Raw genomic sequence first — 53,862 nt, forward strand, 5'->3', positions numbered from 1 at the left:
GGAATACAACCCAATGGAGTGTATTAAAACCAATATTAATGGGGCTGAAAACGTAATTGAAGCAGCACTGGATAACGAAGTAGAAAAAGTGATAGCCCTTTCTACAGACAAAGCAGCCAATCCTATTAACCTGTATGGTGCAACAAAGCTTGCATCTGATAAGCTATTTGTTGCAGCAAATAACATGGCAGGTGGACACCGAACTAGGTTTTCAGTCGTACGTTATGGTAATGTCGTTTGTTCTAGAGGCTCTGTAGTGCCTGTATTCCAGCGTTTTATCGACGAAAATAAAGGTCATATTCCGATCACTCATAAAGATATGACACGTTTTTGGATTAGCCTGCAACAAGGCGTTGATTTTGTCCTAAAGAACTTTGAACGTATGCTTGGCGGTGAAATTTTTGTACCGAAAATCCCTTCAATTCGTATCGTTGATTTAGCGACCGCAATGGCACCAAACCTACCACAAAAAGTAGTCGGTATTCGCCCTGGAGAAAAGCTCCATGAAGTAATGTGTCCCGAAGATTTAAGCTTTGACACATTTGAGTTTGACGACCATTTCGTTATTGCTCCTGGAATAAAATTCAGTAGCAGAAGTAACGATTTTGACATGAACGCGTTAGGTGAGAAAGGGAAAGCTGTAACGCCTGGATTTGAGTATAACTCATTAACTAATCCGGATTATATGAGCATTGAAGAGATTAAAGCATTTAACGTACAAGCACTGTTATGATCCCATATGGAAAGCAATCAATAGACCAGCTAGATATTGATGCAGTTATCGACGTGCTGCAATCTGACTGGTTGACTCAAGGCCCCAAAGTTCCAGAGTTTGAGCAAAAACTTTGCAGCTATACCGGGGCAAATCGTGCCGTCGCGGTAAACAGTGCAACATCCGCACTTCATATTGCCTGCCTTGCGCTTGGAGTTGGCAACGGTGATATTGTTTGGACCTCACCAAATTCATTTGTAGCCTCATCTAATTGCGCACTCTACTGCGGAGCGAGTGTAGATTTTGTCGATATTGATATTGATACCGGTAACATGAGTATTGAGGCACTCACTAGCAAGTTAGTACACGCCGAGCGACAAAACCAACTCCCTAGGGTGGTTATACCGGTTCATTTTGCTGGCCAGTCATGCGACATGCAGGCTATCAGTAAACTATCTCAGCAATATGGTTTTAAAGTGATCGAGGATGCCTCTCACGCTATCGGCGGCTCCTTTGACGGAAAAAAGATAGGTTCTTGTGAATATTCTGACATCTGTGTATTTAGTTTTCACCCTGTCAAAATAATGACCTCTGCAGAAGGTGGGGCGGCTCTCACGAACAACCCTCAGCTCGCTGATACTATGGCTAAGCTACGCAGTCATGGTATCACTAATAAACCAGAAGAGTTTAGCGAACCAAGTCATGGCGCTTGGTATTATCAACAAAATGTTCTGGGCTTTAACTATCGCATGACTGATTTACATGCCGCACTAGGATGTCAGCAATTAACGAAGGTCGATAGCTTTGTTCAACAGCGTAACAAGATTGCGGCACACTATGACAGCTTGTTTAAAAATAGTGGCATCCAACCGTTACTCGTTACAAATACATCGCGCAGCGCTTACCACCTCTACGTCGTCAAAGCTCCGCTCCATTCACCAGAAGAGCACAAAAAACTCATCCAAAACTTAAGAAAGGCCGGTATCTTTGCACATGTGCACTACATTCCTATTTACTTACAGCCTTTCTACAAGCAGCTTGGATTTAGTGCGGGTTACTGCCCTTCAGCAGAACTGTATTATCGCCAGGCCGTCACTTTACCGCTGTTTCCTGAGCTATCAGAAGAGCAAGTGCAGCACATTGCGGATACTTTAAAAAGCCTTGTTGCAAAGTTAAGCGTTTAGCCTAGTTTAAACGCTTAACTAAATCGACCCCATCCCAAATATGATTAAATTGTAGAGCACTACCAAGTGGTGTTTTACGAAGCGCATGAATGTCCTCAACCATATCTTTAGAAATACCAAAGTAGCCTACAGTTTGAAGTTTTTCATCCTCTGGTAACTGAGCAAGGCTGTCAATATTAGTACTCAAGATAAGTCCATTGCCCTCGTGTGCATCAAGTATTGAAAGGCTGTTAAGTCGCTCAAACTCAAGCATTAGATAACTTGGATGTGATATTGAACGAATTGGCTTTAATGATAAATCCGCCATAAGAAGCATCTGTGTATTTATGTGCCTATTTAACTGATGATTTAACTCAAACTGCGGATGATCATCTGCGCACTTCGCCAAGGCGTCCCAAAAACAGTCTTGAATCGCTGGTTTTGTACATAGCCAATAAATTGCCTTCGGTGAGGAACAGGCCTGCTGATTGAAGCTCTGATAGTCAGTAAAAAATTGTTTGGCTGCAAGTTTTGCATCTTGTTCTGAACTCAGCCTTAGAACAGATATAGAAAACCTGTCAGGGAATGCCAGTTCATTGGCAACTGGCGCTACTTGGTTAATCTGTAATATGGCATCATCTCCCCCCCAGATCACCCGCTTGTCACACCATTTTGATAAAGTAGCGGTTACCTGAGACTGCGAAGCCGGATAGGCAATAAATAAACAGCGACTACCCAGCAAGGCTCCTTTATCAGTATCTACAAAGCGCTGTATCAAACCGACTAGCTCATCAGAGATTGCTCCTCTTCGGCTACTTAATCTCACAATATTTATGTTTCCGACAAGAAAACTTAAGAGCACCGTATAGAGAAAGACCGTGTCGACATTAGCTGGGGTAATGTGAAAAACTTTGTTCTGCCGTAATCTTAGCTGCTCACCGTAGTGGGTTGCGAGATTTTTGATATTACTGCGCCTACACCAAAATGCCAGCGCGACAATTTCAGCACTGGGGCGGTGCTTAAGTATAAAGTCGGAAAACTCTGCAACAGTGTCAATAAGTGACTGCTCGAAGGCAAATAAATTTGATGGCTCTTGTTCAAGTTCACCGACGAGTGTCTGTACTTGTTCATTTAAAAGTGTCACTACACCCCCTAACTTCAGATTGGGCTACTCGGCCTTGAATAGTGAAATACTTTCCTTTACGTCCACATGCGCAATCATCAATACCATGAATAATTGCTAAATCTTCAGTAAGTAGATTGTGCCCTGGATAACTTCTAGCAATAACGGATTGCAGTTGCACCACGCCTGTGGTTTGCGCTGGCAAAGGCCGCAGTGTCACAGGGTCTACTACATTGATATCTGACCAAACGGGAGCATGTAACATGCCATGCTCACACTCAACATAAATGGTTCCTGTTTGCTCTACCATTCCGTAATAATCATGGACTGTGACATTGCCAAAGCAAGCGCTCAACTCCTGCTTAAACGTTTTTTTATCAACTGCTTGCTCAGATATTTTTTTCCACCCACCACCATGCAATAGAAATGCGTCAGAAAACGCCACCTGCTTTTCTAATTGCCTTAGTTGTTGCACTATTCTTTGCCATATTATGAACGTAAAACCATACATAAAAACCGGTTGGCCTGCGTATTTATCCGCAAAGCTCATTATTACCGCGAGATCCAGATCCATATTTTCATCAAGTGCAAAGTGATGATCTCTCCCAAAAAAAGACATACCCTGTATACCCGCAGCTCTGGCAGACATACCAGAGTGAACATCAAGTGCCTTTCTGGAATCAAGAATTAATAGCGGTAATCTTTTTGGCCCAAGCCAATGCTGCATTATTTTTGAGAGTACCTTTGACTGTAAACGGGCAGTATCGCTATCCAAGACTATTTGAGATTGCGTACCTGTCGTTCCCGATGATTTGAGTATGCGGTGAACCTTATCAGCGTCAATGCTACTTAGTAGCTGGTTTTTGAAGGCGCGAACAGCAAGAGGTGTCCCTCCTAGTTGCTGAGTTGCGCTGTATTTTTCACAGTTCACCTTATGAAAATGGTGCAGCTCATCGAGCAATGGCGTTAGCAGCTCCCATTTCTCATTTTGACAGAGGTCGTATACTGATAACTCAAGCAATTCTTCGTCAGATAAGTGCATTGTAATTCACTTTGCCGTTACTTAGTCTAGGGATGGTCTCAATATTAAAAACTTTTACATTTCGATGGTGACATTGTGCTATTTGGGCAATTTGCTTTTCAACGCCAAGTTCAGAGCCACAGATGAAAACTCGCAGTTGTTTATCATCACTGGTTATAACGCAGCTCAAGTTAAACTGCTGATTGAGCTGACGCTCTAAATCATCAAGGTTTATTCTTCTACCTTCAAGCTTCGCTATTCTTTTTATTCGGCCAATGATTTGCAACATACCGTTATCTAGCTGGTGTGCCACATCACCCGTTTTTAATATCGCGCTGACTTCACACTCTCGTAAATCCTCTAAAGATGAGGCATAACCGGCGAATATATTTGCCCCTTCAAAACATAGCTCACCCTCTTTTTCGCCACTGGCGATGTAAAGTTTGCAGAAAGGTAAAGCCTTACCAATTACGCCTGCTGGCGCAGCTAAAAAATCGTCAGGCTGCATGATAGCCATCCTTGCGGTGGCCTCTGTTTGGCCATACATGGCGTAGAAAGGCAGCTTCTGGGCACCACAAAATTCTTTTAAAGCTTCCCATAACTGTCCACTCAAGCGTCCGCCAGCTTGAGCCATATATTTCAATTGATGCAGTGGTTGCCTTTGCAACCCCAATCGAAAAAGCATCTCAAAGCTAAATGGCACCCCGTAAAAGCTGTTAACATTATGCTGGGTAAACTGCTGCCAAAATGACTTTGACATCAAACTTTCTTGGCCAAGAATGATTCCTGCCCCTACAAGCAAATGACTATGTAAAATTGAGAGCCCAAAGCTGTACGAGAATGGCAAAGAAGCCATAGCACAATCAGTTTTGGAAATAGGCAAAACCTGCGTTATTGCAGCGCAGTTTGAGGTAAGGTTTTCAAAGGTTAGCTTAACTACTTTTTCTCGACCGGTGGTGCCGCTAGTACCCAGTAAGAGTGCAATTTCAGGTGCTAGAGGAACCGTATCAGGATTAAGGTGAGATACTAAATCACCATCAATTAAATAGTTCGCATGAAACTGCGTGAGCATTACCTGATGCTGCTCCTTTCCCTTACTTTTGTCTAGCAGAAGCACCGTATGCCCACCTCGAAGTGCAGCCAAGTAGTGTATGACAAAGGGTAAGGAATTGTGCGCAACGATGGCAATTAACTGTTTCTTTTTTGGCAAGTTGCTGAGCGCAGATTGTACTTCAGTATCTAACTGTGAATAGTTCAACGTGCGCTCGCCATCAACAATCAAGCTATTACTCGCTTTTCCAAGCTCCCAAAACCTACTCATAAGCCTAGCTTTAACCCCCCATCAACATGGATGACTTGCCCAGTAATGAAGCGACTTTCTTCTGCAACTAAAAAGTTAATCACATCAGCAACCTCTTCTGGCTGACCAATACGCCCCAATGCTGTATTTTTTATTAACTGCTGCTTTTTCTCATCAGGAATATGCGCAACCAGTGCGGTGTCAATTACACCAGGAGCGACGGCGTTTACACGAATGTTCATAGCACCAAGCTCTGCGGCCAAGCTCGCAGTTAAGCCATGTAATGCAGATTTCATCGCCGCGTAAACGCTTTGACCACGGCTGCCTTGCTGCGCAACGACTGAGCTAATGAAAACGATACTGCCGGACTTATTTCGAGCCATTACCTTGCTTATGCCTTGAGCAAGCATAATCGCACTCTTCACATGTTGATGGTACTGCTCATCAACCAAATGATCGCGAGTCATCAGCAACGGGGATTCGTACATGGTGCCTGCACAGTGCACAAACCCATGAACAGGTAGCTTTATTTTTTGGATAAATTTAAAAAGTTGGGTAACCTGTTCATTTATGGTTATATCTGCGGTGAAGTGTTCAACATTCAAATACCCTGCGGCAACGAGTTGACTCTTTGCTGTAAGCAACTTTTCTTCATTTTTAGCTACCATGATGACAACACATTGTTCATTCAAAGCCGCTTTTTTGGCTACAGCGAGCCCAATTCCAGAAGAAGCTCCGGTAATGACAACGATATGATTAACCGAGTTCGTCACTATTCGCTCTCGTATTTAGCAACAATTTCTTGCGCTTTTGCAAATGAACTCATATCAATAATATCGTCAGTGTCGATCATTATATCAAAATTTGATTCTATATCCGCAATCAACATCATATGACTCATAGAGTCCCATTTATCATGCTGTCCATAAGCAAGCTCGTCGGTAACTTCTTCTAATGGAATATCCAAAACACTAGCAAAGATATTTCGTAATTTTTCGTTCATTAACTTCTACTCAAAAATGTTTTAATCTGCTTGGTTGCTGTGATGTATGCGTCAGGCGTTAATCTTATCTTGATTAAACCTTGGCTGTCAGTTGGTGCCAAGGTGTAGCCAAGCACCTCATTATACCTTAGCGCCTCTCGATTTTCTGCTTTAACTACGGATCCTAATGCGTTAATTCCAAGCTCTTCAAAGGCATAATCTATTAAAAGTAAAGACGGAGAGAAAGCGACTAAGTTTCCCTTATAGTCATTGTCTGCGATGTAAATTCCAATTTCTGCTTCACTGGCATCACTCAGCGCGGTATTTGCACGTATATTAACGACCCCGATCTCTTTTGCCTTTACGATGATTTTATAATGTGCTTGCCTATCACTTTTAAGCATCGCTGAAAACCAAGCTTGATGTTGTGCAATGGCGATAGGTTTGTCATCTAGCATATTTGCTCGGACGTCTGGCTGATTACGCCAACTGAAAACTTGCTCCATATCATCATGGGTGAGCTGATGTAACTCAATAGCGTAGCCGTGAAGCTTAGTTGCTATCATACTTATTCCCCTAACTTTTTTTGCCCCACACGAGCATTAATACTTGCAACAGCGGGAGTCATATTCAAAAAGTCAATAATCTCATTTGCAGATACAAAATCTATATCGTTACCAAAATGCGTTATCACCCTTTCAACGAGTTGGAAATCTTCCAACTCATCAACGCAAAGGCGCAAATGGGCAGAACGCGGTGGTGAAAAAGAAAGGCTAGCACATTGAAATAATGTCGGATGTTGATAAAAATAAGGTGTAACATGCTCCTGTTGATACGCCTCTTTCGCGTCGTTAAATACCTGGAGAAGCCCTTTAAAGTTAAAGATTTCAGCATCAAAACCTCTGGGAATGGTATTTACATCAATATTTGAATAATCAGTCCCTGACTCTAAATGAAATTGAATAAGCGCATCAATCAAGGTTGGATCAACAAGTGGGCAGTCACCTGTTAACCTAACAATATAATCACTTTCAGTTAATGCAAGTGATTGAGCAGCTTGAACAAAGCGCTCCAAAACATTGTGCTTGCTGCCTCGTCGAACGATGACGTCTTTATCGGACAAGTGTGTGACAATACAGTCATCATTTTTTTCAATGCTGGTGACAATAACATGCTGATGAGCTTGTTTTACCTGAGCTACTCGCTCAATATGATAATCGAGCAAGCTGCGGCCATTTATTGCTTTTAATACTTTCCCCGGAAGACGCGTGGAATCAAATCGAGCTTGGGAAAATATATACACACTCATTGCACTACATGCTCCCAAGCTAAAGGTGTGCCAAATTCAACGTCTTGCGCAGCCACTTGCCCAATTACTTCATTTAAGTGTCTTGGATGCAACCCTTTACCTGGGCGCACCGAACGTACGTGTTCAGCGGTGAAAATCTCGCCTCGTTTGATCGCTTTAGCAACGTACAAAGAGCGTCTAAATGGTGCATTATCCTGCTCACTGTCAGTTAGACGGTAATTGACCTCACCTAAACTCGCGTGAGTATCTTTCACCCTTGTAACGAGTCGACTGAATTGATCTTCATCCAAAGAGAAAGCCGAATCGACACTGGAATCATCTCCTTTAAGCTTAAAGTGCTTCTCAATCACACATGCTCCTAAAGCCGTAGCGGCTATTGCAGCAGTATCATCAAGACTGTGATCACTGAGTCCAACAGGCACACCAAGCTTTCGTTGCAGATCAGTAAGTGTGGTTAAATTACAATCAGAAATTGGAGTTGGATAACCACTAATGCAATGTAAAACGACAAGCTCTGTACCTCCGGCATCTGCAACTGCTGCAACGGCTTCTTGGATTTCATCAAAGGTCGCCATACCAGTGGACATGATAATTGGTTTTTTTGTGCTCGCGGCGTACTTTATTAAGCCAATATCGGTGAGTTCAAAAGACGCAATTTTATATGCTGGACAATTAAGATCTTCCAGTAAATCGACTGCTGTATTATCAAAAGGTGAAGAAAACAAAGTTATATTGTTTTTTTTCGCTTGCTTAAATAAAGCCGCGTGCCACTCCCATGGTGTATGGGCTTCCTCATACAAATCATATAACGTCCTTCCCTGCCAAAGCTTTTCTTTTACTACAAACTCAGGACCATTATGATTCAAAGTAATCGTATCAGGTTTATATGTTTGAATTTTAAGTGCACTTACACCCGTTCGCGCTGCTACATCAATCAACTTGAGCGCATGCTCAAGGCTGCCACCATGGTTTCCTGAAAGCTCTGCGATGACATAAGGCCCACTGTTTGAGCCAAGCTCAATACCATCAATCATCATTGATTGTTTAAAGTTACTTTGACTATATTTATTCATCGTTTTCTTCAATGTCTTATAAGGTGCAAGATTGCATCGCAAATCCGCGAAGCAGCCAAGCCATCCACTACTTTTGCACTCTGCTGAGTGTACACGTTCTTTTTATCGGCTGAATCCAATAACAATAAAGCGGTATCTACGATATTTATGATGTCAATTTCTTCTCTGCCATCAATTGCGCTATACGCATTATTATTCAATGGCGAATATAAAGCTTGAGACTGATTATCTGCAACTACTAACGCTATTGATGGTACGCCTAAAAACATTAACTCATACAAACTACCACCAGCTCCAGTAATCGCTATATCCGCATCTGACATGAGCATAGGGAGTTTATTACTGTCTATATGCAGTTCAAACTTTGTCGAACTTTTGAGCCCCTCAAGAGCATAGAGTGTTCTGTGATCACACGTGCTGGAAACAGCCAAAACAATTTTAGTGACCTGTTGAGAGGTAAGTAGCATCTTGCAGATTGCAACAGACAGTGCCTGAGCATCGCTTCCGCCCAAACACACAAAAATGTAGCCTGGCTTAAACCGTGGACGAGGCCTATAAGGTATAAACTCACTTCTAACCAACCTAAAGTCAGAGCCTTGCAAAGTTTTGTTTGCTAGCAAGTCAGTCTTGTTGAAGTCGCTAGGGTTAATAATCAAATCTAAAAAAGGTAGATTGAGATATGTATTGTCGTCAAAAAGAACCAGTCTTTTAGCTTTTTTCCGTAATTGTTCAAAATCCGCATCAGAAACATTATAGTCATCTACAATTAATGTATTCATTTCCGGTAGTTTTTGTACCCAGTCGACTTCAGCTTCTAGTTGACATACTTTTACCCCAGTTGCCTCTAACTTTAGCACTAACTCTTGAGTAATTTCATGGCATAAAAGAAATACTTGCTGATTTTGGTCAATTAACGCCTCTATCAATGCTATTTGCCTCATTATATGACCAAAACCAAGTTTCCTACTCGCGTTTGCATATATAAAAACCATAGCAATTACTCTTAACAGCTTAATTCAGAAATATCATAACAAAAATATGTCAATGATATAATGCAAATCAAACCTTTTAGTTATCAGTAGAACCGTACTTTTCCAAAATAAAACAAATACATATTATCTCAACTGGTCTATAATTTGCATTAAGATCCAGACATATTCTGAAATTTCGACACATTATGAAACCTAAAATTATCATTTTTGGTGCAGGAGAGGCAGGCAAAGCAGCCTATGCCCATTTGAAAGCAGATCATGAAATCATTGGCTTTACAGATAATGATAAAAATAAGCAAGGCACGTATTTGAATGGCTACCCTATCAAAGACGCAAATTGGATACTAAGTCAAGATTTTGACTTTATTTATATTGCTAGCGAGTTCTTTGAACAAATCAAGCATCAGCTTGAGCATACTTTCCATGTGAAAAGCCAGCAAATTCATATCTTGCCTGCTCATGCGATTAAACAGACTAAATTAGGACAGCCGACAGCTAAAAAAAATGCACTGAAGCTCTTGGAATTGGTCACTGCCACACTTAATACAAGTGCACTAAATTATTATGTCGATGCAGGAACTTTATTGGGTATTGTTCGTGATAATGCACTTATCCCTTGGGATGACGATTTAGATATTGCAATAAACAGTCAAGATACCGAGCAGTGTTTCGCTGCTTTGAGTGAGTTACTTCCTGTACTTGACAAACAGTTTGGAACACCATGGGAAATATTCATTAACAAGGCTAATTCTACTTTTCATTGTATCGACAAAGGTAGCATTTCATCTTTTAAATTAAGACCATGCTCTGCTCATAGCGATTTGCCACAACTAGATGTATTTATTAAATATGTCGATGCTGGTTCAATGTATTATGTTATTTCGTCAAGAGGATTTAGCATGCCAAGTAAGCACCTACTCTTAACGGAGGACATAACATTCAATAATTGTATTATGAATATCCCAAGTGAGGCGACCCAATATCTTGAGGCTCATTATGGCTCCGACTGGCATACTCCAAAAAAAGATTGGAATTTGAGTATGATAAGCAGTGCAACTGTGTTTAAAGGTGAATAGGACTAATTTACAACGCCAGATTCGTAGTAGACTCTAATCGAGAAACCGTCTTGGTGTGCGTTGAGCATATATCTTATTATCCGATTTAGTGTTTGTAACAAAGGCAATGTCAATTAGCAGCTAAACCTAAAGGTGAAAAATGACAACTAACCCTTCCTTGAAATCAAGTCAGCGTCACGAACATGACTTCCCGGTCGTAGATGATGAAAACGCAATAGCTCATTTTCATCATTTACGAGCACAATTCATTGCATATCTTAAAAAGTCGTTGGCTAAATGCAACTCAGCTAATCAGAAATATATCGAATTCGATCTACCCACGCTAATGATATTGGAGAACCGTTTTTCCACTCACAATGACTTTTGTTCTGTTCGACTAAAGGGATATTCTTCGTTAACAGAAAGAGAGCAAATACATGTCGCGATTAATTGCGCTAATGCTCTTGCTGTTCATAGCCATGAACTTAAAGATTTAAACTCTCTTAATAGCACGATAAAAATACTTGATTGGCTAGAGCCTAAAATCACTACTAGTCCTAGTACGATGTTAGATAAGGAACAAACAAAAATATTACTTAACACGCTAGAGCTTGAGCACAAATTACTATTGGAGTATGGTTTTGCTATCTAATCAAAAGTTTGGATTATTATATTTCCCAGGCCCTAGAGCATTGGCTTATGTTAACGTACTTGCGAACCAAAAAGTTTTACCCTCTATAATAATCACACTAGCCAACAAAAGAGGTGAAAATGGTATTCGTAAATCACGTGACTTACCGTTTGGCGAAAAGTTGTTCCCTAAATACCTAACAATTGAAGATTTCTCAAAGGGTGAAAATATTCCTATCGTGGAGTTAGATGTTGAATCAATCAATCACCCTGATGTAATCTCCGCGCTTTCAAGCAGCGGACAGAGAGAGTGGTTATTTACAGGAGGAGGGATACTAAAACAACCACTGTTTGAAGTTGGTATAAAATATATCCACATCCATCCTGGTAAACTGCCTGAAGTAAAGGGAAGTACATGTTTTTACTACTCCTTGCTATTTAATAACACACTACATGCTAGCGTGTTTTATATGACACCCAAGTTAGATTCAGGCAAGGCGCTGTTAGTCAAACCTTTCAATATTAATATTAAGCCTAGTGATCTGAGTTCTGAGTTTATTGACTATGTTCTAGATCCTTGGATCAGGGCAAGCGCGTTAGCAAGTTTTATCAAGCAGGAAAGCTATGATTTAACTGTCTTGGATATCCCTTCTAACAGGCCGTGTTACATTATGCACCCAGTGCTAAGAGCGCTAACAATTAAAAAACTTCATTCTCGCTTCGATGTCAACAAACCTGAAGGTATTTTTGATGGTGAATAAAAAAGGCTCAACGATTTGGATAACAGGGTTATCCGGAGCTGGAAAAACAACGATAACAAATTTACTGATCCCACAGTTTCAGAACATGGGAATTAACCCAATCATACTAGACGGGGATGAAATACGAGCAGCTATAAGAGATCCACACTGGCAATTTGATACAAATAGCCGACTTCTTGGCTCCTATCGTTATTCAAGACTAGCTCGCCTTTTTACTCATCAAAATCAAGTAGTTATCGTACCTACTATTAGTATGTTTCACGAAGTGCAACGCTGGAATCGTGAATATATACCAAATTATTTTGAAGTGTTCTTAGATGTTGATATCAAAGCAAGAATATCTAGGGATCCTAAGGGCTTATACCAAAATGAGTCCTCGCATATGGTAGAGGATAGCACTGCTGAACTGCCGCTGTTTCCCGATATGCGTATATTGAATAATGGTGGAATAGATGACGCAACCGTAAAGGCGGAGGAAATCTTTACTGAATGGAAAAAGGTTATCTATGATGCGTAGCAGAGATCAAAAATTACCAAGCAAAGTACAGCGCTTAATTGAGCTAAGTGACTCTTTGTCTAGCGCTTCTGTTCTTCCTGTATATACCCTTAATTTTGAACGTTGGAGAACAAACCGTACTGATTGTTTGAATCAAATTCAAAAAGAGTTTGATTCGCCTGTTATTGTACGCTCTTGTACAGTACAAGAAGACAGCACGACAACGAGTAACGCTGGTAAGTATGCCACTGAGCTTAATGTGAATTTGGATGAATTGAGCCTCACTAGTGCCATTAATAGCGTATTCTCCTCCTATGATGAATTAGATCATGAAAACATCTTATTTATTCAGCCAATGCTATTATGTCCAGATTATGTTGGCGTTGCTTTTAGTCATATTCAAGATACTGGGGCTGAATACTATGTCATTAGTGCAGATGAAAATAGGAATACTGAAGCAGTTACTTCTGGTGCCACTGAGGTAAGGACTTGGTTCGTTAGCCACCAATATGATGCGAGTGCTTACACATGGCAAAATCAAGTAATCAATTTGATAAAAGAGCTAAAAGAATTAAACATCTCAAAGTTCTTAGATATTGAGTTTGCAATAGAAAATAATAAAACTTACCTATTGCAGGTAAGGCCATTAATAGTACAAGAAAAAGTAGTCAAGAAATCTGAACAGTTGTTACTTGAACAGCAATGTATAGCCAAAAAGTTGAAGAGGCTATCGTCTAGACACCCATATTTGGTTGGCAAGCAAACTATATACGGCGTAATGCCTGACTGGAATCCGGCTGAAATCATAGGTATAAAGCCAAGACCTTTGGCTTTGTCACTGTACAAGTTTTTAATAACAGATGGGGTGTGGGCTCGACATCGAGCTATTTATAAATACAGAGATGTTGGTGAGCAGCACTTGATGACCATCCTTGGCGGTACTCCATATATCGATGTGAGAGCGAGTTTTAATTCATTTATTCCAGCCTCAATTCCTGAAGAACTTGCAGAAAAGTTAGCAAATCATTACTTGGATCAGCTCATAGAAAACCCTGCTTCTCATGATAAAGTAGAGTTTGACATAGTCTTTTCTTCCTTTGATTTCCAGTCACCTGATCAACTCTGTAAATTGGAACAGCATGGATTCACCAAATCAGAAATCAGTTTAATCGAAAATAGCCTTAAGTCTTTAACAGAGCAAATTATCATTGATGAATTCAGTCCTGTGAACAGTGACCTGTGTAAAATTACCCAACTGATTGAAAGGCATGAAAAGGTATTAAATTCTGATTTAAATAAGATTGATAAAATCTTTTGGTTACTTCAAGATTGCAAATCCTTTGGCACTCTACCATTTGCAGGCTTGGCTAGAGCTGGATTTGTTGCCATCCGTTTTTTAAAGTCAATGGTTTACTCAAAGTTGATCTCGCAAAACGATTATGAATGTTTCCTTTCATCTATTGAGACCGTAAATAGCTTATTTCTCAAAGATAGAACAGAATTATCGTCTCAAGCATTGATTAAAAAGTATGGCCATTTGCGTCCTGGTACATATGAGATAACCTCACCAAGATACGATGAAAACCCTGAGAAGTTCATCCTAAATGAAAAGTTAGATGCACATAAAGTAACGGCTGAGTTTAATATCTCGCTTAAAAAACTAAATGCTATTGATGAAACGCTAAAAACACATCAACTCAACATTAATTCCATACAGTTGTTCAATTTTATAAAAAAAGCTATTGAGGCAAGAGAATATAGTAAGTTTATTTTTACTCGTAGCTTGAGTGATTCTTTGGTTTTAATTGAAAACTTAGGCAGACAAATAGACTTATCAAGAGAAGAGTTGAGCTATGCAAATATTGAGGATATTCTAAACCTCCACTCTACAAGTCATAGTGCTAAAGAAAAAGTACAGGCTTCCATCTCCGTTGGAAGAGAGTATTATCAACTATCGCAGTTAATAAAACTACCTGACTTAATCACTAAAGCCAGCGATCAGTTTATATTCTCGCCACAAGCTACCCATCCTAACTTTATTACGCAACAAAGTATATCAGCAGATGTCGAAGTTAATTTAACTAACGGCTTGAAAGGTAAGATAGTCTGTATTGAATCAGCAGACCCTGGCTACGATTGGCTTTTTGCGGAAGATATCGCTGCGCTAATTACAAAGTATGGTGGGTGTAATTCGCATATGGCAATACGTGCTCAGGAATTACAACTACCCGCCATCATAGGTGCTGGCGAGGCCAATTTTGAGCGATGGAGTAATGCTACTTCGCTTATTATTGACTGTGAAAAAGAGAAGGTTGACTTAGTACTATGAAATTCATAGCGATAACTATGCGCGTTGACCACTGCGGGGTTACGTATCAAGAGAAGAGAGATGCTGTAGACCAAAAGCTACTTGAGTTGGTCGGAGATTGCGGCTTCCACCCTATACTACTTCCAAACAATCTTAAGGTTGCCAAGCAAATATTGACAATTGTTAAACTGTCAGGTTTGATTTTCAGTGGCGGCAACGATCTCGTTAGCTATGGTGGAAGCACACCTGAGCGTGATGAACTCGAAGTGTACCTTTTGGAGCATGCTATGAAGACGCAAACTCCTCTTTTAACTATTTGCCGCGGCACGCAACTCTTGATGGACTATTTTGGACAACCCCTTGTAAAAATTGATGGGCATGTAGGCTCGACACATACCATTATGTACAGAGAAAAAAGTAGAATAGTTAATAGCTATCATAATTTAGGCTTCTACCATGTTCCACAGGACTTCGCTGTTGAAGCAAAAGCCAAAGACGGTGTTATCAAAGCCATCAAGCACAATACGTATCCTATTGTTGGTATAATGTGGCATCCTGAACGCGAGAGTAAATTTTCTCAATACGACGTCTCGCTTATTAAAGAGGTATTTAATTCGTGAATATAATCATCTTGGCCGCAGGAATGGGAACTCGTTTAAGACCCTACACAAATGATAAACCTAAAGCCCTTGTGAACGTACATGGGCGACCCATATTAGATTATCAACTAGATGTATTTAATACATTTGAGCAAGCTAATATCTCACTAGTTACAGGATATAAAAGAGAGTGTTTTGATAATTATAAACTAAGACAGTTTCATAACTCCGAGTATGACCAAACAAACATGGTTTTCTCCTTGTTTAAAGCTATTGATGTTTTGCAACAAGAGCAACCTACACTAATTTGCTATGGAGATATTATTTTCAACGCTCGTATTGTCAAAAAATTACTTGCAACACCCGGAGACATATGTATTTCTGCAGATCTTTCGTGGCTGCAACTATGGCAAGACAGAATGGAGGATCCTCTGAAAGATGCAGAGTCCTTTAAAATGAAAAAATATACTGATCAGATCGTAGAGCTAGGCAAACCTTTAAAATGTGTTGAAGATGCTGAAGCCCAATACATGGGGTTAATTAAGCTTTCAGTACACGGCTTGAAGAGTTTTATAAATCTATACAACTCAATCCCTTACAGTGAAACCAAATCAATGTATATGACTGATTTTATACAACAGCTCATTAATCGTGGTAACGAGGTAACAGCCTCAACCCATAATGAACACTGGTATGAAATAGACAGTACGCAAGATTTAGAAGCTTTGAGCTCACAAAAGCTACAAGATATTATAAAAAGCTAATGTGTTAAGTGTGTTTGTTAAGAGCAACTTTTACTTTCATTCATTATGCTTTGCCTAGTATTATTAGTAAGCAAAGCATAATTTCTTTATTTCTTTATATGAAAAATAGAATAAGTTGAATTTGCATGCCATCCTTTTTTTTGATAAATCATCTCAAAGCCTTTTGAAAATAAGCAATGAGCATTTTCAGGGTTGTTATATATAATATAAATATCACTATAGGAATGAACGACACTATCTAAGAAGTTGGAGAGTATCTTCTCTGAAAAAGGGTTATATAAATAAAGGCAAAGATTACTCGCCTTTGTATTAAGAGTAACATTTGTCACGTCTTCAAGAAGAACATTAACTTCAGCACCAGATGTGTTATTGATATTATCTAAGCAAATTTTATGTAGTTCTTCACTGTACTCAATCCCTAAAATGTGGGGTGTATAGTTTTTCAATAGCTTTCGCCATACTAAGAGAACTTTCCCTTTTCCACAACCTGCGTCTATATAATCAAAGTCACTCGGAGAATGTGAGCTCAAGGTAAAAACTCTTTTTGTCGATTCTTTTATAATAGAAGTCCAACTACTTTCATACTGCACACCTTCACCAAGATTTTTTAACTTGTCTTTGTACTCCTCTTTTGGGAGCCACATGTGTGTATTAGTACCATTAAGCAAGTCAAACATGTGATTTTCAATAAAATAATTATATGGAAGACGAGGCCCTCGCTTTTGGAACATACGCCAATAGTTTGACCACATAACTATTTTTTAACTCTTCTTAGAAAACCCATCGGCGCGACTGTTATCTGAAGTTTTGCGTGAATTTCTGAATCCACTTCAAAATCTTCAGTGGACTTCAAAAACTCTTTAACAGCACTGTAGGGGTTGTTACCTTTACCCCACGGTCTATTTGGAAACATATCCTCGGGCATAGCCTCAATAATAGTGTCGTATACGATACAATAACAAGTTTCAGAAACCAGTGGAGAATATGCTTGAAGCTCTTGAATCACGTGATCATGTGTATGATTAGAATCCAAGATAACCATAACTCGGTTATAGTCTTTAGCCTTTTCACACACCAATTGTACGACATCGCTAGAAACACTTGAGCCCTGAATTAATTCAATTTTATGAGCAAGTGGATGAGACTCGATTGCATCACGATTGTGTTGTCTAATATCTATATCAATCCCTATTACTTTTCTACCAGGGCTTAACGGATCTAATTGCTTTTTCTGAGCTACAGCGTCAGTATAATCCAATAGCGCTAATAATGACGCACTAGCGATAACAGAGCCTCCATGTGCGACACCTGTTTCAATGATTAAATCTGGCTTGGTTGACCAAATTATTTCTTGCAGCGCCCAAACATCATTTGGAAATTGAATTGCGGGACGACCAAGCCAACTAAAATTATATGACCAATTATACGGCGCACTCTGACGGATCCACTCGACAGATAACGCTTCTAATTCATCAGCATTCTGTAGCTGACGTATATTCTCAGCCACTTCTTTTTGAAATTCTTCGGATTTATTCATTTATAAAATCTAACCAATTTGTTGTTTTTGAATGAAGGTGTGTTCCAACTGAACTTCCTAAATTTGCTATCGTATCAAGTGAAGTTACGTATGGAGTAAACAAGCCAAAATTTTGGCTATAAGGGGTGGTATTATAGTTCATGTACTCCACAGTAATTCCTTTATCATCAAACTTTTCATGTTCGAGATAGTTTTTAGCACCATGACCTGTGATATAAGTAGAAGCACCAACTCCCTTACAAATATTTAAAATTTTCTCACTTCCGCTTCCTTTTGAGCAAGCTAAATCAGATGCTTTATAATACTCAACATTATTATCCATGCCCCAATAGCGTGCAACGGCTCTCATAGATGCAATAGTCAGTTCAGCTAAACTCTGATGATTTTCTTTCGCGACTTCCCGAAATACTTCAATTGCATCACTGTAATAAGGGCTTTGCTTAAGATTGTGAGCAAGGAGTTGTTCGTGATTTTTTTTCCAGTTTTTCGTGTAGTCAATTTCAGAGGACATGATAAGCTGAGAGCGGGATAGCCTCTTAACTGGTACTGACAGCCACTTGCTACCGCTATCAGTTTTAATTTGTACTCTATTATAAAAACCACGTGCGAGTTGAACATCATCTAAAAACACAAAAGCATCAGCCAAATGTAACTGCTGAAACATCCCTATCCATGGAAAATACATGGGTTGTGAAATAACGACTTTTAAATTATTACTAGTCATACCCTATCTCTTTTACAAATCGCTCAAATAGCACATTAATATCCAGCTCTAACTCCGAGGGGAAGTCGCCTCCCTTTTCAACATAAGCTAGCCAAAGTAAAGTTAAATATACTTTTTGGATAAATGATACTCGCTCCCACATGCTGTAATTGAACTGTAAATTCGCTTCATGTGTTATTTGCGCTTTAATATCACCGCCATCAACATCATGGTTAACTCTGTGGATTGTAGCGGCTATAACGCAACAATTATCATCGTATGCTCTTTTAAGGGCATTGAGTCCTTTGTAGCTCGGCAGTTTGGATGGGTGTATGTTGTATACTTCAAAACTGTCATAAAGTGCTTCGGAAATAATTTTTTCTGTAAATAATATAACACTAGTTATTTCGTTTTCTTGAAACCATACTTTGCATTTATTGTTGAAGTCTCCATCAGCACTACTATGGAACTTACACTCGAAGCCGAGTTCATCGAGTTCAGGCCCTATTTCGGCGTTATTTATCCCGAAAAAGAACACAGACACACTTTTTACTTGCCTGTATAGGCTAACAGCAGCTTTTACTGCTGAGGCCTTCGAATCGCAAAAAACACCTACTCTCACGTTACCTTCTTTGATGTTAAATAGCCGCAGATACAATCCACAACATAAGCCTGCTGCTCAAAAGTCATATCCACAAAACTTGGGAGGTTAAGGCCTCTACGAGAAAGATAAAGCGCATTTTTACCACTTTGCATATTGTCTACTATTGGTTGCTCACTCAATGGCCAAAAGAAACGACGTGCATCAATTTGATTATTTTGCAAATGTGTAATCAGCTCGTCTATGTTGAATGAGTCCTTAGTATTAAAAATCAGCGTGGGCATCCAGTATGAATTGACTTCATTTAGGTTTTCTGGGTTGAGTACCACATCGGGAATATTCATACAGAGCTTTTTATAGTGCTCAAAGATTTCCCTTTTTCTTTGCACTATTTCGTTTACTCTTTTCAATTGAGAAACACCTAATGCAGCTTGAAGATTAGACATTCTATATTTATAGCCGAGTTCTGAAGCCCAAAACTGACGCTGTTCATTTTTCGCTCTGCCGTGATTGTTAAGCTGCCTACATTTCTCTACAAGCTTCTCATCAGAGGAAACTAACATTCCACCTTCCCCTGTGGTAATGGCCTTTGTTCCATGAAAAGAAAACACACTGAAGATCCCAAAGGAGCCTGCTTTCTTGTTGTTATATTCCGAGCCGATGGCCTCAGCAGCATCCTCGATTAAATATATCCCATTGCGTTTTGCAATGTCTTCAAGTTCATCGAGTTCACAGAGGTTTCCATAAAGGTGAGTCGCAATAATCGCTCTTGTTTTTGAAGTTATCGCTTTTTCAACCTCATTGGGATCGATGCACCAAGAACGCCTGTTCACGTCTACTAACACTGGTGTCGCATCGAGATAAAGAATAGGCGCGATCGTTGCGACCCAATTTGTGTCAGCTAAAATCACCTCATCACCCTTGCCTACCCCAAGAGCCGACAAACCAAGGTGTAGAGCACCAGTGCAGCTAGAAGTGGCCATCGCATAAGGTACACCGATATACTCTGAAAACTCTTTTTCAAATTTATCAACGTATTCATAGCAGCGCTCTCCCCAGCCATCCGCTGCAGCTTCGGTCACGAGTCGTACGTCTTCCTGCGTAATACTTGGTCTTGTATATGCTAATTTATCCATCAAAGATCTCTAAGTTTGGAATGGCAATGCAATATTTCCAGTTAACTCTACTATTAGTCGCTAAGTATTGGCATATCTCATCTTTAATATTCCAAGGGAATATCACGACATAGTCAGGCTTATATGACTCAATAGCGTCAGGTGGCAAAATTGGAATATGGGATCCTGGTAAATATTGATTTTGTTTTGAAGGTGCAGAGTCAAACACAGCTGATATTAAATTATTTTTAACGCCTGCCGTATTTAACAATGTATTTCCCTTAGCTGCTGCGCCGTATCCAACAACGGTTTTCCCAGCCAACTTTGCATCGACGAGAAATGCTTTGAACTCTTCACAAATCTGAGTGACTTTTTCGGAAAATGCTAAGTACGTTGACGGTTCGAATAATTTAGCATCAATTTCTTTTTGTTTAACCTCATTCACTGACGGAGCAACATGATGAGAAGATTCTTGATGAGATGCCCATACTCGCAAACTTCCACCGTGAGTAGATAGTTCTTCAACATCATAAACTTTCAAACCTGCTTTAGATAGAATTTCCTCTACCACACATAAATTCAAGTAGGAGTAATGTTCATGATAAATAGTATCAAATTGGTTTTGTGTAATAATGTTAAGAAGCGATGGGAATTCTAATGTTACCGTGCCAGCCTCAGAAAGTAATTCCTTAAACCCTTGCACGAAACTATTTATATCAGGAACATGAGCTAATACATTGTTAGCAATGATTAGATCTGCTTTTCCGTAGTCCATAGCAATAACATTAGCTAGCCTTGTATCAAAAAACTCTTCAATTACATTTATTCCTCGAGCTTTAGCTGCTCTAGCGACCGCAGCGGTAGGCTCCACCCCTAAGTTAGGTATTCCATTTTTAACAAAGTTTTGTAGGAGGTATCCATCGTTAGATGCTACTTCCACAACTAAACTGTTTTTATTTAGTCCTAGCTTTTGGGTTACAACTTCTGTGTAAGATTTTGCATGCTTCAACCAACTGGCTGAAACCGAAGAAAAATAAGCATATTCATCAGTGAATAACGCTTCCGCTTCAACTTGATCATCTGTTTGAACAAGCCAACATTGTTCGCATACAAGCACTCGTAGTGAGTAAGTTATTTCATTTTTAAAAGCATCTTTATCACGCAGGTAAGCATTGGAAGCTGGCGAACATCCTAAATTTACCATCTCTAGTGCCAGTTCATTTCCACAGTGTCGGCAATTCATATTGTTACCCCATCAAAATCACATGGAAGCGTTTGGAATTGAGCATCTTTATCAGAATAAACCGTGACTGGGATCGGCAGCTCAAAACTCAATAATTTATCATCATACCGCACACCAAACTCGTGTTCTGGCTCGTACGGTGCGGTGTGGAAATAGAGCATCTCGCAATCTTCCTCCAAAGTTAAAAAGCCATGAGCACAGCCTGGGGGAATAATGAGCATTTTATCTGGCGTATCCAACTCTATTTGAATACACTCTAGAAAACTTACTGAGTGTTGACGAAGGTCTACGATGAGGTCTAATACTCTACCATTAATGCATCTAACCATTTTGTATTCAGGCAATGAACCAAGCTGACAATGCATTCCACGCAACGTACCTGCTTGTGCTGAATATGAACTATTCACTTGGCAAATTGAAGAATGGCCTATCACCGGTTGTAGCGCTTGTTCATCAAACCACTTAGCAAAACTTCCTCTTGCATCAGAAAATGCGGTCCTTTCGGACAAAAATACGTCTTGTATACTGAGTGATCTTAGGGTTGACACCATTTTGCTCCAATTTTTCTCGAATCATTTATAAATGCGTTAAGTTGACTGGTGCTGATAATATTGTTGTTAATATAATACTCTCTATACCATTGTGCTGTATGTTCAATAACTTGCTCAATAGGCCAAATAGATTTCCACTTCAACAACTCGTACGTTTCACTACTATCTAGGGCTAAGTGCTCAGCCTCATAAAGTGAACTATGAGTGGGTTTCCAGTCGAGGTTTGGAATAAAACGACTCATTAATGACAGAACATCTGACACGGAGGCTAAATGCTCAACCGCGGGGCCAAAGTTCCATGCTCGTGCAAACACTTTATCACCAATTAAAAGCCGCTCCCCTAGCTGAAGGTAGCCTGCTATTGACTCCAAGACATGTTGCCAAGGCCGCACAGCATTAGGGTAGCGAATAGAGAGGCTGTCGCCACAATATGCCTTTCTTATAATGTCTGGTACTAAGCGATCATCTGACCAATCACCTCCACCAATTACATTACCTGCTCGAGCTGTTGCTACTAAAGTATTTGAGTGTTTATAGTAACTCTCACGATAACTATGGACTAACACTTCACATGCAGCTTTTGACGCACTATACGGGTCACTTCCCATGAGTCTATCTTCTACTGTAAAGCTCTTTTGTTCGCCATTGTTCTCGTATACTTTATCCGTGGTTACTACAACTATTGCTTTTACTTTCGTGCAGTGTCGTGCACACTCCAGTAGGTTCAGCGTACCCGTTAGATTTGACTGCCAAGTTTCTTCAGGCTTATTGTAGCTTTTTCGCACAAGTGGCTGAGCTGCTAAGTGAAAAATAATATCAGGTTCAAAATCATTTATCAGCTTATCTATCACCCCTCGCTCTGCAATATCCCCAAAATAGTTATCTACAGTCAAACCAAGTTTGTTATAGTGAGTACTATTTTTATCTTCAGGCAGAGATAGCCCAGCAACTTCAGCCCCAAGAAGCTCAAGCCATAAACATAACCAACTGCCTTTAAAACCACTGTGCCCTGTTACCAGTACCTTCTTTCCGGCATACATTTCATTGAACATTGATCACCAAACCTTCCAAGGTGCTTTATTTGATTGCCACAGCGCTTCTAGCTGATTCTTATCCCTCAATGTATCCATTGCATGCCAGAAACCTTTATGCTTATAGGCGTTTAACTGTTCATCTGCTACCAGCTTTCTCAGAGGAGCATCTTCAAAACTGTCGTTTATACCATCTAAATAGTCAAACACTTCTGGCTCTAACACGAAAAAGCCTCCATTGATCCAAGCTCCATCTCCAGCTGGCTTTTCTTGAAACGAGACAACCTTACTACCATCAACATCCAATGCTCCATAACGTCCTGGGGGTTGAATTGCAGTAACTGTAGCAACCTTTCCTGCATTTCTGTGAGACGAAATAGTGTCTTGAATCGGCAGATCAGTAACGCCATCTCCATATGTGAAGCAAAATGTATCGTCCCCAACATAATCTTTTACTCTTCGTAATCTCTCACCAGTCATACTTGTGTCTCCAGTATCGACTAGAGTGACTTTCCAAGGCTCCGCATGCTTTTGGTGAACTGTCATCTCATTTTTAGACATGTCAAATGTTACATCTGACATATGTAGAAAATAGTTCGCGAAATATTCTTTAATTATATATCCCTTATACCCTAAACATATTATAAAATCATTGATTCCATTGGCTGAATAGATTTTCATTATATGCCATAGTATGGGTTTACTTCCTATCATAATCATTGGCTTCGGACGAAGATGTGACTCCTCGCAAATCCTAGTACCAAGGCCTCCAGCTAAAATAACAGCTTTAGTCACAATATTCTCCAATCAAAGGCAGTTAGTTAAAATAGAAAAACTCTAGTTCTTCGTTTATGTTATTAGAAACAGAGTATAAAATTTCTTCATACGATGAGAGTGAAGTAATCACAACTGGCCCATCTTTATTATTTAATGAAGAAGCATCCTCAATTAATACACCCTCTACTCGAGTTCCGCATTTGTTAGGATCAGAATCAACCACTCTCGCTACCTTTTTTGGGTGTGGCACTTTTTTTATCACCTTAGCGGCTAATTCTGATGAGCCATATATTTGTATAGAGTCTACTTCTTCGAAAAAATCTTCCAGGCTAACAACTGCCACATTACTACCTCTTAAATATAGGGTTTTTTCTTCTTTCTTTTTATTTAAGCTTTGAAAAGTATTCACACTAAACCATGAGTCTGGCTCATTGCCTAATGTGTTTAAAAGCTCCACCCTATAGCTATTTTCTATCGCGCTAAATATTTCAAAAAGTTCACATTCATACTTCTTATTTTTATCCACGCAAAACCAAGACTTTATTATTTCAAAGCTGCTTGACCAAAAAAAACTTTGTAAGCCTGAACCATTATAGTCACTTGTCTTGGAAAACGAATCTAGAATCAATTTAACGGATAGTACATTGCTAAAGATGAGAAAATGTTTAACGGCTAGCCAGTGATATGGCTGACTTCCAAGGAGATATGCTTCGTAAATTCTTTCGTCTGTCGTAGCATTGCTAGCCATACCAAATGTAGGAAAGCCACTCAGAGTTGATCCGCTATTTTCCCTAAGCTGACGGTAAAAGTCCACAAAGCTATCAACAGATGCTCCTTGGTTAAAATAAGGCCGCTTTGATAATTGAGGTTTAGCTTTTTTTATTGCAACACTCAAATAGTTTGGGTCTTTTATGTACTCCTCTAGCTCTAAAACTACAATTGGACAGTTCGATGCTTCAAAGAATACATGCTCACTATATTGACGGTGACAAATAAAAGTACCAGCATTTTTATAATCATAAATATAACTTTTTGAGTCACTGAAAAAGAAATTTTTCTGTTCCTCAAATCGTTCTCGAACGCTTTTTATCAACGGATGCTCTAAGTCTTTTGGAAATGGCCTAAAGACTAGCTTTTTATTTGGAAAAATTTTAAGTAAAGAATCTATAATAGAAGGTAAGTACTGAAGCTTCTCTTGACACTCAATATCAAGGTTTGAGAGATGATATATAATATCTGATCCTCCCTCATATGAGTTTTTAAGATAATCTAATTTTGGCGAACCAAACGGAACGACTCTTGTCCCTCTAAAATTACGATAATCTAATTCAACTGGAATAGAATCTCGCCATAATGAATCATCAAATGGGATCCATTCTCTAATCGCAAGAATGAAGTCAAAATCAAATATACCACCATATTCTTTTAAAGACTTCTTAATAGGTATATCAGGACCATGGGGCAATAAGACTCTGAAACCTTTGTAGTAGGTTAAAATTTCAAAGGGAAAATTCGATTCTGGAAATACAATCAAATAGCACCTTTCAATTTTATACTTTTCATTTGCGCCACAAAAAAATACGTTACTTCTTCGCTCGATTTCATCAGAGAAATCAGAATCTTTTATTACCAATATTTTAAAGCTTTTATTTTTACTCAATTCATTGATAAATAATTCAAATAAGTCAAGCCCCGGTGAGTCAAAGACCACAAAACCAATATCAAAGCTTTCAGCTTCTTTAAAAAGCATGTTTTAGCCCTAACATCTTCACTGAAGTACGGACATACTCTTGTTGATACTTGATAGCATCGTAAATAGATAATCCATTCTCAAAAACACTCTTTCTCGGTGCTGCTATACCTTTCTCCCAATGTAAACTAGCGAGTTCTGAAGCTGCAACATTACTTACAGGAACGTTAGATTTAATCAACCCGCTATGATAAATTTCATATTCACATGCCTCTACATCATCTTCTAAGCGTGGAGACCCTCTGAACTTGCTAAGCTGATTATTTATTTCTAAAAGCAATAATTCTTTTTCACAGGAGTCTGGTTCATCAATATTCTGTGCTTCTTTTAGTGCCCAACCCAAGAAGTTAACTTTATTGATCTCTGCTTGCTTTAGCAATCCATATTGTGACAGCTGTGACACCCTTAAATAGTCGGCTGATATATTGGCGCTATGCCCAAACCACACACCTTTAAATAGCATTGACTCTCTGAATTTCTCCTTGCTACTGAAGTAGTAGGTGGAGCTTTCAATACATTTTTCGATCGATTTCTTAGTTTGCTCTCCATAGGAATATTCTGGAACATTTAAGACCAACATTAAACTGATCCCTATATCTAGACACTTAGGGTTTTCATTTAATATCCCTAGCATAGAAGTAAAATCAGGTGAACAAGGCGGGAAAATTAAACCAAAATTTTCTTTTACTTTTTTTATAACAGAACTTCGAACAAAACCGCTATATATCTTCCCATAATTGTTTCTGTTACGGTATTTTCGATAAAAAAGCGGCTGAGAAAATTCAAATCTCCGCTCTAATTCTTCCGATGCTGAATACTCAATGCTGTCATAAGGCTTCATTAAAGGGTGATACTCACCATTTAAACGCTCATTGTTTACTTCTTTGCACTCGAAATGTTCAAACTGCCAAGTTACGACGTCATAACTATGTAGGTTTTCCAGCTTCGAGATCGATGTCAAAAAGTGCTTTGTAAACATGAACTTATCAGATATTATTGTTACCCATTCACCTTTAGCAAATTGTATAGCATATTCCCAGTTTTCACACATATTGAGTCGATTAATTGGGCGTACATATTTGACTTTTACGTTTGAAAGTAGCTCACAAAGCGCTTTGGTTTCGGTCAGAGGAATGGTGCCGTTATCAGATATGATAATTTCATAATTTTGAAAATCTTGCTCCAGCAAAAGTTTCAAACAGTGGAGGACGAGCTCCGGCCTATCTTTTGTAGGTAACACAATCGAGAATTGAGGATACTGTTGTGACATAAATATTGTTGGTAATACTATATAATTTTATTATCGGCTCAAATGAAAAATACTTAAATCTAAATATTCGAACCTTTGACTTATGAAATAGTGAGTATACATGAAACAACTAAAGCATTCTCCAAATCAATTAAAGAAACAACCTCTTGTTTCCATTATAATACCATGCTTCAATGATCCTACAAATGTTCACTATGCAATTCAAAGCTGTATTGAGCAGACATACACCAATATAGAAGTGATCATTATCGATGACGGCTCTGTGCCTAAACTCAATATTGATTTTCAATTGTATCCTCCTAATGTAAAACTCGTTCATCAGAAAAACCAGGGCGTTGCAAAAGCAAGAAATTATGGCGTTAAGCTTTGTAAAGGGGAATATCTCAAGTTCTTAGATTCAGATGATGAGCTGCTACCAACATGCGTAGAGACCCAAGTTAAACAACTACTAAATAGCAGTGACACTATTTCATTTATTGGTTATCGAACTGTCTTTGGGAAGAAGAGTATTGAAGGCACTCCAAAGTTTGATAACTTTTTAGACGCAATTTTTCAAGGTAATATTGCACCACTCCATTGTGGTTTATATCCAAAATCAGCTATTGAGAATATAGGAGGTTTTGGTCATGAAGGACCTATAGGTGAATCATTTGAAGATTACGATTTTCACGTAAAACTCGCGTTCTCAAATATACATACCATCGTTAGTCATGATGTCGGTGTAATATACAAAAAAAGGCCTCAAAGCCGCTCTTCAGACCAAAAAAAAGCTTTCAGTGCAAACATATTTATCTTAAAACAGGCAATAGCCCACATTGAAAAACCAAATGAAGAACTATCAAATAGCATCATTAATGGATTATGTGACCTTGCAATACAATCAGGTCAATACTCAACATTATTCACGGAATTCCAGCTGATACTTAAAAAGCTACGGTTCTCTGATAAATCTGAAAAGACTTTTCGCTACAAAATTATAGCTTCAAACCGTCTAAAGTGTGGCTCCGAGTCGGCTAAGAAATGGTGGCGCCTTATTTTTGACGCGTTACCAGCAACTACTCCCCCCACATCAGACCTTATTCCACCAACTTATTCCGTCAGAGCTTCAAGCCTTGAACTACACACACATAAGTTTGATGGTCCTTTACTAGCCGAAGCACTTATGCGATGCCTTAAAGCTAGAGACATTTATTTATGGGGTGTAAGCCCCACAAGTGAACAATGGATACAAATGCTTCACTTTTTTGGTAAAGCCCCTACTGCTCTTGTGGATTCGAACCCGCAAGCTGCTAGCTTTAATGGACACAACTGCATAAAACCAGAATCTCTGACGCTAGGTAAAGAGGATGTCATTATCATTTGTTCTAAATCAGCATATTTCGCTATTTATGAATCCTGCATTGGCTACGGCTGGGAAGAAAATATTATACATTTTGTATGAACGACGCTCTAGGTAATGCCGGTCTCAGAGAGAGCCGCATTACCTAAAGTCCATCCTTGTTAATTTCTATGGTATAGCTCCCAGTCACACTTTTCTAACAGCTGGGCAGAACAGTGTTCTTTCATCTCTTCTAGATAGGCTATCCATAATTGATTTAAGTCTTTATATATCCCCAAAGAATTTTCGCTGTCATCATACTTAAATAAGTGAGTGATCATAGGACAATGATAGTAAAGCAAAGATCCTTTAATTATATGAAAAATGTGACTATAGCGAGTGTTTCTAAAGGCAAATAAATATCGCTCTTGCCGTTGCAAGTTATTAGAAGCATCGTTAACGGTGCTAACACTCTCCTTAGCTATTGAAATTAGGTGGTCGAATACTTCAAGCGTCAGCTCTCTGTCTAAAGACTGATTACCTAACCCTTGTAATCCTAGATCCTCGAATTCTGCTTTAATTTTCCCAATGATATTTTGCTTATCAAAGTGATAATCCAAATCCATCAAATCACTTGCGGTTGTCGGCAAAGTGCCTTTGATTAAAGCACCATCACCGATATTAAATATTGTCGCAGGTTTGATAGAAATTAGGTCTTCCAGCTGGCGGTTAGACATTCTATAGGTCTGATTAGTTTCAACGACACCGCCTAAATTGCCAGGTAACGCGCTGCCATCTAGCTTCATCGGCCAGTACTTAAATTGAGTTTCCTTATTCTCATCGCTGTAGACACTTAGTTTCGAGTGTGAAGCACCATCTACCGAACGGCCGTTATCAACACCGCAAAGATATATATTCTTGAACCCTAAGTGTAAGGCATATGATAAACCAGTATTTGACACCAATGGGTTTGAGTATGCGGTTGTTGATAAGCCTCGATGCCCTTTTTTAGCTAACTGAACATTAATAAAATCTGTTCCAGCTTCATTTCCTTTTAAGGAAAAGCCTACCCACTTGTAGAGGTCAACGGTATCAGGATAAATAGTGTTAACGCCGAGCAAGTTGAGTTCTGAATATACCTCTTTTGGAGCCATATCCAGAACCGCTTGATAGTTCCTATAAGGACGTTCAACTAAAATATGAAAGTCAGGCATCACTCCCATTTTTAACAATGAAGTCAACGCTGTACCACAAGCAAATATAATCGCTTTGTCTTGATTGTTGATGATAAAATCTTGACACACATCCAATGATGGGCCATTGCCAACGATTATGATAGGGACATCTTTAAACGCTGAAACAGGAGCTCGCTTTGCGTCATAAAATGGTACACCCTTGGCAACATTAAAATATGAGTGTGAGAGCCCAGTTACTGCGTCGTTATAAAATCCATGACCAAATTGAAACTGAAAATAATCTTTGAAAAAGTTAGCAATACTTTCATTTATGTCAGGTAACGGATAGTGTTGATAACAGAAGCTTCTAACTATTGAAAATGCGCCAATGTTTTCAACTGTTTTTTTCAGCTCACCCACCAACTCATCAGGTTTACAACCTAAATAAAAGAATAAACAGCCACCGCTAGAGTCTATATCTTTAATTATTTTTGACCAATCTATACAGAATAGGCTTGCAAAAAACAGCTTAAAATCCGGTTCAATTATAAAGGTATAAGAGAATGATGTATGATCGAGTAACTTAGGAATATGGTAACCCAATCCAACACCAAATATCATTGCGGTTGGAAAGTGCTCGGGTAGCTTTGTTAGTTTTCGAGGTTCCCCGGCGTCTGAAAGCGATTGTAGATACGTTGATAGCTCTCTCATATATCGGACATGCACCCGCATGTCTCTATAGTCAGAATTATTTTTCGTGTACTCGGTGAGTGTAAAAACGGGAGCCGCTATCGCTTTTTCGACTTGCTGCTCAATTTGCTTTGAGGGTTCACTAGAATAAAATCTCGCATTATTTTTGAGAACGTCTATATTAGCGAAACCATCCGACTCGACATGTAAGCAAAAATTTTCGTCAACGTTATACTCTTCAATAGCCTGTGCAATGCTGGGATAATATTGAGAGAAGCTATTTAAATTATCTGCAAACCTGCGATTTGCCTCTGTTGCAAATTCCGCTTCTCTTCTTGACTGCTCAATTGAAGTGACAGCGATATCTGATAATTCTTGAATCTGATTTTCTAGGGATTTGTCATCGGTCATATTAACGAAACTGCTTATAGATAAGAACTTTTTTATTGTTTTGCTTGCGTTCAAGTAACTCTTTTCGCGTAGAGTGCTGTAGCTCAGCAACCTCACTGATTATTTTTCCGTATTCCTCAGCGATAATTCTAAGCTCATCAACTTCAGCTTGACTTCTCGTCCTTTTTTCGGAGATGTACTCCTTCAAGTCTTCAGCTAATGAAGACTCTAAGCTTGAAGCACTATCCAGCTCCCCATTTTGAATGTCTTTTCGGATCAATTCAAGCCGAGCAAATAACTGCTTTAGTACTTTACCCGACATTATAACTGTCTTGGTTCTCGGCGATTGTTTTGTGTCTGATCTCCGACGGAATCGCATCCCAAGCAGACTTTATTTCTTTAAGAAGGCTACTAACTTCATCAACTAACGCCGGATCGTTATTAATTGACGCATCGAGCAATCTGTCAAGCATGTAAGAGTATAGAGCAAAGAGGTTGTCAGTCACCTCACCACCAACTTTAAAATCTAAGCTGCTTCTAAGCGCTTCAATTATTGCCGACGCTTTTGACAGATGCTCTGCTTTTGCTTCTAGCTGCTTTTTCTCTATTGATACTTTCGCAAGTACGAGCTTTTCAACAGCGCCAGCCATCAACATCTGTATTATCTCATATCGATCAGCCCCTGCAACTCTCGTTTTTAACGCTTCTCTTTGGTAATTTTTTACTCGAGCATTATACATAACCATTGCCCCTAAATTTATTTAGACTTTGTAAAACCAGGTAAATTCGCTAGCTGTGCTCCCAGATAAGATTGAGTTTGTTGCATCTGTGCAATTAAAACATCCAAACCAGCATATTTCTTTCTGAGACTTTCTTCCAACGACTCCATTCTGTATTCGTGGTTGCTAACATCATCTTTTAAATCTTCAAGCTGGCTATTTAAGCTATTTTGCCTCTGCTTCAAGATACCACTGGAATCAGCATAGTTGCCAAGCAACTCTTCAAGCTTCTTAGCAACACCGTTTTCACCAGCAAATGCCGTGCCAATATCATCAAAATTTTCATCCATTGCTTCATTTAAGCTTCGGACTAGGGATGATTTTTCAAGGTAACCGTCATCTTTCACACCGATACCTATATCAAAAATTGATTCAAACGGCCCAGCATCAACTAGTTCTGATGACAGCGTAGTAATTAACTGGTCGCTTAACGACCTCATAGAAGAGTCACCATTCAGGGGCTTTGATGCTCTAGTTTGCAGTCCTATCATACCTATAAGGTTATTGTAGTTTGCGATAAACTCATCAACCAACTTTGTCACTGATTCGCGGTCGTAGTCGATATTCAATTTTGCGGTTTCATAACCGTCAGTATCATTGCCTTCACTCACTTCCAATGCCTTAATTGTCATATCTTGTACGGCATTCTTAAAAGTATTTGTTGAGCTAGTTACCTCTAACCCATCTACAGTGATTACAGCATTTTGCGCGTCCTGAACCGAGGTCATACCAGCTGTACCACCTGCAAATGGAGATGTGCTGACAGCATCTAGTTCAGCTGTATCAGACGTGATGGTCAAGTTATTTCCATCGCCTGTAACGTTTGACGTTAGCACTAACTTAGAACCGACACTTGTGTTTCCTGTATTAACAATATTAGCAGTCACACCGAAATTTGAGTCTGAGGAATTTATTGCATCTCGTAATTCCGCAAGCGTCATACCAGCCGCCACATCAAGAGTAAAAGCCTTATCTGCACCCGCACCGAAGGTCAATGTTCCTCCCGATGCACTTACCACAGCGTCTGTAGAATCAAAAGAAGCGTCGGCAGACACAACTCGGCTGCCTTCAGCAAGTTGCTTGACTGCGACTTTAAAGTTACCTGTAGAAATATCAGAGGTAGGCGTTACGCTTATAATATCTCCCGCAGTTGGCTGTCTTATATTAGCGACTCGTTTACCAAAGTTTTTTGGGTCTGCTAACTTTTCCATCGTATCTTGGAGCTTTGAAACCGCACCTTTCACTTCACCAATAGAGGAAAGTTCTACAGTCAACGACTCCTTCTTCTTGGTAAACGCCTGCATTTTAGGAACATTTTCGGCATCTATCGATGCTTTGATAATGCTTTCAAGGTTAAGCCCTGAACCTACACCAGCTGAAGTAATTAATGGCATAACTCCCCCTTAAGATAATTCATGCTGTTTCATCGAACAGCAAACCTCTACTAGATACTTTATCGGCAAACTCTTCCAATGCTTTAGCCACTTCCCTAAACTCTTCTGATGGTATCTCGCGGATCACTTTATTGCTCTCTGAATCTATTACCTTGACAATCGGCGGATCGCCCTCTTCATCAAACTCAAATTGTAAATCCGTCGATGTGACGGGAATAAACTGATTTACTTTTTCAAGATTTTGCTTTATTTCAGCAACCAGGTTACTTTTGCTTTGCTCGTCTTCACGAGCTTTGTGCGTGTCTCGCCCTGTTTCTAGTTGCTCTACTGCTCTTGTCGTCTCAGCTCCACGTTCATCTTTTGACAATTCGTCAGGCTTTTGCTGCAAAACATTTGGCCCCGAATGTGTTGAAACTTGTATTTCTTTCACAACACACCTCCGAAATAAACCTAGTTTACAGTATACGTCAAGTTCGTGAATTATTCACAAACTTGACGCTACTGTTGTTCATTAACCTAACAACGATAACGCCACTTGTGGACGCTGGTTCGCCTGGCTAAGAATTGAACTACTTGCTTGCTGGAGAATCTGCATTTTTGTTAAATTTGCAGTTTCCTGTGCAAAGTCAGTATCTTGAATACGAGATCGCGCAGCTGTCAAATTCTCGGCAACGTTTGATTGATTTCGTATCGTAGACTGGAAACGGTTTTGCACCGCACCTAGCTCAGCACGCTTCTTGTCAACTACTGCGATTAACGCATCCATACCAGCCATAACTGCTTGCGCATTTGCTTGTGTAGATACCGAAATACCACTGGCAGTAAATACACCAGAAAAGCTAGTTGCATCTGCTGAAGCACCTACTGAGGTACTAATGGTTCCCGCTGTTGCACTTAAAGAAGCACCGGTTACGCCACTGGCGATACCAGCTATACCCGACAAAGTAAACCCGCCATTAGCAACCAAGCTATTTGTAGTAGCACCCACATTTTGCATACTAAAGCTGATCGTTTGTACGGCATCAGCACCAACTTGGAAGTTTGCGTCATAGCTGCCGTCAAGCAAGTTTTGACCACCAAATGTGGTATCTGCAGCAACCCTATTCACTTCTTTAGATAGCGACTGGATCTCTTCTTGTATTGCTAAGCGGTCTTCATCGGTATTAGAGCCGTTAGAAGCCTGCTGTGCCAATGTGCGAATACGCTGAAACATTTGTGTTGTCTCATCTAGCGCACCTTCAGCTGTTTGTGCCAATGATATACCATCATTTGCATTTCGAATGCCCTGATTCAGACCATTGATTTGACCTGTAAGACGATTAGATATCTGCATACCAGCAGCATCATCTTTCGCACTATTTATACGAAAACCTGAAGATAGTCTTTTAAAGGACGTATCAAGTGAATTCGCAGAGTTCATTAACTGACGCTGCGCATTTAATGAGCTAACGTTAGTATTTACATATAAAGCCATAATAGCCTCCGCTTTATCAATTTTAATCAAAGCGTCGGGATACCCCTACCCTTCAGCTTCGACGAGTTAGAGTCCTAAAGTTATAGTTCTCTAACTCTGCTATCGACTGACAAAGAAAAAGCTTTAGCTTTTTTTTAAATAATTTGACTATTCAGTTTTAACCCTGAAGTAAACTTAGTGCTGCTTGCGGTCTTTGGTTAGCCTGACCGAGTATGGTCTGACTTGCCTGTTGTAAGATCTGGTTCTTAGTCAACTTAGCCGTTTCTAAAGCAAAGTCGGCATCTTTAATTCGAGATTTTGCAGCTGATAAATTCTCAGCTATATTTGCTTGGTTTCGAATCGTAGATTGGAAGCGGTTTTGAACTGCACCAAGCTCAGCACGTTTTTTGTCCACCACAGCAATTAACGCATCCATACCAGCCATCACCGCTTGAGCATTGGCTTGAGTTGATACAGATATACCAGACGCTGTATAAACTGCAGCGAAGCTTGTTGCATCAGCTGAGACTCCAACAGATGTACTAATGGTGCCTGCAACAGCACTAAGAGAGGCGCCACTTACACCACTTGCTATGCCTGCAATACCTGACAAAGTAAAGCCGCCATTTGACACCATACTATTAGACGTTGCCCCAACAAACTGCATACTAAAGCCTATTGTTTGAACAGCATCAGCGCCAACTTGGAAGTTAGCTGCGTATGTGCCATCAAGCAAGTTTTGACCACCAAACGTGGTGTCGGAGGCAACACGGTTGACTTCTTTGGCTAGCTGCTGAATTTCTTCTTGGATCGCTAACCTGTCTTCATCAGTGTTAGAGCCGTTAGCTGCTTGCTGTGAAAGCGTTCTGATCCGCTGAAACATCGACGTAATTTCATCCATCGCCCCTTCTGCAGTCTGTGCCAAAGAAATACCATCATTAGCATTTCGGTTTCCTTGATTCAGACCCATAATTTGTGATTGAAGACGGTCGGAAATTTGTAGACCAGCCGCATCATCTGCCGCACTATTGATGCGCATACCTGATGATAAACGTTTAAAAGAAGTATCTAGTTCATTGCCAGAATTAGTTAGTTGTCTTTGTGCGTTAATAGCACTGACATTAGTATTTACATATAAAGCCATAACTCACTCTCTTTTTGTCAAATCAATTATCTAATTGATAGATAGTTAAATGACAAAGCGGCACTTATGCATCGGGTGTTCAACCAACTAAGGCAACCAATTGCCACTTTGACGCCAAAATTAACTCTGACAAGATACAAGCAATATACAGGCCAACAATAAAATACGTATTCTAAATAGTGAAGTCGATAGGAATTATCTAACCTTAGATTTGGTTAAGGAATGTTCCAACTCATTGTTGCTAAGCCACAACTTAGTTTATCCTTGTCTAGTCAGAGAGTTTAGGGAAAACACCGCTTCCGCGTCCAGCTCTCGCTAAGGTATTAATTATCAGGAGCTTAGGTTATCTACTTGAGCAATACCATGAGTTGAGAGAGTGAGTTGAAGTAGGGAAGTAGTTGTAGCAACTTCTATTGCGTTACTGTACTGCCAAACAACCTAGATCAATACATGAGTTTCAACTGCGAAATATCAGAAGATTAGCAGTAATAATATTTTTCTTTAATTCTGCTATGACCAGTCGCAAAGAGTAATTTACCACAGTAGCATAAGAAGGCGTTACTAGTGATGACTCAGTTCTCAGGGGCTCCCCAACTTGCGTCAATAAACTATCTATATAAAAAAGAGGCCCAAGAGCCTCTTTTTGTTTTAATTTTGAGAGTGAGTGTCATTTTTCCAGCACAAAGTTGGCATGCTATGTGCTTTAATTAACGTGTTCATTGTTTAAATGAACGCAGTTGGATTTTAAGCTCCTCCGCTTTATCATCCAATTCGGTGTCTAGGCAAATACCCCATTCGGCCTAGGCACCCTTACCTTCCTATTCTTATCCTAGTAGACTCAAAGCCGCCTGAGGACGCTGGTTAGCCTGACTCAAGATTGTTTGGCTAGCCTGTTGAAGGATCTGCATTTTTGTTAAGTTTGCCGTTTCTTGCGCAAAGTCTGTATCTTTGATACGAGATTTAGCAGCAGATAAGTTTTCAGCAATATTCGACTGGTTACGAATTGTTGACTGGAATCGGTTCTGTACCGCACCAAGCTCAGCACGTTTCTTATCAACTACTGCAATCAAAGCATCCATACCAGCCATTACTGCTTGCGCATTAGCTTGTGTCGATACTGAAATACCTGATGCAGTGAAAACACCAGAGAAACTTGTTGCATCCGCTGAAACCCCAACAGAAGTACTGATCGTTCCGGCAGTTGCACTCAACGAAGCTCCGGTTACACCACTTGCAATACCTGCGATACCTGAAAGCGTAAAGCCGCCATTTGCCACTAAGCTGTTCGTAGTCGCGCCTACAGTTTGCATACTGAAGCTGATTGTTTGAACAGCATCGGCACCTACTTGGAAGTTAGCAGCATATGAGCCGTCAAGTAGGTTTTGACCACCAAACGTTGTATCTGCTGCAACACGGTTTACTTCTTTTGATAGAGATTGGATCTCTTCTTGAATCGCCAATCTATCTTCGTCAGTATTAGAGCCGTTTGCTGCTTGTTGTGCTAGCGTACGGATACGCTGGAACATTGAGGTAACTTCGTCCATTGCACCTTCTGCAGTTTGTGCTAGAGAGATGCCGTCGTTTGCGTTACGATTACCTTGGTTTAGACCGTTAATTTGTGATGTTAAACGGTCTGAAATTTGTAGACCTGCCGCATCGTCAGCTGCGCTGTTAATACGAAAGCCTGAAGATAGACGCTTGAATGATGTATCTAGTGAGTTACCAGAATTCATTAATTGTCTTTGTGCGTTCAATGAACTTACGTTAGTATTTACATAAAGTGCCATGATGGTTCTCCCACTTTAAATCGAGTCTTTCACTCTCAAACTTAGATTCTTTTCCAACCTTTGAATGTTTTTCACTCTCCGGCTTGGTTAATTAAGTTATCGGTCGGCAAAATATTTCCTTTAGTGTTTTTTTTAAAAAAAAATTATCATCATGATTAGTATAGATTTTTATCTTGAAACCAAACTATTTGACAAAGTTTTGACGGCAAGACATTACCAGCCTTAAATAATTACTAACTATATATAATTCAGACTGTTGGGTGAGAAAGGTAAAGTTTTAGTAGTTGTAGGGGAAGCAGCCTATAAAGGCTGCGTTTTAACGAATGTAGTCCAGTAAAGAAAGGTTAGTTAAACGACCAAATGTAGCCTGAGAAGCCTGTAAAGCAGTTTCATGCTTAGTAAGCTCAGAAATCGCAGAATAAAAGTCAACTTCCATCAGCGCTGCTTTGTTAGCTTTGTTATCCACATCAAGATCGGAGTTAGCTTGTTTGACTAGTTTTGCAGCATTAAGTCTACCACCAAGTCCTGCTTGAGCCTGTGATACCTTTATCTTTGCGTTATCCAAACCCGTAATGCCATCTGCAAGTACTTGTTTGTAATCTTCACCCGTAATGCTTGGGTCTCGTAAAGAGGTGATCATAGACTCCAACGTGTTCAGAATATTTTCTTTCTGAGGCTTTTCTAGATCAAAGCTGATTTGCCCAGGTGCTGCGCCATCATACTTAAACTCCATCCCTGCTACTTTTACCGCATTACCTTCAAAGGTACCAGTCGAGATAACCGTACCGCCTTGCTCCAACTGATAGGTGTTTGGTGTGCCTGCAGCTATCACTAAATCGAAAGTATTAGCTCCTGCAGGAGCGGCAGGGTCTGCGTTGTAGTTTGCTTTGTGAAATTTATCAAATACTGCTTGCTCATCAACATAGACAGATGCCGAGGTCACCCCGCCAGATACAACCCCTGTATTTGAGGTAATATTAAGACGTTTGTCAGCACTCTCAAAAACGTCAAAGCCATTGTCACTTGAACGAACTTCAACACTCTCTGCTATTTTTATTTTATGTTGACCTTGGTCGCCGTTATAAACATACTCTCCGCTCGCTGAATCGAAGCTATAAGTTTGCGTATTGTCTTGATAACCAGAAAATATGAATTTTCCGTCTTCACTTTTGGAGTTCATCAAATCCAAAATCGTGTCTTGGATTGATTCTAACTCGTCAGCAATTGATGCACGGTCAACATCCGACAGGCCACCATTACCCGCCTGAATGGATTTTGCATACGCACTATCTATCGCTGTTTTAATATTTTCCAAAACTGACTCTTGGGTATCCAACCGCGATGACAACATCGTTAGATTTTTTGTGTACTGATCATTTGCTTGAATTCTATCGTCAAACAACATTGCTCTGGCAGTCGCGGAAGCGTCATCTGACGCACTCAACACCCGCTTTTGAGTATTAAGCTGTTGTGTGGCTTTATTAACATCTTGCTGATTACGCAAAATAGAATTGAGATTTGAATTAAAAATTTGATTTTGAGATAAACGCATAATTACCTCGCGGCACTTAATAAGGTATCAAATACAGTTCTAGCTGCAGATATAACCTGCGCTGATGCTGAATATGATTGTTGAAAACGTAATAGGTTTGCGGCTTCTTCATCCAAGTTTACGCCAGATAAAGATTCAAACCAGGCACTGGATTGGCTAGCAAGCGCCTCAAAGGCTGCACTATTTGTTTTTGCCTGATTGGTGATAACACCAACACCTGTCACAATATCGGCATACGCCTCGTTAAACGTTTTATGACTTTCGGTGCTGCCGGTAGATTCCACATTCTGTCTCACTAAATCTGACGATTTCAGGCCATCTAACGCAGCACCATTACGGTTATCATCAAAACCACCTGTATTAAAACTAATCTTGAAGCTGTCACCTGTATTCGGCGTTCCTTCAATGTCGAATGTAAATCCAAGATTATTAAACGGTGCAGGAGCTGCGCCAACTGTCGATAGTATATCTTTACCATTAGCAGGCGCGGTAAAGGTGTGATTCACCCCCGACGCACTAGTCAATGTGTACTCATCAGCATTTGCTGTTTTAGTTAACGTGTACGGACCATCATTTAATGTTGGCGGCGTTGTGGCCGTAAATGCACTTGTTGTTGGGTCGGTATCCGTTACCGTGCCCGCTGATATTGTCGCCGTTCCGTTATTATCAGCCGACTTTTCAGTACGAATAGGCGATGCCAGTGCCAGCGCTTCAGGTCTTTGCGTTGCTAGCTCTAGACTCGTAGCCGCTTGTTGATTTAGTTTTACTAGGAACTTATCTCCGGTTGCCCCTGCACCGGTTACATTCATTTGCAAACCAAAATAATCGCCGGTACCTGTTATAACACCTGCAGCAATGGTACCAGTCGTGGGATTACCAACAGGGTTACCTTTTGCATCTACTGCAGTAATTTCTACTGTTGTCGCACTGGTGTAAGTGACTTGGAAGTCCGTCGCTGGCAACTCATTGCCGCGGCCAGGCTCGAGCGTTGCCGTTAATGCAGCTGTGCCGGTATTATCGCTATAAGCAAAGCCACCTACAGTAGGGATTTTAAACAGGTCTCCACCAATATTACCGTCTAAGTCCATCCCTAACTTATTTTGTTGATTAAAGGCATCCGCTAATGCAAGTCCTATCTGACCTAGTTGATTTTGTGCTGGAATTAATACTTCGTCTCTAAAAGCAAGTAATCCACCTATTTTTCCCTTCAAACTGCCACTATCTAACTCTAGCTGCACAACATTTTTATCTTTGATGTCCAGAACAAGTGATTTGTGGTTAGGATCAGGATCTCCTTTGTTTGCAAACAGGTTAAACGCCCCTCCTTGCATAACGAGGGCATCACCCGTACCAAGAAAAACAAGCTTCTCGCCATTTTCACCATCGAGTGTTTCAATGTCTACCAGCTCAGCTAGATCTTTAATTGCTTGGTCTCGCTCGTTGAGTACACTGTGATCAACGCTCTTAAGATTAAGCGCTGACTGACTCGCAACTTGTTTGTTCAGCTCACTAATTTTTTGTACTAAGTTGTTTGCCTCTTGCGAAAAAATATCAAGCTGGTCATTCACAATACTACTTTGGTCAACCACAATACCTGACAGCCTGTCCATTTGATCAATTAATCCCTGTGCACCTGTCATAAACAAAGAGCGATTTGTGGTAGATGATGGCAAATTTACTGCACTCTGAAGATTATTAAACATTGCGTTAATGCTTTTACTCAGGCTGTTAGACTCTTGAGCAAATAACGTATCAACACGACTGGACTCAGTCACAAACTGCTCGTAGTAAGATTGGTTTGAAATATCTCGGTTCAACTGTTGCTGTGCGAACTGATTAAGTAGGCGCACGGTTTCACCACGACCAACCATACCACCAATCATCGTACCGTGTTCCGTTCTCTCACGGATATAACCTTTGGTATTAAGGTTTGCGATGTTTTTACTGGTAGTTTGCAGTAATTCTGAGTTTGCTCTAACTCCTGCAGCTCCAATGTTTAATAGATCAAATGACATTTCATCTGACTCCCTTTGTTAACGCACCAGATACCAAATCGGATATATCTATGCGTTTTAAAACAGACTTAATTTTGTTGGCATAATTTGGGTCAGTTGCATAACCCGCACTTTGTAATTCATCAAGATAAGCATGACTGTCATCGGCTTTGGCAAGTGCTTGTTTATATCTAGGATTTTCTTGAAGAAAACTGACATAATCATTAAAACTTTGCTCTAATGAATGATAAGCACGAAAATGTGCTTGCTTCTTCACAGGCAATCCGCCTTCAAACTCAAGCGTCGATTTTTTGGCACTCTCACCATCCCAACGGCCATCAGCCTTAATATTAAAGAGATTAAAACTACTACTACCATCATGTTTACTAATAATGTGTTTGCCCCACCCTGTTTCTAATGCTGCTTGTGCAACCATTACCGCAGGATTTAACCCCAGCTTTTTCGCAGCTGACTGCGCATAGTTCCAGACACTCTCGACGAACTCTTTAGGCGAACCAAACCCTGTTTGTTCATCACTACTTTGTGTGCTCAAAGCGTCTGACTGCTTTATTGTTGTTGGAGCTGGTTGGTTGGTCGCAATGTCAGCGTCGGCACGTAGGACAGAAGCTGGCTTATACTTCTCRGAATTAGGTGATAGTTGTTGCACGATAAGGTCTGCAAGCCCTAAGCTACCTTTTTCAGATAAGTGCATAGAAAGTTGCTGATCGTGCATTTCTTCAAAGAATTTCACGCCACTAGAGTTGAAAGGACTATCTTTATCTTCTAGCGCTTCATTCGCTTTTCTCATACTTTGCAATAACATCTGTGTGAAAATCGATTCAAACTGCTGTGCAGCTTTTTTCAGCGCTTGATCTGACGCTCCCTGATCACCAGCTCCCTTGAGTGCCTCTTTACGGATCGAGTCAAGGTTCCCTAAATCGAAAAAGCTTTGATTTTTTAACTGATCGGTATTCATAACACTACGCACTATTTACAATTCTATAGTTCAAACAATGCAATATACGAGCCAAAAAAAAAGCCTCACTATTGTGAGGCTAACTAGTTGATTAATAATAAAACACTATATGACGACTAATTGACCATTTATGGCACCAGCCTCTTTTAATGCTTCTAGAATCGCCATTAAATCACCCGGAGCAGCCCCGACTTGATTAATCGCTCTTACTAAATCGTCAAGACTAACACCTGGGTCAAATACAAAAGCACGAGAGTCATCCTGATCCACATCAATGATACTTTGCTGTGTAACCACGGTTTCACCATTTGCAAGCTCATTCGGTTGTGAAACATTTTGCTGTTCAGCAATCGTCACTGTCAGTCCACCATGAGTAATAGCCGCTGGTTGAAGTTTGACATTTTTTCCTATCACAATAGTCCCAGTTCTTGAGTTGACAATAATCTTAGCGGCAGTGTCCGCAGGTTTAAACTCAAGGTTTTCCAGTGTCGAAAGGTAGGCGACACGCTGCGATGGGTCGCGTGGTGCAATTACTCTAACAGAGGCAGCGTCCATCGGCTTTGCACTATTTGGTCCCACCAAATCGTTAATGGTATCAGCCAGACGCTTTGCAGTTGTGAAGTCAGGTCTATTAAGGTTGAAGGTAATATAATCACCTTGCGTAAATGGACTTGGGACTGCGCGCTCAACAGTTGCTCCATTAGCCACTCGTCCAACTGTAGGTGTATTAATAACGACCCGACTGCCATCAGCACCGTCTGCACCTAACCCGCCAACAATCAAACTTCCTTGGGCAATAGCGTATACGTTACCGTCAACCCCCTTTAGGAAGGTTTGCAATAAAGTACCGCCGCGCAAGCTACCAGCACTACCAATCGATGAAACCGTCACGTCAATGGTTTGACCAGGCTTCACAAAAGGAGGCAAATCAGCATGTACTGCCACCGCAGCCACATTCTTGATTTTCGGCTTAAGCGATGCGGGCATAGTGATCCCAAAGCTATTAAGCATTGCTTTGAAGCTTTGCTCTGTGAATCTGGTTTGCTCCCCAGTTCCAGGAAGACCAACCACTAGTCCATACCCCACTAGCTGGTTCGAACGAACACCTTCAACCATACTGACGTCTTTTACCCGCTCTGCAGCAGCGAAGGATGGATAAAGTATTAGTGATGCAGTAACGCAACTAAAGAGAAAATACTTAAGAAATTGAATCATTTTCTGCATCCTTAAAATGGCATGATGGCACTCATGAAGAAACTAGTTAACCAACCCGCACTTTGTACTTCTTGTTGATCGCCTTTACCGGAATATTGGATCCTCGCATTCGCAACTCGATTGGATTCGACCGTGTTATCGGCAGTCACATCTTGCGGTCTAACCAGCCCTTCCAGTCGAATAAACTCTTCTCCGGTATTAAGTGTTAACCACTTCTCCCCACGGATCACCAAATTTCCATTAGGTAGTACACGCGTCACATTCACAGAAATATTGCCAAACAGACTATTTGACTGATTCGACTTCGAATCGCCTGAAAATGACGAGCTAGATTTCGCACCAAACTGAATTGCTTCATTACCTATGTTTATTGCGTTGGCACCCAAACCAATAATGGGATCTAAGCTTGAGTCACTTGACTTATCTAACTCTGAATTAGCTGCTTTTGTTGCCTGAGTCGTCTCGCGTAGCACGATCGTAATAATGTCCCCGACCCTCAACGCTTTTTTATCTGCATACAAATCATTTGAAAATTGTGTATTAAACAGTGATCCTGTCGCTACTATCTGTACTTGGTTATCTTCAGGATAAATCGGTGCATAATACGGGTCATCACGCACCACACTTTTGTTTTGGGTCGTACTACATCCAGACAATGCAGCTACCGTTACTATGGCCAAATATAATGCACGCATATTACCCCCTACCCAATTACAACTGCTGGTTAATGTAGCTCAACATCTGGTCAACAGATGAGATAACTTTAGAGTTCATTTCATAGACACGCTGCGTTTCAATCAGATTAACTAATTCTTCAGTAACGTTTACGTTCGATGTCTCAAGTGCTCCTTGAACGATTTTACCAAGCCCTTCTACACTCGGGTTACCTTGCACTGGGGCACCGCTTACCGCTGTCTCTGTATATAAGTTCTGCCCTATCGGCTCTAGACCTGAAGGGTTAATGAAGTCACTAATAGTCAACTGGCCAATAACAACATTTTCAGCTTGACCAGCAACACGGACTGATACTTCACCGTCCTGCGATATAGTGATTGATTGAGCATCATCAGGCACGTTCATCTCTGGCAACACTGGGAAGCCCGCACCTGATGTGACGACGCGACCTTCTTCATCAGTGGTAAATTGTCCGTTGCGAGAATAGGCCGTCGTTCCATCCGGCATTTGTATTTCAAAAAAGCCAGGGCCTTGGATCATCCAGTCTAAAGAGTTTTCTGTACTCAACATGTTGCCTTGTGAGAAATTCTTTTGGTTCGCCACCACTTTAGCACCGGCACCAAGCATCAGACCTGAAGGCAACTCTGTATCCTGAGAGCTTCTTCCTCCTGGCTGGTTAATATTTTGGTATAACAAATCTTCAAAAATCGCACGACTCTTTTTATATCCAACAGTACTGGCGTTAGCCAAGTTGTTAGAGATAACTGAAATATCGGTTTGTTGTGCATCCAAACCGGTTTTACTTATCCACAATGCAGGATTCATAATTTCTACCTCACTCTTAAACTATGCGTAGGAGCGAAGTGTGTCGCTCATCTATTTCTTCAGCTGTTTTCATCAGCTTAATTTGCATTTCAAATTGTCTTTGATGATTGATCATATCAACCATCTCGTGAACTGGATTTACATTAGACATTTCTAGGAAGCCGCTCATCACTTTGGCGGTAGGTGATACCTCACAAAAACCGCAGAACCCATCTTCCAAAGTGTCTTCTTTGGGCCTGAATAGGCCGTCATTTCCTTTTTCTAGTTTGCTACCATCGGCCTCTATAATCTTTAGCCTATCAACAACCTCTAGAAAATTAGCAGGCGCTCCTTGAGGACGAACTTGAATAGACCCATCATCGCTAAACACCACTTTATCTACAGGTATAGGCAGAACAATCGGCCCACCTTCGCCAATAAGTTGACGCCCATGAGCAGTAACTAACGCACCATCATTACGAATATTTAACGTACCAACTTTGGTATATGCTTCTTCGCCTGATGCGTCAACAACACTGATCCAAGACTTATCATCAACAGCTATATCTAGCTCTCGACCTGTTTCGACTATTGCACCACCAATCATATTGGTTCCAGGGCGCTCTTGCATCGCAAACACACGCGTAGGTAACCCTTCACCAAATGCCTGCATTGAACGAGCCTGCGCAAAATCCGCTTTGAAGCCAGTCGTGTTGGCATTTGCAAGGTTATTCGCTTTTAGCGCCACACCGCGTAAGCTTTGCTTAGCGCCTGACATTGCGATATACACCATTTTATCCATGACGATGACCTATAAAATTCTAACTTACTATAAGCAATGCAAGCTCAATGCCAAAATGGCGAGGGGTTTTTGACGGGAATAAAAAAGGCTGCTTGAGAAGCAGCCTTTGGAGGGCATAATATATTATCGTATCTGTAATATATTCTGTTGTAATGTTGAATTAACTTCGAGTGCTCGCGAGTTAGCCTGGAAATTACGTTGTGCGCTTATCAAGTCAACCAGCTCATTAGTTAAGTTTACGTTTGACTGCTCTAAGGCTGAAGAGCTAATACTGCCTAAAGTACCAGTGTTAGGTTCCCCTGCCAGTGGTTCACCAGAGGATAGACTCTTCTTCCATTCAGTATTGCCTATCGCTTGTAGGCCTTGTGAATTTGGAAAACGTACTAATGCAACTTGACCTAAATAAGTGGAGTCGCCATTAGTGTAAGATGCTACCACCTTACCATCAGAACCAATATCAATTCCCGCCAAACGCCCAACAGTGGCACCATCTTGCTCCAATGCTTTTACTTCAAACCGACCTGACGAGTATTGAGTCGGCAGCTTTTGCGCCGTGTTTGCTTCATCACGCCAGTTTACAACAATATCATTGGGGAAAGTCGCACCGTTATCAAGCAAATTTGACATACCAATTGTCGGATCCGTTGCGTCTTGCGGACCTACTAGATTGAGCGGGTTAAAAGTCGTTCCGGTATTATTATTAAAAACTAGCGGTGTTGCTGATGGGTCAGCAGCAGTCTGTGATGGAATACCACTGGCATCAAAGCGAAATACACTGACAGGCGTATACGGAATAGGCGGTGTTGCCGTCGGGTCAATCTGCCTTGCGTTATGGTTAAACGGTTTGTCGTCTAACGTTGCATAGGTCGCCCATTCATTGTCAGCTGTTTTTCTGAAAAATAACTGTAGTGTATGAGACTCACCAAGTGAATCATATACTGTAATAGCCGTTCTGGAGTTATACGACGCGCGTTGCTCTGGGTCAAACGCAATCGTCGGAGGCTGAACCGTCGCGTCAAGGTTGAACGACGTATAAATCTGAGATGTGGCACGAGGCGAGCCTGACGCGTCTGGGATTTGCACTGGTGACGTGGTACTTAAGCTCAATGATGTGGTATCACCTGTTGAGGGGTCAACAGGGAAACCCTGTAAATAGTCACCTTTGGCGTTTACAATAAAGTTGTCTTTATTGAGTTTAAACGCGCCAGCTCTAGAATACGTGAAGTCCTGTGACTGCAATGAGTTTGACATGGCAAAATAGCCTTCACCCTCAATCGCCAAATCAAGTGAATTCTGTGTAAATTTTAGTGAGCCTTGGTGAAATTGCTGCGCGACCATAGTGGTTTGCACACCATCACCATTTTTAGTTTTACCTGAACTAAAAACGGACGAAGCGTAGACATCGGCAAATTCTGCTCGAGACTCTTTAAAGCCTGTCGTGTTTACGTTAGCGATGTTATTTGCTGTTACATCCAARTCTTTTTGCGCGGCCGCAATACCTGTCAATGCTATGTTAAAACTCATACTCTCACCTCTAATTTCTTAAGGTTAATTCTCTAAAACTATTATGCTATTTCAGCAATGTCAGTTAAGCGCACCGCGCCTTCTTTCGTGTTAATAACGATGCCATTTGCACCATTAACATTCACACTATCTATATTTCTGAATGTCGCTGATGGAAGTGTTTGGTACTCGCCTTCAATCATTCCTTCAGCTTTGATGGTGTACTCACCCGGAGGCATTGTTTCACCGTCTTTATTTTTACCGTCCCACGTAAACCTGACTGCACCGGCGCTTTGCTCACCAAACTCTAATGTATTCACCAGGGCACCAGCTTCGTCATAAATTCCTACGGATAAATTCTGTACTGGCTCTTGCACGATAACAGAGCCTTTTGATAAGGAATCTCCACCATGCTCTAATGTCGTAGACTCCAGCAACGCCTTTTTACCAATTAATGTTGATGCTTGTAGTGCCGAGTTTGAAGTCATAGATGCAGCTAACGAGTCAAAGTTCTCATTTAGCTTCGAAATCCCCTCAGCCATTGTAAAACTCGTCATTTGCGCAATCATCTGGTCGTTATCAGCAGGTTTACTCGGATCCTGAAAGGACAGCTGTTGAGTAAGTAGCGAGAAAAAGTCCTCTTGCGACAACTCATCCCTGGGCTTTTGCTCCTCGGCCTGCTTTTGCCTGTCCCAGTAGAGTGAATCTACACCCGTTGATGTGGCATTTACGTTATTACTCATCAGCTGTTACTCCCAATTAGCGCTGGCCTAGTTGCAGCGTTTTTGTCAGCATCTGTTTTGCTGCATCTGCAACTTGTACATTGGTTTGATATGAACGGGACGCTGAAATCATATTTGCCATCTCTTCCACCACATTCACATTCGGTTTATAAATGTAGCCATTTGCATCTGCACTGGGGTGATTGGGGTTATACTCCACTTGAAGTGGCTTATCACTCTCAACTACACCCAGCACTTTAACTCCTACAGATGAACCGGCAGCATTGCTTTGAGACGCTGCGGCCTTGGTAAGTTCAGCGGCAAAAACGGGATGTCTAGCTCGATATACTTTATCTTGGCTAGAGCTAACGGAGTTTGCATTAGATATATTACTCGCGGTCGTATTCAGGCGCACATTTTGTGCACTCATGCCAGAACCTGCTATATCAAAAACGTTATATAAACTCATCGTTATGCCCCTTGACTACCTAGAGCTTTTTTAAGCCCTTTGAACTTACCAGATAGGAACTGCATACTGGCTTGGTACTCTAATGCGTTTTGTACATACAAGTTTCGTTCCACCTGTATATCAACTGAGTTACCATCACCTGTATCTGCTTGATTTGGCGAACGATATAGCTCAGATGAATTACTCATTTTAGTACCACCACTTAGGTGCTTGGCATCTGTTCTGACCATATCATTGCCGCTTCTTTGCGATGACTTTGCCGCTTTCAAGGCACTCGCAAAATCGATATCTTTCGCTTTATATCCTGGAGTATCTGCATTTGCGATATTGCTTGCTAAAATTTCAGCACGTTGAGAACGAAGTAGCATGGTGTGCTGATGTACACCCAACGCTTTATCGAAACTGATTGCCATTATCTCACTCCAAAAATTTGACTCATCAGATAAAAGCAATATTTAGGCCAATTAGAAAATAATTTTTAGTTCTTATAATTCAATAAGATAAGAGTATACAGATAGCATTTAATATTCTCTGCATCAGTTTACACAGTACAATATAGGGAATTTTTATCAGCATTAAAGGAATGACTTTCACGATTGTGACAATCTCAAGAGGATACCTATATGAATTAAATAACGGCAGAGCGTTTAAAGTAACTTGGCGGAGTGGTACTGGTTTGTATAATGCTGACTCAATTTGAAGGAGTGAACCTGATGCGAACTGCGTTAAAAATGCCTTATTTAGGCCAACTCAATAGTGAAATTTTTGCCTGCCTACAGAGCGTAGTTACCTCAGCGGAAGCAGGGTTATTGACAAGATTTTCTCGCCTCAAAATAGACCACTTAATTAAGGTACTTGGTATTAGGGATCACAGCGGCTGGATAATAAGTTATTATTCCGAGCTCAAATTGGTTAAGTGGATTAATATTATCAGTAAGAATTTAGAGTCTAAAAATAGCTCACTAGATGAAAGAGGCTGTTACAGTTAGTGAAGTTGTTGTCAAAGTTTAAGGCACCTGCTGGGTACAGCGTTTTTGTACCGCAATAAATCAACAGGCAAGCTTCCCTGCTGCCATTATTGTGTTAAGTTTTCTTCTGATAAATGATACCAGGATTACACCTGATCATGTTGAAGTCATCGCTTAACCCGGCCATTGACTCTGAGGCTCCCAAAAACAAATACCCTTTTGGATTAAGTGATTGCGCAAACTGCGAAATTATTTTGGCCTTCACCTCAGGTGCAAAGTAAATCAGCACGTTGCGACAGAATATCACATCAAACTTTCCCATCAGCGCATAAGAATCAAGTAGGTTCAAATGCCTAAAGCTCACCATTTTGCGGATTGGCTCAACCACCTTTGCCATGCCATTACCACTATCAGTGAAAAATTTCTTCCTGCGCTCTGGGGATAAGCCTCTGGCTAGTGCAAGTGCATCATATTCTGCGTTCTTGCACATATCTAACATAGTGTTAGATATGTCAGTGCCTACAATTTGTACACCCATTTTCAGCGAGCCTGGGCTCTTGCTTGTATATTCATTCGCCGACATCGCTATCGAATACGGTTCCTGTCCTGACGAACTGGCAGCAGACCAAATCTTTACCGGTCGCCTTAAGTCTTTAAACTCTGGCAAAATTTTGGTTTTGATTAACTCAAATGGGTAAGTGTCGCGGAACCAAAGCGTTTCATTTGTGGTCATTGCATCAACCACGGCGGCACGCAGTTGCCGCTCATGTGGACTAAGCGTTTTAGCCACTAAAGATGAAAGCGTTTCCACACCGAAACGAGCCATAAGAGGGGCTAACCTACTTTTAACCAAGTATAACTTATTGTCACCCAGCACAATACCGCACTGTTGTTCCAAAAAAGTTCTAAATTGATCGTACTCTTTTTGCTCTAAATGCTTATTTTCCAAGTGCTACCACCAGCTTTAATCACAGTGAACCCATTTTTTAACCGCTGCTGCCAACTCATCAGGGTTAAACTTTGCAATAAAATCATCAGCGCCGACTTTTTCTATCATCGCTTGATTAAATACACCACTCAATGAAGTATGAAGTATTACATGCAATGGCGCTAATTTCGGATCCGCTTTTATTTCTGCTGTTAATGTATAGCCGTCCATTTCAGGCATTTCAACATCAGAAATTAATAATCCAACGCGTTCAGTGACATTATTTTGACAGTCTACTTCTGCTATCTCTCGTAATCTGATTAACGCCTCCTTACCATTTTTAGCCAGCTCGGTTTGAACACCCAGAGGCTCAAGCGCACGTTTTACCTGATTACGAGCAACAGCTGAGTCGTCAGCAATGAATACTATACGTTCACCAAGATCTTTTTGCATCTCACCATCAGATACAATATCGGCACTCACTTCTGTATTGATTGGACAGATCTCATTGAGAATCTTTTCTACATCTAAAATTTCAACTAATTCATTTTCAATTTCAGTTACCGCTGTCAGGTAGGAATAACGGCCTGCACCAGACGGTGGCGGCATTATTTTTTCCCAGTTCATGTTGACGATACGCTCGACAGCGCTAACTAAAAAGCCCTGAACGGAGCGGTTGTACTCAGCAATAACAATAAAACAATTGCGAATATCCTGAATAGGTGGCCCACCTACTGCAAGTGACATGTCTATCACAGAAATAGTTTGACCACGAATATGGGCTACCCCCCTGATGAGAGGGTTTGACTTTGGCATACTCGTGAGTGCTGGGCATTGCAGCACTTCCCGGACTTTAAACACATTGATGCCGAAGCGTTGTCGACCTTGAAGCCGAAAAAGTAATAGCTCGAGACGGTTTTGACCAACCAGTTGTGTTCGTTGGTTAACCGAGTCTAAAATACCTGCCATTTCAATCTCCTACTGTATAAACCGCTAATCGGAACGATCTTTGCTTCGACTCTGATATGGTTTACCACCCTTGATTAGGTGCAGTTATTAAAGCAGAATCTTTATACCTTGTTTCACCCCATAAGCATAGTCGAAACATCATGAGTTTGTTAAAAAAAACCCGTTACATTCAATTTTTTTGTTTGTTCGCTCATTTTATAAGCATAGGATATGGCCACTGTCAGCAATATGACAACAAAGCCTTGGAACAAACTGCTGTCGATTTTGTTGCTCCACAGGTAGAACTTGACCCTGATAGCCAACTATCAATATTTGCTATACCACTTGACTCAAGAATCCCCACTAGAGTGTGTCAAGCACCACTGGTACACAGCACAGCAGCGACACCACCATTTAATACCCAAGTTACTGTTCAAATAAAATGTGATGATTTACAAGGGTGGACACAGTATGTACATGTGCGCATTGAACATTTGTTTCCAGTGTTAGTTAGCGCGACCATGCTAGAAAAAGGTAGAGTGATAACGGAAGATGACATTAAAGTCGAAATGCAGCCTAAACGGTTTCGTCGAGTTTCATATATAGAAGATCGAACCTTATTAATTGGTAGTCGCAGTAAAAGAAACATCCGTGAAGGGCAGGCATTTACACAGTCACATATCTGTATGGTTTGCAAAGGCGACAATGTTACTATTTTTGCCAAATCAGGGGGGCTTGTTATTAAAACTCAAGGTGAGGCAATGCAAGATGGTAACAGGGGTGAACTAATTACTGTGAAAAATATTCGCTCAGGCAAAACCTTACGTGCTAGAGTAATAGAAGTGGAAACAGTAGAGGTGAATTTATGAAAAATTTGCTAAAGTAATACTGTTTCGCGCCGATATTATGGCTGAGAGTATAATATTATTGGGTCTATAATCATGGTCAATCAAGTTAACGGTCAAAACCAGTCCTCCACCGTTGCAAACAACGTTAAACAGCAAAAAGCTGAATTGCAACGAAATGAGGCCAGTGCTACAGCGGCTAAAGCGCCCGCTACCCCAAAAGCTGCGGCAGATTCCGTCAGTCTAACACCACAAGCACAGCAGTTAAAAACAGTGAATGAAAAGGCACAGCAGTCTTCAGGCTTCGATGACAAGAAAGTCGAAGAGCTGAAAAAAGCGATCGCTGAAGGCAAATACCAAGTTGATGCCGAAAAACTGGCGAAGAACATAGCTGCATTTGAGTTTGAAATATATGGATGATTTGGTTCGGCTTTGCCACCACAAACTTTCTGAACAAATTGTAACGCTAGAAGCGATGACCCAGCTTCTGGCGCGCGAGCTTGATGAACTAGCCTCTCGCCGTGGCGACCACCTCAAAGAGGTTGCACGGGAAAAACTCTCTTATATATCTAAACTTCAAAAGCTCGATAAGGAGCTAGCGCAGACAGACCCTAAAGTATTTCAGCACGCTGAGATAGTGCCCTTGGTAAGTAAAGTACGCGCGTTACTTGCCGAATGTCAGACCAAAAATGAAGTTAACGCCAAAACAGCTCATCAAGCCAACGTCAGCACAAGAGAGCTAAAGAGTATTTTAATTGGTGCACCAACATCCGTCACTTATGGTCAAGATGGCAACGTCAAGAGCAGTGATGGTGAACTGGTAAGGAACCTTAAAGCTTAATTGGTATTTTTTACCTAAACACGCCTTATGCTCTAATTTAACGTCGCCCCGCTCCTATAAACAGTGGCACGCCGTATTATTAGAACCTTGTCCATGTTCTAATAAAAACAGTAAAGCACTTGGCGATAGGTAGTTAACCCGAACTTCAAACAATTAACTCGTTTCTAGCGGCTTGTTTTAGCGCTAGCTGTACGCTGAGTTCACTTCCAATAGCCAGCGATTGGTGCGTAAATTTATACCAACTTTCTTAATAAAATGCTCTATTTTGAGGTTAGAAAATATTAAGTTGTGCGTTAGCAGTAACGAGTTAGAACATCCCTTATCCAAACCTCAGGATAGTTACACGCAAATTTATGCTATTTGAAGCTATACGACACTTTTTTAATCTTTTGCGGCTTAACTTGCGTGATGTATAGATCATACACCCGCTTCATATCCAGCTCGAGTTCGGTAGCGTATGTATCTCCCACTGCGTAACTCTTCAGCACTTTTGCCCCTCTCACTAACCCATTTACTTGGCTTTTTAAGCCATCGTTTTGTGCTATGGCACCTTTGACAGTCGTAGTTGATGTTAACTTTTGACCGTACAACTGTTCGGCAAGCTCTCGATATGCTTCTAGCTTTGAAACTTTAATCGCCATTAACTGTTTTTCACCAGCAGTATTTCCAGGCTGGGCACTTAACGGCGCATACCCAACAGCACGTAGCACTGGGAAAATATCAGGCTGGACTGTCTCATATTCAATATGCTTATCGATCATGCTTGAACAACCGCCAAGCAAAACCAGAGCACAAACCATAATCCAAGCATTATTAGGACTGATGATACGCATTTTGCTTCTCTCCACTATGTATCGATGTGCTACTACTGCCCTGATACAATTCTTATTACCATCTGCTAGCATGGTAATAGTAGCAATCATTGATATGAATAATTCACTGATAAGTATTATGCACGAATCCTGCCACAATTTGGCATAGGTATTGCTGTTGTAATAAGTAGTCTTAACACTGAGTATCTGAGTATGAAAACGCAATTCGCACTGAGCCTTTCATTTATATGTATGGTATTCCACATTCCATCTCACGCAGAATGGTTTGAGGTGACTGGGGTGGCTGATATAAAAAATGGCGACCATCAGAAAGCAAAAAAGCAGGCTGTTAATGATGCCATCACCCAAGCACTACTTTTTTCTGGTGCAACCGTAAGCAGTGTGCAAACCGTCACCGACGGTGTGCTTACGCAAGATCAGTTGAAAATCCGCGCTAATGGCGAAATTCAGGGTGCTGATGTAATTGCAGAATCAAGAGTGGGTGATGCTTGGCAAGTAACACTACATATCGATATCACCCCACAACAAAGTCAATGCTCTACCAGTGCATACAATAAGCAAATTGCAATAACACAAAGTCAACTCAAAAATAAGCATCAAGCTACTTTGGGTCAAATTTTTGACGTTAACAAGATTGTCAGCGAGCGCCTTTATCATACCCTGTCAGATCAAAATCAAAGCGTTGAACCGGTGCCCTATTTTGCTCAAAAAATAGATGTAAATCGGTTTTTTAGTCAACGATTCGATTACAACGAGCAGTTAATCGAAACAGTAACAGCAAACACAAATAG

56 protein-coding genes (1 of these 56 cut by a window edge) are annotated in these 53,862 nt (G+C 40.6%); 14 read left to right on the forward strand and 42 right to left on the reverse strand.

Annotated elements, in window-relative coordinates:
* Together pseB and pseC are read left to right on the forward strand one after the other, a co-directional pair.
* Nucleotides 1-733, forward strand: the 3' portion of a protein-coding gene (gene pseB, locus EAG18_RS08850) for a UDP-N-acetylglucosamine 4,6-dehydratase (inverting) (RefSeq protein ID WP_125252025.1). 269 nt of this gene lie to the left of the window's left edge; 733 of the gene's 1,002 nt are visible here — the last part of the coding sequence; its start codon lies beyond the left edge, outside the window; its stop codon occupies nt 731-733.
* Complete coding sequence (gene pseC / locus EAG18_RS08855; protein ID WP_125252026.1) at nt 730-1,896, forward strand: UDP-4-amino-4,6-dideoxy-N-acetyl-beta-L-altrosamine transaminase; 1,167 nt, start codon at nt 730-732, stop codon at nt 1,894-1,896. Before pseB ends, pseC begins: the two co-directional genes overlap by 4 nt.
* Nucleotide 1,897: 1 nt before the next feature.
* On the opposite strand, the gene EAG18_RS08860 is transcribed toward pseC, so the two are convergent.
* From EAG18_RS08860 to EAG18_RS08900, 9 genes are read right to left on the reverse strand one after another with little or no spacing between them, the layout of a single operon-like run.
* Nucleotides 1,898-3,019 (reverse strand): acyl-CoA reductase, encoded by a 1,122-nt coding sequence (locus tag EAG18_RS08860; RefSeq protein WP_185745574.1) that lies wholly within the window; start codon nt 3,017-3,019, stop codon nt 1,898-1,900.
* The gene (locus EAG18_RS08865; protein ID WP_125252028.1) at nt 3,003-4,040 is read right to left on the reverse strand and encodes an acyl-protein synthetase; all 1,038 of its coding nucleotides are present in this window, start codon (nt 4,038-4,040) and stop codon (nt 3,003-3,005) included. The genes EAG18_RS08860 and EAG18_RS08865 overlap by 17 nt, the downstream gene beginning before the upstream one ends.
* Nucleotides 4,027-5,340 (reverse strand): AMP-binding protein, encoded by a 1,314-nt coding sequence (locus EAG18_RS08870; protein ID WP_125252029.1) that lies wholly within the window; start codon nt 5,338-5,340, stop codon nt 4,027-4,029. Before EAG18_RS08870 ends, EAG18_RS08865 begins: the two co-directional genes overlap by 14 nt.
* The gene (locus EAG18_RS08875; protein ID WP_185745575.1) at nt 5,337-6,092 is read right to left on the reverse strand and encodes an SDR family oxidoreductase; all 756 of its coding nucleotides are present in this window, start codon (nt 6,090-6,092) and stop codon (nt 5,337-5,339) included. The genes EAG18_RS08870 and EAG18_RS08875 overlap by 4 nt, the downstream gene beginning before the upstream one ends.
* Nucleotides 6,092-6,322 (reverse strand): phosphopantetheine-binding protein, encoded by a 231-nt coding sequence (locus tag EAG18_RS08880; RefSeq protein WP_125252031.1) that lies wholly within the window; start codon nt 6,320-6,322, stop codon nt 6,092-6,094. Before EAG18_RS08880 ends, EAG18_RS08875 begins: the two co-directional genes overlap by 1 nt.
* Nucleotides 6,322-6,867: a GNAT family N-acetyltransferase gene (locus tag EAG18_RS08885; protein ID WP_125252032.1), complete on the reverse strand. Its 546-nt coding sequence runs from the start codon at nt 6,865-6,867 to the stop codon at nt 6,322-6,324. Before EAG18_RS08885 ends, EAG18_RS08880 begins: the two co-directional genes overlap by 1 nt.
* A gap of 2 nt (nt 6,868-6,869) precedes the next feature.
* Nucleotides 6,870-7,610 carry a glycosyltransferase family protein gene (locus EAG18_RS08890; RefSeq protein ID WP_125252033.1) on the reverse strand — a complete coding sequence of 247 codons (741 nt, stop codon included), beginning with the start codon at nt 7,608-7,610 and terminating at the stop codon, nt 6,870-6,872.
* Nucleotides 7,607-8,683, reverse strand: a complete 1,077-nt coding sequence (gene pseI, locus EAG18_RS08895) for a pseudaminic acid synthase (protein ID WP_185745576.1) — start codon at nt 8,681-8,683, stop codon at nt 7,607-7,609. Before pseI ends, EAG18_RS08890 begins: the two co-directional genes overlap by 4 nt.
* Nucleotides 8,684-8,691: 8 nt before the next feature.
* The gene (locus tag EAG18_RS08900; RefSeq protein WP_125252034.1) at nt 8,692-9,624 is read right to left on the reverse strand and encodes a hypothetical protein; all 933 of its coding nucleotides are present in this window, start codon (nt 9,622-9,624) and stop codon (nt 8,692-8,694) included.
* A 236-nt stretch (nt 9,625-9,860) separates the two neighbouring features.
* Between EAG18_RS08900 and EAG18_RS08905 the strand changes: the two genes are divergently transcribed.
* The 7 genes from EAG18_RS08905 to EAG18_RS08935 all read left to right on the forward strand — a co-directional run bounded on the left by EAG18_RS08905 (nt 9,861) and on the right by EAG18_RS08935 (nt 16,288).
* Nucleotides 9,861-10,751, forward strand: a complete 891-nt coding sequence (locus tag EAG18_RS08905) for a LicD family protein (protein WP_125252035.1) — start codon at nt 9,861-9,863, stop codon at nt 10,749-10,751.
* 139 nt (nt 10,752-10,890) lie between these two features.
* Nucleotides 10,891-11,382 (forward strand): hypothetical protein, encoded by a 492-nt coding sequence (locus tag EAG18_RS08910; protein ID WP_125252036.1) that lies wholly within the window; start codon nt 10,891-10,893, stop codon nt 11,380-11,382.
* A complete protein-coding gene (locus tag EAG18_RS08915) occupies nt 11,372-12,121 on the forward strand; it encodes a hypothetical protein (RefSeq protein WP_125252037.1) in 750 nt (249 codons plus the stop codon). Before EAG18_RS08910 ends, EAG18_RS08915 begins: the two co-directional genes overlap by 11 nt.
* A complete protein-coding gene (locus tag EAG18_RS08920) occupies nt 12,111-12,638 on the forward strand; it encodes an adenylyl-sulfate kinase (protein WP_185745577.1) in 528 nt (175 codons plus the stop codon). Before EAG18_RS08915 ends, EAG18_RS08920 begins: the two co-directional genes overlap by 11 nt.
* Entirely contained in the window at nt 12,631-14,946 is a 2,316-nt protein-coding gene (locus tag EAG18_RS08925) for a PEP-utilizing enzyme (RefSeq protein WP_275557254.1), read from the forward strand. The genes EAG18_RS08920 and EAG18_RS08925 overlap by 8 nt, the downstream gene beginning before the upstream one ends.
* A complete protein-coding gene (locus EAG18_RS08930) occupies nt 14,943-15,545 on the forward strand; it encodes a gamma-glutamyl-gamma-aminobutyrate hydrolase family protein (RefSeq protein WP_125252040.1) in 603 nt (200 codons plus the stop codon). Before EAG18_RS08925 ends, EAG18_RS08930 begins: the two co-directional genes overlap by 4 nt.
* A complete protein-coding gene (locus EAG18_RS08935; protein WP_125252041.1) occupies nt 15,542-16,288 on the forward strand; it encodes a phosphocholine cytidylyltransferase family protein in 747 nt (248 codons plus the stop codon). Before EAG18_RS08930 ends, EAG18_RS08935 begins: the two co-directional genes overlap by 4 nt.
* Nucleotides 16,289-16,374: 86 nt before the next feature.
* On the opposite strand, the gene EAG18_RS08940 is transcribed toward EAG18_RS08935, so the two are convergent.
* The 11 genes from EAG18_RS08940 to EAG18_RS08990 all read right to left on the reverse strand — a co-directional run bounded on the left by EAG18_RS08940 (nt 16,375) and on the right by EAG18_RS08990 (nt 26,866).
* The gene (locus EAG18_RS08940) at nt 16,375-16,965 is read right to left on the reverse strand and encodes a class I SAM-dependent methyltransferase (protein ID WP_125252042.1); all 591 of its coding nucleotides are present in this window, start codon (nt 16,963-16,965) and stop codon (nt 16,375-16,377) included.
* A 77-nt stretch (nt 16,966-17,042) separates the two neighbouring features.
* Nucleotides 17,043-17,825, reverse strand: coding sequence for a cephalosporin hydroxylase family protein (locus EAG18_RS08945; RefSeq protein ID WP_125252043.1), 783 nt, complete (start codon nt 17,823-17,825; stop codon nt 17,043-17,045).
* The gene (locus tag EAG18_RS08950) at nt 17,818-18,549 is read right to left on the reverse strand and encodes a WbqC family protein (protein ID WP_125252044.1); all 732 of its coding nucleotides are present in this window, start codon (nt 18,547-18,549) and stop codon (nt 17,818-17,820) included. The genes EAG18_RS08945 and EAG18_RS08950 overlap by 8 nt, the downstream gene beginning before the upstream one ends.
* Nucleotides 18,542-19,150, reverse strand: a complete 609-nt coding sequence (locus EAG18_RS08955; protein ID WP_185745578.1) for a formyltransferase family protein — start codon at nt 19,148-19,150, stop codon at nt 18,542-18,544. Before EAG18_RS08955 ends, EAG18_RS08950 begins: the two co-directional genes overlap by 8 nt.
* Nucleotides 19,147-20,265, reverse strand: a complete 1,119-nt coding sequence (locus EAG18_RS08960; RefSeq protein ID WP_125252046.1) for a DegT/DnrJ/EryC1/StrS aminotransferase family protein — start codon at nt 20,263-20,265, stop codon at nt 19,147-19,149. Before EAG18_RS08960 ends, EAG18_RS08955 begins: the two co-directional genes overlap by 4 nt.
* Nucleotides 20,258-21,487 (reverse strand): class I SAM-dependent methyltransferase, encoded by a 1,230-nt coding sequence (locus EAG18_RS08965; RefSeq protein WP_125252047.1) that lies wholly within the window; start codon nt 21,485-21,487, stop codon nt 20,258-20,260. Before EAG18_RS08965 ends, EAG18_RS08960 begins: the two co-directional genes overlap by 8 nt.
* On the reverse strand, nt 21,484-22,038 hold the full coding sequence (locus tag EAG18_RS08970; protein WP_125252048.1) for a dTDP-4-dehydrorhamnose 3,5-epimerase family protein: 555 nt from the start codon (nt 22,036-22,038) through the stop codon (nt 21,484-21,486). The genes EAG18_RS08965 and EAG18_RS08970 overlap by 4 nt, the downstream gene beginning before the upstream one ends.
* On the reverse strand, nt 22,023-23,090 hold the full coding sequence (gene rfbG / locus EAG18_RS08975) for a CDP-glucose 4,6-dehydratase (RefSeq protein ID WP_125252049.1): 1,068 nt from the start codon (nt 23,088-23,090) through the stop codon (nt 22,023-22,025). The genes EAG18_RS08970 and rfbG overlap by 16 nt, the downstream gene beginning before the upstream one ends.
* 3 nt (nt 23,091-23,093) lie before the next feature.
* Nucleotides 23,094-23,864, reverse strand: coding sequence for a glucose-1-phosphate cytidylyltransferase (rfbF, locus tag EAG18_RS08980; protein WP_125252050.1), 771 nt, complete (start codon nt 23,862-23,864; stop codon nt 23,094-23,096).
* 22 nt (nt 23,865-23,886) lie between these two features.
* Nucleotides 23,887-25,596 (reverse strand): hypothetical protein, encoded by a 1,710-nt coding sequence (locus EAG18_RS08985; protein WP_125252051.1) that lies wholly within the window; start codon nt 25,594-25,596, stop codon nt 23,887-23,889.
* Complete coding sequence (locus tag EAG18_RS08990; RefSeq protein ID WP_125252052.1) at nt 25,586-26,866, reverse strand: glycosyltransferase; 1,281 nt, start codon at nt 26,864-26,866, stop codon at nt 25,586-25,588. Before EAG18_RS08990 ends, EAG18_RS08985 begins: the two co-directional genes overlap by 11 nt.
* A gap of 100 nt (nt 26,867-26,966) precedes the next feature.
* On the opposite strand from EAG18_RS08990, the gene EAG18_RS08995 reads away from it, so the two are divergent.
* Nucleotides 26,967-28,307: a glycosyltransferase family A protein gene (locus tag EAG18_RS08995; RefSeq protein WP_125252053.1), complete on the forward strand. Its 1,341-nt coding sequence runs from the start codon at nt 26,967-26,969 to the stop codon at nt 28,305-28,307.
* A 59-nt stretch (nt 28,308-28,366) separates the two neighbouring features.
* Here EAG18_RS08995 and EAG18_RS09000 read toward each other — a convergent pair whose 3' ends face one another.
* The 21 genes from EAG18_RS09000 to EAG18_RS09105 all read right to left on the reverse strand — a co-directional run bounded on the left by EAG18_RS09000 (nt 28,367) and on the right by EAG18_RS09105 (nt 50,573).
* Nucleotides 28,367-30,460 (reverse strand): 6-hydroxymethylpterin diphosphokinase MptE-like protein, encoded by a 2,094-nt coding sequence (locus tag EAG18_RS09000; protein ID WP_125252054.1) that lies wholly within the window; start codon nt 30,458-30,460, stop codon nt 28,367-28,369.
* A gap of 1 nt (nt 30,461) precedes the next feature.
* Nucleotides 30,462-30,761 carry a hypothetical protein gene (locus tag EAG18_RS09005; protein WP_125252055.1) on the reverse strand — a complete coding sequence of 100 codons (300 nt, stop codon included), beginning with the start codon at nt 30,759-30,761 and terminating at the stop codon, nt 30,462-30,464.
* Nucleotides 30,751-31,179 carry a flagellar export chaperone FliS gene (gene fliS / locus EAG18_RS09010; protein ID WP_125252056.1) on the reverse strand — a complete coding sequence of 143 codons (429 nt, stop codon included), beginning with the start codon at nt 31,177-31,179 and terminating at the stop codon, nt 30,751-30,753. Before fliS ends, EAG18_RS09005 begins: the two co-directional genes overlap by 11 nt.
* Nucleotides 31,180-31,196: 17 nt before the next feature.
* Complete coding sequence (gene fliD / locus EAG18_RS09015) at nt 31,197-32,612, reverse strand: flagellar filament capping protein FliD (protein ID WP_125252057.1); 1,416 nt, start codon at nt 32,610-32,612, stop codon at nt 31,197-31,199.
* Between the two features lie 19 nt (nt 32,613-32,631).
* Entirely contained in the window at nt 32,632-33,042 is a 411-nt protein-coding gene (locus EAG18_RS09020) for a flagellar protein FlaG (protein WP_125252058.1), read from the reverse strand.
* A gap of 81 nt (nt 33,043-33,123) precedes the next feature.
* Nucleotides 33,124-34,086: a flagellin gene (locus EAG18_RS09025; protein ID WP_125252059.1), complete on the reverse strand. Its 963-nt coding sequence runs from the start codon at nt 34,084-34,086 to the stop codon at nt 33,124-33,126.
* Between the two features lie 157 nt (nt 34,087-34,243).
* Nucleotides 34,244-35,209, reverse strand: coding sequence for a flagellin (locus EAG18_RS09030; protein WP_125252060.1), 966 nt, complete (start codon nt 35,207-35,209; stop codon nt 34,244-34,246).
* An 824-nt stretch (nt 35,210-36,033) separates the two neighbouring features.
* A complete protein-coding gene (locus EAG18_RS09035) occupies nt 36,034-36,996 on the reverse strand; it encodes a flagellin (RefSeq protein ID WP_125252061.1) in 963 nt (320 codons plus the stop codon).
* A 316-nt stretch (nt 36,997-37,312) separates the two neighbouring features.
* Complete coding sequence (gene flgL, locus EAG18_RS09040) at nt 37,313-38,548, reverse strand: flagellar hook-associated protein FlgL (protein ID WP_125252062.1); 1,236 nt, start codon at nt 38,546-38,548, stop codon at nt 37,313-37,315.
* 2 nt (nt 38,549-38,550) lie between these two features.
* On the reverse strand, nt 38,551-40,563 hold the full coding sequence (locus EAG18_RS09045; RefSeq protein WP_125252063.1) for a flagellar basal body rod C-terminal domain-containing protein: 2,013 nt from the start codon (nt 40,561-40,563) through the stop codon (nt 38,551-38,553).
* A 1-nt stretch (nt 40,564) separates the two neighbouring features.
* Nucleotides 40,565-41,518 carry a flagellar assembly peptidoglycan hydrolase FlgJ gene (gene flgJ, locus EAG18_RS09050; RefSeq protein ID WP_125252064.1) on the reverse strand — a complete coding sequence of 318 codons (954 nt, stop codon included), beginning with the start codon at nt 41,516-41,518 and terminating at the stop codon, nt 40,565-40,567.
* Between the two features lie 105 nt (nt 41,519-41,623).
* Nucleotides 41,624-42,733, reverse strand: a complete 1,110-nt coding sequence (locus tag EAG18_RS09055) for a flagellar basal body P-ring protein FlgI (protein WP_125252065.1) — start codon at nt 42,731-42,733, stop codon at nt 41,624-41,626.
* 11 nt (nt 42,734-42,744) lie between these two features.
* Nucleotides 42,745-43,428 carry a flagellar basal body L-ring protein FlgH gene (gene flgH / locus EAG18_RS09060; protein ID WP_125252066.1) on the reverse strand — a complete coding sequence of 228 codons (684 nt, stop codon included), beginning with the start codon at nt 43,426-43,428 and terminating at the stop codon, nt 42,745-42,747.
* A gap of 16 nt (nt 43,429-43,444) precedes the next feature.
* Nucleotides 43,445-44,233 (reverse strand): flagellar basal-body rod protein FlgG, encoded by a 789-nt coding sequence (gene flgG, locus EAG18_RS09065; protein ID WP_099640599.1) that lies wholly within the window; start codon nt 44,231-44,233, stop codon nt 43,445-43,447.
* 16 nt (nt 44,234-44,249) lie between these two features.
* Nucleotides 44,250-45,014 (reverse strand): flagellar basal body rod protein FlgF, encoded by a 765-nt coding sequence (locus EAG18_RS09070; protein ID WP_125252067.1) that lies wholly within the window; start codon nt 45,012-45,014, stop codon nt 44,250-44,252.
* 123 nt (nt 45,015-45,137) lie between these two features.
* Nucleotides 45,138-46,538, reverse strand: coding sequence for a flagellar hook protein FlgE (flgE, locus tag EAG18_RS09075; protein ID WP_125252068.1), 1,401 nt, complete (start codon nt 46,536-46,538; stop codon nt 45,138-45,140).
* A 41-nt stretch (nt 46,539-46,579) separates the two neighbouring features.
* Nucleotides 46,580-47,260, reverse strand: coding sequence for a flagellar hook assembly protein FlgD (locus EAG18_RS09080; RefSeq protein WP_125252069.1), 681 nt, complete (start codon nt 47,258-47,260; stop codon nt 46,580-46,582).
* Between the two features lie 16 nt (nt 47,261-47,276).
* On the reverse strand, nt 47,277-47,708 hold the full coding sequence (gene flgC, locus EAG18_RS09085; RefSeq protein ID WP_125252070.1) for a flagellar basal body rod protein FlgC: 432 nt from the start codon (nt 47,706-47,708) through the stop codon (nt 47,277-47,279).
* A gap of 2 nt (nt 47,709-47,710) precedes the next feature.
* Complete coding sequence (gene flgB, locus EAG18_RS09090; protein ID WP_125252071.1) at nt 47,711-48,121, reverse strand: flagellar basal body rod protein FlgB; 411 nt, start codon at nt 48,119-48,121, stop codon at nt 47,711-47,713.
* Nucleotides 48,122-48,791: 670 nt separating this feature from the next.
* Nucleotides 48,792-49,625, reverse strand: a complete 834-nt coding sequence (locus EAG18_RS09100) for a protein-glutamate O-methyltransferase CheR (protein WP_125252072.1) — start codon at nt 49,623-49,625, stop codon at nt 48,792-48,794.
* Between the two features lie 15 nt (nt 49,626-49,640).
* Entirely contained in the window at nt 49,641-50,573 is a 933-nt protein-coding gene (locus EAG18_RS09105; RefSeq protein WP_125252073.1) for a chemotaxis protein CheV, read from the reverse strand.
* Between the two features lie 140 nt (nt 50,574-50,713).
* Between EAG18_RS09105 and flgA the strand changes: the two genes are divergently transcribed.
* The 3 genes from flgA to EAG18_RS09120 all read left to right on the forward strand — a co-directional run bounded on the left by flgA (nt 50,714) and on the right by EAG18_RS09120 (nt 52,238).
* Nucleotides 50,714-51,421 carry a flagellar basal body P-ring formation chaperone FlgA gene (gene flgA / locus EAG18_RS09110; RefSeq protein WP_125252074.1) on the forward strand — a complete coding sequence of 236 codons (708 nt, stop codon included), beginning with the start codon at nt 50,714-50,716 and terminating at the stop codon, nt 51,419-51,421.
* Nucleotides 51,422-51,493: 72 nt separating this feature from the next.
* Complete coding sequence (gene flgM / locus EAG18_RS09115; RefSeq protein WP_125252075.1) at nt 51,494-51,817, forward strand: flagellar biosynthesis anti-sigma factor FlgM; 324 nt, start codon at nt 51,494-51,496, stop codon at nt 51,815-51,817.
* Nucleotides 51,810-52,238 (forward strand): flagellar protein FlgN, encoded by a 429-nt coding sequence (locus EAG18_RS09120; RefSeq protein ID WP_125252076.1) that lies wholly within the window; start codon nt 51,810-51,812, stop codon nt 52,236-52,238. Before flgM ends, EAG18_RS09120 begins: the two co-directional genes overlap by 8 nt.
* A 356-nt stretch (nt 52,239-52,594) precedes the next feature.
* On the opposite strand, the gene EAG18_RS09125 is transcribed toward EAG18_RS09120, so the two are convergent.
* Nucleotides 52,595-53,071: an LPP20 family lipoprotein gene (locus tag EAG18_RS09125; protein ID WP_125252077.1), complete on the reverse strand. Its 477-nt coding sequence runs from the start codon at nt 53,069-53,071 to the stop codon at nt 52,595-52,597.
* A 192-nt stretch (nt 53,072-53,263) separates the two neighbouring features.
* Here EAG18_RS09125 and EAG18_RS09130 point away from each other — a divergent pair.
* Nucleotides 53,264-53,862: flagellar assembly protein T N-terminal domain-containing protein (locus EAG18_RS09130; protein ID WP_185745579.1), on the forward strand; the 599-nt coding region annotated here is incomplete at its 3' end.

The organism is Pseudoalteromonas sp. J010 (assembly GCF_003934235.1).
Taxonomy (GTDB): domain Bacteria; phylum Pseudomonadota; class Gammaproteobacteria; order Enterobacterales; family Alteromonadaceae; genus Pseudoalteromonas; species Pseudoalteromonas peptidolytica.

What these genes read in the sequence shown, in the direction of transcription:
- pseC (WP_125252026.1), top strand. Translation starts at nt 730, where the DNA reads ATGATCCCATATGGAAAGCAATCAATAGACCAGCTAGATATTGATGCA.
- EAG18_RS08865 (WP_125252028.1), bottom strand. Translation starts at nt 4,040, where the DNA reads ATGCACTTATCTGACGAAGAATTGCTTGAGTTATCAGTATACGACCTC.
- EAG18_RS08870 (WP_125252029.1), bottom strand. Translation starts at nt 5,340, where the DNA reads ATGAGTAGGTTTTGGGAGCTTGGAAAAGCGAGTAATAGCTTGATTGTT.
- EAG18_RS08880 (WP_125252031.1), bottom strand. Translation starts at nt 6,322, where the DNA reads ATGAACGAAAAATTACGAAATATCTTTGCTAGTGTTTTGGATATTCCA.
- EAG18_RS08885 (WP_125252032.1), bottom strand. Translation starts at nt 6,867, where the DNA reads ATGATAGCAACTAAGCTTCACGGCTACGCTATTGAGTTACATCAGCTC.
- EAG18_RS08890 (WP_125252033.1), bottom strand. Translation starts at nt 7,610, where the DNA reads ATGAGTGTGTATATATTTTCCCAAGCTCGATTTGATTCCACGCGTCTT.
- pseI (WP_185745576.1), bottom strand. Translation starts at nt 8,683, where the DNA reads ATGAATAAATATAGTCAAAGTAACTTTAAACAATCAATGATGATTGAT.
- EAG18_RS08900 (WP_125252034.1), bottom strand. Translation starts at nt 9,624, where the DNA reads ATGAGGCAAATAGCATTGATAGAGGCGTTAATTGACCAAAATCAGCAA.
- EAG18_RS08905 (WP_125252035.1), top strand. Translation starts at nt 9,861, where the DNA reads ATGAAACCTAAAATTATCATTTTTGGTGCAGGAGAGGCAGGCAAAGCA.
- EAG18_RS08910 (WP_125252036.1), top strand. Translation starts at nt 10,891, where the DNA reads ATGACAACTAACCCTTCCTTGAAATCAAGTCAGCGTCACGAACATGAC.
- EAG18_RS08920 (WP_185745577.1), top strand. Translation starts at nt 12,111, where the DNA reads ATGGTGAATAAAAAAGGCTCAACGATTTGGATAACAGGGTTATCCGGA.
- EAG18_RS08925 (WP_275557254.1), top strand. Translation starts at nt 12,631, where the DNA reads ATGCGTAGCAGAGATCAAAAATTACCAAGCAAAGTACAGCGCTTAATT.
- EAG18_RS08930 (WP_125252040.1), top strand. Translation starts at nt 14,943, where the DNA reads ATGAAATTCATAGCGATAACTATGCGCGTTGACCACTGCGGGGTTACG.
- EAG18_RS08940 (WP_125252042.1), bottom strand. Translation starts at nt 16,965, where the DNA reads ATGTTTGACTTGCTTAATGGTACTAATACACACATGTGGCTCCCAAAA.
- EAG18_RS08945 (WP_125252043.1), bottom strand. Translation starts at nt 17,825, where the DNA reads ATGAATAAATCCGAAGAATTTCAAAAAGAAGTGGCTGAGAATATACGT.
- EAG18_RS08950 (WP_125252044.1), bottom strand. Translation starts at nt 18,549, where the DNA reads ATGACTAGTAATAATTTAAAAGTCGTTATTTCACAACCCATGTATTTT.
- EAG18_RS08960 (WP_125252046.1), bottom strand. Translation starts at nt 20,265, where the DNA reads ATGGATAAATTAGCATATACAAGACCAAGTATTACGCAGGAAGACGTA.
- EAG18_RS08965 (WP_125252047.1), bottom strand. Translation starts at nt 21,487, where the DNA reads ATGAATTGCCGACACTGTGGAAATGAACTGGCACTAGAGATGGTAAAT.
- EAG18_RS08970 (WP_125252048.1), bottom strand. Translation starts at nt 22,038, where the DNA reads ATGGTGTCAACCCTAAGATCACTCAGTATACAAGACGTATTTTTGTCC.
- rfbG (WP_125252049.1), bottom strand. Translation starts at nt 23,090, where the DNA reads ATGTTCAATGAAATGTATGCCGGAAAGAAGGTACTGGTAACAGGGCAC.
- EAG18_RS08985 (WP_125252051.1), bottom strand. Translation starts at nt 25,596, where the DNA reads ATGCTTTTTAAAGAAGCTGAAAGCTTTGATATTGGTTTTGTGGTCTTT.
- EAG18_RS08990 (WP_125252052.1), bottom strand. Translation starts at nt 26,866, where the DNA reads ATGTCACAACAGTATCCTCAATTCTCGATTGTGTTACCTACAAAAGAT.
- EAG18_RS08995 (WP_125252053.1), top strand. Translation starts at nt 26,967, where the DNA reads ATGAAACAACTAAAGCATTCTCCAAATCAATTAAAGAAACAACCTCTT.
- EAG18_RS09000 (WP_125252054.1), bottom strand. Translation starts at nt 30,460, where the DNA reads ATGACCGATGACAAATCCCTAGAAAATCAGATTCAAGAATTATCAGAT.
- EAG18_RS09005 (WP_125252055.1), bottom strand. Translation starts at nt 30,761, where the DNA reads ATGTCGGGTAAAGTACTAAAGCAGTTATTTGCTCGGCTTGAATTGATC.
- fliS (WP_125252056.1), bottom strand. Translation starts at nt 31,179, where the DNA reads ATGTATAATGCTCGAGTAAAAAATTACCAAAGAGAAGCGTTAAAAACG.
- fliD (WP_125252057.1), bottom strand. Translation starts at nt 32,612, where the DNA reads ATGCCATTAATTACTTCAGCTGGTGTAGGTTCAGGGCTTAACCTTGAA.
- EAG18_RS09025 (WP_125252059.1), bottom strand. Translation starts at nt 34,086, where the DNA reads ATGGCTTTATATGTAAATACTAACGTTAGCTCATTAAATGCGCAGCGT.
- EAG18_RS09030 (WP_125252060.1), bottom strand. Translation starts at nt 35,209, where the DNA reads ATGGCTTTATATGTAAATACTAATGTCAGTGCTATTAACGCACAAAGA.
- EAG18_RS09035 (WP_125252061.1), bottom strand. Translation starts at nt 36,996, where the DNA reads ATGGCACTTTATGTAAATACTAACGTAAGTTCATTGAACGCACAAAGA.
- flgL (WP_125252062.1), bottom strand. Translation starts at nt 38,548, where the DNA reads ATGCGTTTATCTCAAAATCAAATTTTTAATTCAAATCTCAATTCTATT.
- EAG18_RS09045 (WP_125252063.1), bottom strand. Translation starts at nt 40,563, where the DNA reads ATGTCATTTGATCTATTAAACATTGGAGCTGCAGGAGTTAGAGCAAAC.
- EAG18_RS09055 (WP_125252065.1), bottom strand. Translation starts at nt 42,733, where the DNA reads ATGATTCAATTTCTTAAGTATTTTCTCTTTAGTTGCGTTACTGCATCA.
- flgH (WP_125252066.1), bottom strand. Translation starts at nt 43,428, where the DNA reads ATGCGTGCATTATATTTGGCCATAGTAACGGTAGCTGCATTGTCTGGA.
- flgG (WP_099640599.1), bottom strand. Translation starts at nt 44,233, where the DNA reads ATGAATCCTGCATTGTGGATAAGTAAAACCGGTTTGGATGCACAACAA.
- EAG18_RS09070 (WP_125252067.1), bottom strand. Translation starts at nt 45,014, where the DNA reads ATGGATAAAATGGTGTATATCGCAATGTCAGGCGCTAAGCAAAGCTTA.
- EAG18_RS09080 (WP_125252069.1), bottom strand. Translation starts at nt 47,260, where the DNA reads ATGAGTAATAACGTAAATGCCACATCAACGGGTGTAGATTCACTCTAC.
- flgC (WP_125252070.1), bottom strand. Translation starts at nt 47,708, where the DNA reads ATGAGTTTATATAACGTTTTTGATATAGCAGGTTCTGGCATGAGTGCA.
- flgB (WP_125252071.1), bottom strand. Translation starts at nt 48,121, where the DNA reads ATGGCAATCAGTTTCGATAAAGCGTTGGGTGTACATCAGCACACCATG.
- EAG18_RS09105 (WP_125252073.1), bottom strand. Translation starts at nt 50,573, where the DNA reads ATGGCAGGTATTTTAGACTCGGTTAACCAACGAACACAACTGGTTGGT.
- flgA (WP_125252074.1), top strand. Translation starts at nt 50,714, where the DNA reads ATGAGTTTGTTAAAAAAAACCCGTTACATTCAATTTTTTTGTTTGTTC.
- flgM (WP_125252075.1), top strand. Translation starts at nt 51,494, where the DNA reads ATGGTCAATCAAGTTAACGGTCAAAACCAGTCCTCCACCGTTGCAAAC.
- EAG18_RS09120 (WP_125252076.1), top strand. Translation starts at nt 51,810, where the DNA reads ATGGATGATTTGGTTCGGCTTTGCCACCACAAACTTTCTGAACAAATT.
- EAG18_RS09125 (WP_125252077.1), bottom strand. Translation starts at nt 53,071, where the DNA reads ATGCGTATCATCAGTCCTAATAATGCTTGGATTATGGTTTGTGCTCTG.